The organism is Streptomyces sp. NPDC093221 (assembly GCF_044753885.1).
Lineage (GTDB): Bacteria > Actinomycetota > Actinomycetes > Streptomycetales > Streptomycetaceae > Actinacidiphila.
Genome location: NZ_JBIVOA010000002.1, coordinates 974,277 through 1,030,103, shown reverse-complemented (window position 1 = coordinate 1,030,103; position 55,827 = coordinate 974,277). Strand labels below are relative to the sequence as shown.

Below are 55,827 nucleotides of genomic sequence, written 5' to 3'. Positions count from 1 at the left end.
TCTCCGGCTCCTCCGGCACGGCGCAGGCCAAGAAGGAGGCCCTGGAGGCCGCGGGCGTCAAGGTCGGCAAGACGCCGTCCGAGACGGCGCGCCTCGCGCGGTCGATCCTGGCCGGCTGACCCGCGGTCGGCTCGGCACGCCACCCGGCGCGGGTCCGGTTCCCTTCCTCGGAAGGGGCCGGACCCGCGCCGTTTCCGCGTCGCGCGGACGGAGCTCGGCCCAGCGGCCGTTCGCCGCTGCCGTCCCCGCCCGGACCGCGCCTGCGGCCAAGACCTCAGGGCAGCGGCGGTTTGCCGGTGTCCGGGCGGAGTCGTGCCCCGTGCTCGTCCCGTAGGCCGGGGCGGGGGTTGCGGTGTGCGGCCGGGGGGACGCGGGGCGGGACGGGCGGGGGTACGTCGGTGCGTGCGTCCGTTGTCACGCGCGCCGGGTCGTCGGAGGGGGCGTGGCCCGGGGCGCCGGGGGTGTCGGCGCGGTTGTGGCCCGCCTCGCGGGCGTGCCGGGGCGGCACCGGCTCGCTGTGGTCGGGCGCGACCGCCATGGTCACGACGGTGGCCGTCACGATCAGGGCGGTCAGGGCGAAGGCCGCGACCGTACGCCGCCGTACACCGCGCTCGCTCGCGTCCCGTACGGCGGCCGGCTTCCGGGTACGCGCGGGCGCGGCGTCGTCCTGCTCGTCGGCGAGCAGCGCGCCGAGTTCCACGGACAGGGGCTGGCCGTCCTCGGAGAGTTCCGGCAGCGCCGTGGTCAGGGCGGCCCGCGCGTGGGTGATGCGTGCCGCGGTGATGGGCGTACTGGACTCGGTCTCGGCGGCGGTGCCGGGCAGATCGAGGCCGAGGCCGTCGTAGAGGAGCAGGGCGCGGCGGTGCTCGGCCGGCAGCCGCAGCAGGGCCGCCGCCAGGGGGACGGGGGCGGCCGGGGCGGCGGGTTCGCGGCGGTGGGCCGGGACCCAGCGCTGCCAGGGCGCGAGGGCGAACGCGTAGGCGTTCGCGCGCAGCCAGCCGACCGGATCGGCGTCCCGCGCCACCTCCGGCCACCGCTGCCACGCCTGGTCGAAGGCGCGGGCCACGGCGTCGTCGGCGAGCCGCGGACTGCCGGTCAGGACCAGGACCTGGCGCACGAGCGGGTCCGCGCAGTGCGCGTACAGCGCGTCGAAGGCGGCCTCGGGGCTCGGGCCGGGGAGCACCGGCGGGGCCTGTGCCACGACGGGCGCGGCCACGACCGCCACGCGGCCCAGACCGACCGGCTCACGGGTGGGCGCGGGGGAGCGCGGGGGCCTTTTGCGCGCCGGAGCCGTGGGCGGAGGGGCCTTCGCCGCGGGGCTCTTGGACGGCGGGCTCTTCGCGGCCGGCCCCTCGGGCGCCGGGCTCTTGGGCGCGGGACCCGTGGGGCTCTGGGACGGAGCCGGGTCCGCGGCAGGTGCGGGCGCGCCGGACGACGGCGGTTTCTGCCGCTGCCGCGACGTCGGCTTCTGCTTGGCCGGTACGGGCTTGGGCGGTGACTGTGTCCCGCCGGTGCGCCTGCGGGCGCTCACCGCGGCGACCCCGAGCCGTCACGCCGTACCCGTGCTCGTACGGATACCCGTACATGTGACAGTGTGAAAAAAGGACACATAGCGCCCATCATGTGCGACACGACGACTTTTCGCCCGCTGCCGGGGCGAAACGGGTGTTGTTGGCACCATGGGTCGCCGTGACCCATACGACCGATCGCATCGCGGCACTGTCCGCCGAGGCCGCTGCCCGGCGGGTCGCGGCGGCACGCGCCACCGCGTTCGCCGGGGGAGCGGTCGCCGCCGGGCTCGGCCTCGGCGTCCTCGGCGCCGTCGTCCTCCTGCTCTGGATCGCCTCGCCCTTCCCCGACAGCGGCCTCGGCGGCGCCCTGCACGTCGGCGCCGCCCTGTGGCTGCTGGCCCAGGGCGCCGACCTGGTCCGTACGGAGACGCTCTCCGGCGCCGCCGCGCCCGTCGGTGTGACCCCGCTGCTGCTCACCGCCCTGCCGGGCTGGCTGCTCTTCCGCGCCGCGGCCTCCGCGGTCCGCACGGCGGCCGGGGGCGAGGACGGCCCGCGGCCCGCGGCCGACGTCCGTACGGTGGCCGCCACCGCGGGCTGGCTGCTCGGCGGATACCTGGCCGCCGCGTCCGGCGCCGTCGCGTACGCCGCGGGCGGGTCCTTCCGCGTCGACGTCCTCGCCGCGCTGCTCTACGTGCCGCTCTTCGCGACCGCCGTGACCGCCGCCGGGGCGTGGTCGGGGTGCGGGCGGCCGTCACTCGCGCGGGTCGGGCCGTACGGCCGGGAGGCCGTCGTCGCGCTGCGGGCCGCCGGGACGGCGGTGGGCGTCGTCATCGGCGGCGGCGCGCTCATCGGCGCCGCCGCCCTCGCGTGGCACGCCGGGGCCGCCGGGCGGACCTTCGCGCAGCTCAGCGCGCCACCGGCCGGACAGCTCGCCGTCCTGCTCGTCGCGGTCGCGCTCGTCCCCAACCTCGCCGTCTGGGGGGCCTCGTACGCGCTCGGGCCGGGGTTCGCCGTCGGCGTCGGCAGCGCGGTCGCTCCCGCCGGGGCCTCCGGCTATCCGACGCTGCCCGGATTTCCGCTGCTCGCCGCGTTGCCGGACGAGGGGAGCGGGGGGTTCGTCGGGTGGGCCACCCTCGCCGTGCCCGTTTGCGCGGGGGTTCTCGTCGCCCGGTCCGTGGGGCGCGCCGCCGACGCGTGGAGCCTGCGGCGTACGGCCTCGGTGGCCTCCGCGGCGGCCCTCGTCACCGGGGTCGCCTTCGCGCTGCTGGCCGCCGTGTCGGGCGGGCCCCTCGGCACCGTCACCCTCGCCGCCTTCGGCCCCTCCTGGTGGGCCACCGGCCTCGCCGCGCTCGCCTGGACGCTGCTGCTCGGTGCGCCCGGGGCCGTGGCGCTGCGCTGGCACCGGGACGGGGCCGCGGTCTTCCGTCCCCGGACCTGGGCCGGTTGGGTCCGGGCCCTGCGGCCCCTCGGCTGGCCTGCCGCCACCGCGCGCGCCGCGCGCGGGCTCTGGGGGCGGTGCGGCCCCGCGGTGCGGCGCCATGCCGCCGCCTTGCGGCCGACCCGCGCCGTTTCGGCGTCCGCCGAGGTCCCGGTGCCTGCGGTTCCACCGCCACTTCCTGCGGAGCCGCCGCCTCCGGCCGTTCCGCCCATGCCGACGCTGCCGCCTGCTCCGGTCGCCGCCCCGGACCCCGTCGTCCCCCGGCCCGAGCCGGACCCCGGGCCCGAGTAGGCCCCCCGCCGGGCTTTCAGCCCGAGAACCCACAGCGTCTGCCCCGCCGGGGCCGGTTCTCCCCCGCGCCCCCGGTGGGGGCTCGCCGCGCAGTTCCCCGCGCCCCTGAAAAGCAGGCCCTTCGTCTGCGCCCGGCGGAAGAGGTCGAGCCCCGTAGGGGCGCGGGGAACTGCGCGACCAGCCCCCACCGGGCGGACGCTCGGCGGATACGTGGCTGCCCCCCACCGGGGTCGGTGAGGGGCAGGAAGGTCACGCGCCCCCTGGAGGGGGGACCCGAATTCACGCGCCACCCCCCCGGAGGGGGTCAGCGGAGGCCGGGGAAGTCGCGGAGGGGGCTGGGGAGGAGATTCTGGCAGGAGTGCGACGCGGGCGTGGTGAGGGCGTCGCTCTTGCAGGTGAAGTAATCGCGGTAGGCGTACTGCAAGGAGTACGTGGTGACGACCAGCGCGAGCGTCACGGCACTGGTGATGATGCCGCTCCAGGCCGCGGTGACGAAGGAGCGCTGGGCGTCGGGCCCGGGCGCGGGCGGGGCGGGCCGGGGCGTCTGGGTGGCGTCGGCCAGGGCGGAGGCCGCCTCGGCGCGGGCCTTGGCCCGGTCCTGCGGGCTCATGCGGAGCGCGGAGATCCCCCAGTAGAGGGCGAGCGCGCCGAGCAGGAGCCCGACCGGGGTCCAGCCCAGGAGGGCGAAGATCAGTCCCCAGCCGCCGCAGACCAGCGAATAGCGCGACCGCCGCTGTGCGGGGTCGGTGGGGTCGAAGCGCGGGCCGCTGCCCGCGGGTCCGGTGGGACCGCCGCCCTGCTCCGGCCTGCGTCCGAACGGGTCAGGGCGTCCGCCCTGGGGCTGCTGATTGCTCCACCCGTGGCCCCACGCGGTGGGCGCGCCGTGCGGCGGCGGGGGCGGACCCTCCGGCTTGTCCCCGGAGCCGCCTTCCGACGAGCCCTCCGACGAGCCCTCCTTCGACGAACCGTCCGAGGGCTGCTGTCGCGGCTGCCATGGACGGTCGGGCGCGCCCTCCGGCGGCGGCGCGAAGGGATTGTCCTGCTGATCGCCCTCGGGCGCGCGCAGCGCGAGACGAATACGGCCGCTGCTCATGATGTGATGCGCCATCCCCTTGGGCTCGACTCCTTCTTCGGCTTGTACCGACGTGTACTGACGTCTTGCAACGACCGTACGACGATGTGCCATCCCTGTCAGATGCGTCACTTACGCCCGCGTGCGGGGCGCGCGAAGTGCCGCTCTCCCGGCAGACGCTACCGTCCGCGCGCTCCCCCGTCCCGTGGGGGCCGCCGGGAGTGCCGGTATCGTTGCTGACGGTCGGCGGCCTCGTAGGGTTCCCCGTCATCCGATCGGCCTCCGACTCGTACGATCCTCTAAACGAGAGAGCACCGCCAGTGGCCGCGCCCGCACACGCCTCCACCCCCGCCCGTCTCGTCGTCCTCGTCTCCGGTTCGGGGACCAATCTCCAGGCGCTGCTCGACGCCATCGAGGCCGATCCCTCGTACGGGGCCGGGGCCCGTGTGGTCGCCGTCGGCGCCGACCGCGACGGCATCGCGGGCCTGGACCGCGCCGTCCGCGCGGGCCTGCCCACCTTCGTCGTCCGCGTCAAGGACCACGAGGACCGCGCCGCCTGGGACCTCGCGCTCGCCGAGGCCACGGCGCGGTACGCGCCCGACCTCGTCGTCTCCGCGGGCTTCATGAAGATCGTCGGCAAGGAGTTCCTGGCCAGGTTCGGCGGCCGGATCATCAACACCCACCCCGCGCTGCTGCCGAGTTTCCCCGGCGCCCACGGCGTACGCGACGCGCTCGCGTACGGCGCCAAGGTGACCGGGTGCACCGTCCACTTCGTCGACGACGGCGTCGACACCGGCCCGGTCATCGCCCAGGGCGTGGTCGAGGTCCGGCCGGACGACACGGAGGACGCGCTCCACGAGCGCATCAAGGAAGTCGAGCGACGACTGCTCGTCGAGACCGTGGGGCGCCTGGCGCGCCACGGCTACCGCATTGAGGGACGAAAGGTTCATGTCGGTGAATAAGCCCATCCGTCGCGCGCTGATCAGTGTCTACGACAAGACGGGTCTCGAAGACCTGGCCCGCGGTCTGCACGAGGCGGGGGTGGAACTGGTGTCGACCGGGTCGACCGCCGCGAAGATCGCCGCCGCGGGCGTCCCCGTCACCAAGGTCGAGGAGCTGACCGGCTTCCCCGAGTGCCTGGACGGCCGGGTCAAGACGCTGCACCCGCGCGTCCACGCGGGCATCCTCGCCGATCTGCGCCTGCCCGACCACCAGCGGCAGCTCGCCGAACTCGGTGTCGAGCCGTTCGAGCTGGTCGTCGTCAACCTCTACCCGTTCAAGGAGACCGTCGCCTCGGGCGCGAGCCCCGACGAGTGCGTCGAGCAGATCGACATCGGCGGCCCCTCGATGGTCCGCGCCGCCGCCAAGAACCACCCGTCGGTCGCCGTCGTCGTCAGCCCGAACCGGTACGCCGACGTCCTGGCCGCCGTCCGCGACGGCGGCTTCGACCTCGCCGCCCGCAAGCGGCTCGCCGCCGAGGCGTTCCAGCACACCGCCGCGTACGACGTGGCCGTCGCCTCCTGGTTCCTGGACGGCTATGCGTCCAACGAGGAGTTCCCCGAGTTCAGCGGGCAGACGTACGACCTCCAGCAGACGCTGCGCTACGGCGAGAACCCGCACCAGGGCGCCGCGCTCTACAGCGACGGCAGCGGAAAGGGGCTGGCCGGGGCGGAGCAGTTGCACGGCAAGGAGATGTCGTACAACAACTACGTCGACACCGACGCCGCCCGCCGTGCCGCGTACGACCACGAGGGCGTCTGCGTCGCGATCATCAAGCACGCCAACCCGTGCGGGATCGCGGTCGGCACGGACGTCGCCGACGCCCACCGCAAGGCGCACGCCTGCGACCCGGTCTCCGCGTACGGCGGCGTCATCGCCGTCAACCGGCCCGTGTCGGTGGCCATGGCCGAGCAGGTCGCCGAGATCTTCACCGAGGTGATCGTCGCGCCCGGGTACGAGGACGGCGCCGTCGAGATCCTCGCGCGCAAGAAGAACATCCGCGTCCTGCGCTGCGCCGACGGGCCCGAGACCGTCACCGAGTACAAGCCCATCGAGGGCGGCCTCCTCGTCCAGGCCAAGGACCGCTTCCAGGCCGAGGGCGACGACCCCGAGACCTGGACCCTCGCCACCGGGGACGCGCTGACGGCGGCCCAGCTCGCCGAACTGGCCTTCGCCTGGCGCGCCTGCCGCGCCGTCAAGTCCAACGCCATTCTTCTCGCGAAGGGCGGCGCCACGGTCGGCGTCGGCATGGGGCAGGTCAACCGGGTCGACTCCGCCAGGCTCGCCGTCGAGCGCGCCGGGGCCGAGCGCGCCACCGGCTCCTACGCCGCCTCCGACGCCTTCTTCCCGTTCCCCGACGGGCTTGAGGTCCTCACCGCCGCCGGGGTCGCCGCCGTCGTCCAGCCGGGCGGGTCCATCCGCGACGAAGCCGTCATCGAGGCGGCGGCCAAGGCGGGAGTCACGATGTACCTGACGGGGACGCGGCACTTCTTCCACTAGGACCCTGGCGGTACGCCGATCCTTCACAGGGCGCGGGGACCGCGCGCCCGGCCGTGACGTGCTCGCACGTCACCACCGGCCCCGGCGGGGCGGACCGGTGGTCTTCGGACCACCGGCCGGTGGGGCCGGCCGCGCGGTTCCCCGCGCACGCGGCCCCGCGGGTCGGCCGATGACCCGTTCGTCATCTACACCGCTCGCGGCCCCGCGCACGCGGCCCCGCGGGGTCGGTCAGGACTGGTCCTTGATGACCACGGTGTGGACCATCTTGTCGGCGAAGGTCTGCTTCTTCGCGTCCCACAGCGGCCAGAGGAACCCGAGGTAGCACGGCAGGCCGTCCAGGACGTGGAGCAGGCGGCGGCCGAAGGCGAGGCCGAAGCCGAGGGTGGAGCCGTCGTGTTCGCGCAGGAGGCGGATGCCGACGATCTTCTTGCCGGGGGTCTGCCCGGTGCTGCCCTCGCGGTAGCAGAGGAAGAGCATGGCGACGAGGCTGAGCAGGCCGCCGATGAGGATCAGCGCGACGGAACCGCCTGAGACGTGCGGGTTGGGGCACGCGTCGCGGGGGATGCCCGCGTCGTCGCAGTCCTGCCAGCGGTCGGCGAGCTTGACGGACATCTGGGTGTAGCCCGCGATGACCAGCCCGCCCGGTACGAGGTTGAACATCAGCGCGTCGAGCAGCGTGGCGCCGAGCCGGGCGCCCCAACCGGCCAGCGGGGGCATGCCGGGCGGCAGGTTCCCCTGCGGGTAGCCGTACGGCGCCTGGCCCGGGTAGCCGCCGCCGGGGTAGCCGTAGCCGCCGGGCTGCTGCTGTTGCTGCGGGTATCCGGGGTAGCCGCCGGGCTGCTGCTGGTACGGGCCCGGCTGCTGCGGGACGCCCTGGCCGTACGGGTTCTGCGCGTAGGGCGGCTGCTGCGGCGGCTGGGACGGTCCGCCGTACGGGTTTCCGGGGCCGGGAGGGCCGGGGGGTTGGCTCACGTGCTGCTTCCTTACGCGCGCGGCTGGGACGACAGGGCCGGTCGGGACGGCGGCGGCCGGACCGCATCCGTCGTATATCCGTCGTACTGGCCCAATCGGGGGACGAGGCCACATCGTGGGGCCCCCGTGCCCCGGCGCGCAAGGGACCAGAGGTGTCGGACCGAGGTCGGGACGGTGCCTCCACGGTGCGGCGGTCCGGGCAGCGGCCGGGGCACCGGTCGAGGCACCCGTCCGGGCGTCGGCGGGCGTCGGCGGGGGCCGGGCACGGCACAGGCGGCGCTCAGGTGACACCCAGGCGGGGTTCGCGCCGGGGGCGGATTGGTCCGGCGCGGGTCCGATCCGCGAGAATGGCGGGCATGACCGCCCAGATTCTCGATGGCAAGGCCACCGCCGCCGCGATCAAGTCCGAACTCGCCGAACGCGTCAAGGCGCTGAAGGCCCGCGGGATCACCCCCGGCCTCGGCACGCTGCTGGTCGGCGACGACCCGGGCAGCAAGTGGTACGTCGCGGGCAAGCACCGCGACTGCGCGCAGGTGGGCATCGGCTCCATCCAGCGTGAACTCCCGGACACCGCCACGCAGGAGGAGATCGAGGCGGTCGTCCGCGAGCTGAACGCGGACCCGGCCTGCACCGGCTACATCGTGCAGCTCCCGCTCCCCAAGGGCATCGACACCAACCGGGTGCTGGAGCTGATGGACCCGGCCAAGGACGCGGACGGGCTGCACCCGATGAGCCTCGGCCGACTCGTGCTCAACGAGACCGGGCCGCTGCCCTGCACCCCCAACGGCATCGTGGAGCTGCTGCGCCGCCACGGCGTGGAGATCAACGGCGCCGACGTGGTCGTGGTCGGCCGCGGCATCACCGTGGGCCGCTCGATCGGCCTGCTGCTGACCCGTAAGTCGGAGAACGCGACGGTCACCTTGTGCCACACCGGCACTCGTGACCTCTCCGCGCATCTGCGGCAGGCCGACATCGTCGTGGCCGCCGCCGGTGTGCCGCACATCATCAAGCCGGAGGACGTGAAGCCGGGCGCGGCCGTCCTGGACGTCGGCGTGAGCCGTGACGAGAACGGCAAGATCGTCGGCGACGTGCATCCGGGCGTGGCCGAGGTGGCCGCCTGGATCTCGCCGAACCCCGGTGGCGTCGGCCCGATGACGCGGGCGCTGCTCCTCCAGAACGTGGTGGAGGCGTCCGAGCGGGCCGCGGGCGATGTCGGCTGATCCGGGTCCCGCGGCAGGGGCCGCGGACTTCGGCGCCGGGGGGCCGGGGACCGGCCGGACGCCGGGGGAGGGCCGTGAGAACGGCTCGGGCCCGGCGTCGGCGCCGGTGCCCGCCCCCTCGTCCTCCGGGCACTCCTCTGGGCACTCCCTCGGGCAGGCGGCCGGATTCACCGGGGAGCACGGCAGGCACGAGGCCGGGCCCGGCAGGACCACCGCGCGTCCCGAGGGCGGCGGCCGGGCGGCGGGCAAGGACGCCCCCGCGCCCGCCCGGCAGTGGCCGATCCTGCTGGTCATCTGCGGCGCGGCCATCGGGCTGATCGTCACGGCGGCCGGCGCCTTCCGCGCGGGCACGATCGTGATCGGGGCGTCGCTGCTGGTCGGCGCCGCGCTGCGCTGGGGCGTGACGGCGGTCGGCATGCTCGCGGTCCGCAGCCGGTTCACTGATGTGATCACGTACGGGCTGTTCGGTCTCGCGATCGTGCTGCTGGCGCTGATGGCGCAGCCGGATCCGCTGATCAGGATTCCGTTCCTGGAGGACATCATCCACTTCTCGGTGCGGTAGCCCGCAACGTTGGGCTGACGCGGGGCCAGGTTCTTTGGTGGCGCCGCCGCGTGGGCGCTTCGCGCAGGTCGCCACCGGTCCCGGCGGGGCACCCCGGTTGTTTCCCGACCACCGGCCGGTGGTGGGTTGCGCGCGCAGTTCCCCGCGCCCCTGACGGGGCGGGCCCCCTTTCGCCCGGGCGGCGGGCCGGTCTTTTGAGGGGCCCGGGGCTGTGTCTGATCTGCGGCTGCCGCCGCGTGGGCGCTCCGCTTAGGTCGCCACCGGCCCCCGTCGGCGCACCCCGGTTGTTTCCCGGCCACGGGCCGGTGGTGGGTTGCTCGTGCAGTTCCCCGCGCCCCTGGCGGGGCGGGCCCCCTTTCGCCTGGGCGGCGGGCCGATCTTTTTAGGGGCGCGGGGCTGTGTCTGATCTGCGGCTGCCGCCGCGTGGGCGCTCCGCTTAGGTCACCACCGGCCCCCGTCGGCGCACCCCGGTTGTTTCCCGGCCACGGGCCGGTGGTGGGTTGCTCGCGCAGTTCCCCGCGCCCCTGACGGGGCGGGCTCCCTTTCGTATGGGGGCGGGCCGGTCTTTTTGTTTGGGGGCGCGGGGAACTGCGCGGCCAGCCACGGCGCTCCCGCAGGTCACCACCGGCCCCGGCGGGGCAGTGCGGTTGTTTCCCGGCCTCCGGCCGGTGGGGGGTTGCGCGCGCAGTTCCCCGCGCCCCTGACGGGGCGCATCCCCCTGGGCGGCCCGCTGATAGCAGGTCCGGACGAGTTCGGGGACGCTGTCCGGAAAGTCCACCCGACAAGGGGACACCCGTTCTAGCGTTGCCCCCGGCGGGGGACTCGTTGAGATAGGGGGCACGATGGGGCAGTGGGAGCCGTTGGCGGAGCGGATTCCGGTGGATGTGCGGCGGCTGGCCGTGCAGTTACGCCGGATGAAGGACCGCGGCGGCCTGACGGTCCCGGCGCTGGCGGCGCGCACGGCGCAGTCCGCGGAGTCGTGGGAGAAGTACCTCAACGGCAGGCAACTGCCGCCGCTGGACGCGGTGGAGGTGCTGGCGCAGGCGAGCGGCGCGGACTACGACCGGGTCGGCGCGCTGTGGAAGCTGGCGGAGAAGGCCGCGACCGGCACCGGCGACAGGGGCCGGGGCAAACCCGTACCGCATCCCGATCCGCTGGACCCGCTGGGCCCGGAGGAGGGTCTGCCGGGCAACCGCCGCCGCAGGGCGCTGCTGTTCGGTACAGCGGGGGTGCTGGCGATCGGCGCGGCGGTGACGGTGCTGCTCGCGGCGGGCCCGAGCACCGGGCGGGCCCCGGCGCCCGAGGCGGCGCCGACGGTGACCGACCGGGCGGGCGCGCCGCTGACGCCGGGAGCGAAGGGCGCGGCGCCCCGTACGTCGCCCGGCACGGGCGGCGCGCCGGGAAGAACCGCCCCCGCGGCCGAGCCCTCGGTGACGGTGATGACGGGCGACGGCTCCCCGTCCGCCGGTCCGCCGGGAACACCCGGTGCCACGGCCACCCACGGCGCGGGCCCCGGCAGCGCGCCGAGCGGCGCTCCCGGCACCGTACCGACCGATTCCGGGTCCCCTTCGGCGCCCGCCTCCGGAGGAACCGTTTCTCCTACGGATACGCCCACCGGTCCGCCGTCCCCGACCGCGACCGCCACCGGCCGCGGCGGCCTGTGCCTCGGCCTGCTCGTCGTCAACCTCTGCCTGGGCGGCCAGGGCTGAGACGCGCGGACCCAAGTCCGCGCAAACCCGCGGACGCGGGTCCCGCGCGGCACGGGAACGTCACCCGGCGGCCTTCCCGGTGACCGGGGCCACACGCCCTCGCGTCACCGGCGGCGCCGCCGCGCGATAGCCTGACAGACGGCTCTCTTGACGACGAGAGAGTCACGTTCCGGGGCCGCTCGGGCCACTGCCGGGGCGGCAATGCCAGGTACCCGCAGGAAAAGGCCAGGAGAAGGCAATGACTCGCACCCCCGTCAACGTCACCGTCACCGGAGCGGCAGGCCAGATCGGCTACGCCCTCCTCTTCCGCATCGCCTCGGGCCACCTGCTCGGCGCGGACGTGCCGGTGAGGCTCCGTCTGCTGGAGATCCCCCAGGGCCTGAAGGCCGCGGAGGGGACCGCGATGGAGCTGGACGACGCCGCCTTCCCGCTCCTCCAGGGCATCGACATCACCGACGACCCGAACGTGGCCTTCGACGGCGCGAACGTCGCGCTGCTGGTCGGCGCCCGCCCCCGCACCAAGGGCATGGAGCGCGGCGACCTGCTGGAGGCCAACGGCGGCATCTTCAAGCCGCAGGGCAAGGCCATCAACGACCACGCGGCCGACGACATCAAGGTCCTGGTCGTCGGCAACCCGGCGAACACCAACGCGCTCATCGCGCAGTCCGCCGCCCCCGACGTACCGGCCGAGCGCTTCACCGCGATGACCCGCCTGGACCACAACCGCGCGGTCGCGCAGCTCGCGAAGAAGACCGGCGTGCCGGTCTCGGAGATCAAGCGGCTCACCATCTGGGGCAACCACTCGGCGACCCAGTACCCCGACATCTTCCACGCCGAGGTCGCGGGCAAGAACGCCGCCGAGGTCGTCAACGACGAGCAGTGGCTGGCCGACACCTTCATCCCGACCGTCGCCAAGCGCGGCGCCGCGATCATCGAGGCGCGCGGCGCGTCCTCCGCCGCCTCCGCCGCGTCGGCCGCCCTCGACCACGTCCACACCTGGGTCAACGGCACCGCGGAGGGCAACTGGACCTCCATGGGCATCGTCTCCGACGGCTCCTACGGCGTCCCGGCCGGTCTCATCTCGTCCTTCCCGGTCACCACGAAGAACGGCGCCTTCGAGATCGTCCAGGGCCTGGAGATCAACGAGTTCTCGCGCGCGCGCATCGACGCGTCCGTGAAGGAGCTGGAAGAAGAGCGCGCCGCCGTGCGCGAGCTGGGCCTCATCTGAGTCCCGCCTCTTTTCCGTCGGTAAGGGGTCCCGCCCTGGTGCGGGGCCCCTTACGTTTGCCCCATGGACGTCATCCTGCGCGAGGTACGCGACTCGGACCTGCCCGTCTTCTTCGTTCAGATGCAGGACCCCGAGGCGGTACGGATGGCCGCGTTCACCGCCGAGGACCCGTCGGACAGCGCCCGCTTCCACGCCCACTGGGCCCGCGTCCGCGCCACCCCCGGCGTCGTCAACCGCACGGTCGTCGCCGCTTCCGACGGTACGGTCGTCGGCCACGCCGCCGTCTACGGCCCGCCCGAGGAGCGCGAGGTCACGTACTGGATCGGCCGCGAGTTCTGGGGCCGCGGCGCCGCCACCGCCGCCCTCCGCCAACTCCTCGCCGTCGCCCCCGAACGCCCCCTGCACGCCCGCGCCGCCGCCGACAACCCCGGCTCGATCCGCGTCCTGCGCAAATGCGGCTTCCACCCCACCGGCACCGACCGCGGCTTCGCGAACGCCCGCGGTGAGGACATCGACGAGGTCCTCCTCACCCTCCCCGCCTGACCCCGACTCCCGTCTCCGCCGGCCCGCTTACCCGGGCGCCAGGACCTCGCACAGGCGGGAGAGGGCGCCGGAGAAGGCGTGGTCGGGGGGCGTGGCGTAGCCGATGACGAGGGAAGTGGGGGCGTGGGCGGTGGGGGCGCCGTAGACGGGGAGGCCGCTGAGGGCCAGGCCGAGGGCGTGGGCGCGGTCCACGAGGGCTTGCAACGGGCCGGTCTCCGGGGGGAGTTCGAGTACGGCGTGCAGGCCCGCGGCGATGCCGGAGACCCGGACGTGGGGGGCGTGTTCGGCCAGGGCCGCCACCAGGCGGTCGCGGCGGGCGCGGTAGTGCAGGCGCATGCGGCGTACGTGGCGGTCGTACGCGCCCGATCCGATGAATTCGGCGAGGGTCAACTGGTCGAGCACCGGCGAGTGGTGGTCGGCCATCCGCTTCTCGCGCACGACCGCGTCCAGCAGGTGCGGGGGCAGCGCGAGCCACGCCAGCCGCAGGCCCGGCGCGAGGCTCTTGCTGGCCGTGCCCGCGTACACGACGTGTCCGGGCGCGAGGCCCTGGAGGGCGCCGACGGGCTGCCGGTCGTAGCGGAACTCCCCGTCGTAGTCGTCCTCCAGGATCACCGCGCCGGTGCTCCGCGCCCACCCCGTGACGGCCGTCCGGCGCCCGGGGGAGAGCGGCACACCGGTCGGGAACTGGTGCGCGGGGGTCAGCAGCACCGCCTGCGCCGAGCCGTCCAGGCGGTCCACCCGCGCCCCGTCGCCGTCCACGTCCAGCGGCACCGTCTCAAGTCCCGCCGTGCGCAGCAGCGTTCGGGTGTCCGGGAAGCCCAGCGCCTCGACGGCGATCCGGCGGGCGCCCCGGCCGTACAGCGCGCGGGCCAGCAGGCCGACGCCCTGCACGTACCCCGTGCAGATCATCAGGTGCTCCGGGTCGGTCCGCACCCCGCGCACCCGCGCGAGATACGTGCTCAGCGCCGCCCGCAACTCCGGCCGCCCGCGCGGGTCGGTGTACCCGAACGCCTCGTTCGGCGCCGCCGCCAGCGCCCGCCGCGCCGCCGCCGACCACGCGGCGCGCGGAAAGGACGACAGGTCGGGCGAGCCGGGCCACAGGCTGTACGGGAGGCCGGTCGCGTTGTCCGGCACCAGCTCGACCGGGGCGACGGGCGTACGGCGCACGGGGGCGCGCTCCGCCCGGCCGGGGACCGCGGCCGGGCGCGGCGCCACCGTCGTGCCCGAGCCCTGCCGCGCGGTCAGCCACCCCTCGGCGACGAGCTGCGCGTACGCGTCCGCGACCGTGTTGCGCGCGAGGCCCAGATCCCCGGCCAGCACCCGGCTGGACGGCAGGCGGGTACCGGGGGAGAGGCGGCCGTCGCGCACGGCCTCGCGCAGGGCCCGCTCAAGACCGGCCCGCGCGCCGCCGCCCGCCGCGGCCCGCGCGGCGGGGAGGTCGAGCAGCAGGTCGTAGTCGGCGGTGCGCTCACCGCGAGTGGCCCAGTCATTCATGCTCCAAGTGGACCACGGTATGGAGCCACTTTCCTCCTACGGTGGAGGCATGACGACGACGACCGACGACACCGCTACCGTTCCCGCGCCCGCGCGCCGGATCGACCTCACCGACAAGGCCCCCGACTTCTACGCGGCCATGGCCGCCCTCGACAAGGCCGCCGCCCGCGGCCTCGACCCCGCCGTCCGCGAACTCGTCCGCGTCCGCGTCTCCCAGCTCAACGGCTGCGCCTACTGCGTCGACAAGCACAGCGCCGACGCCCGCGCCCTCGGCCTCACCGAGCAGAAGCTTTACGGCGTCACCGTCTGGCGCGAGACGCCCTTCTTCACCGCCCGCGAGCGCGCCGCCCTCGCCCTGGCCGAGGCCGTCACCCACCTCGGTGACCACGGCGTCCCCGACGCCGTCTTCGACGAGGCGGCCCGGCTCTTCGACGCCGACGAATTCCCCCGCCTCCTGGCCATGTGCGTCACCATGAACGCCTGGAACCGGATCGGCGTCTCCTGCCGGATGTCCCCGGCGGTCCGCGCGTAAGGCGCGGTACGGCCGCCGGTCAGGTCACGTACCGGGCGGCGGTACGGCCGCCGGTCAGGTCACGTACCGGGCGGCGGTACGGCCGCCGGTCAGGTCACGCGCCGGGCGGCGGTACGGCCGCCGGTCAGGTCACGCGCCGGGCGGCGGTACGGCGCCGGTCGCGTCACGCGTCGGGGTGGCGCGCCGCGTCGAGCAGGGAATGGGCGCCCCGCGCGACGAGTTCCGCGGCCAATTCCCTTCCGAGCCTTTCCGGCCGCTGCGCCGGACCGCTGACGGTGGCGGAAATCTGCGTCCTGCCGTCGAGAGACGTGACCTGTCCGAACAGCCGCAGATTTCCGGCCGGGTCCAATTCGGCGTAACCCCCGACCGGGACGCTGCACCCGCCGTGCAATTCGGCGAGGAACGCGCGTTCGGCGCGGACCCGCGCGTCGACGGAGGCGTCACCCGCGCAGGCGAGCAGGTCGCGTACGGCGGTGTCGTCCGCGCGGATCTGGATGCCGAGGGCGCCCTGGCCCGGACTCGGCGGGAAGAGGTCGAGCGGCAGCACCTCGCTCACAGCGCCGTCGAGACCGAGGCGGCGCAGGCCCGCCAGGGCCAGCACGACCGCGTCCAGCCCCTCGGTCGCCAGCTTCTCCAGGCGCGGCGGTACGTTGCCGCGAATCGGCACGATCCGCACGTCAGGGCGTACGGCGAGGAGCTGGCCGATCCGGCGGGCCGCCCCCGTACCGACCCTGGCCCCCTCCGGCAGCCCGGCGAGTGTCGCCCCGCACAGCGCGTCGGCCACGTCCTCCCGCCCCGGCGGCGGCAACAGGGTCAGGCCCGGCGGATTCGACGTCGGCAGGTCCTTGAGGGAGTGGACGACCACATCCACGTCACCGCGCGCCAGCGCGGCCTCCTGCTCCGTGCTGAACGCCGAACCGCCGCTCACCGCCGACACGTTGGCCAGCGGTGAGCGCCGGTCGCGGTCGCCGCCCTCCACGATCACCCGATGCCTGAAGGTCACCTCGGGAAACCGCTCCCTCAACGGCGCCAGATATTCACGCACTTGCGCCCTGGCGAGGTCGCTCCCGCGCGATCCGACAATGCAACGGCCCTGCTTCACATTCGCCAATTGCCCATGCCTCCAAGCGTTTCCGCTTCACCCTAAACCCGGCCGCCACCTCCTTTTGCACACACGTTGTCGGCAATACCGCGCGCCAGGGGACCGACAGGGGACCGGCCGTCAACCGGCCGTGGAGCGGCCGTCAACGGGCGGTGCCTCAGAAGCCGATGGGCTCGCGGAGCAGCAGTACGGTGCCGCGCCCCGGCACGTACTCCGCGTTGAGGACCAGGAGCCGGTTCACGGTGCTCGGCCAGCCGTGCACCTCCATGGTCCTGGCGCTCTCCAGCGGCAGGCAGTGCTCCTCCACCCGGCGCAGCGCCGTCTCCAGGTCCGGCACGACCTTCTGCGCGCCCACCACCCAGATCGCGCGCCCCGCCCCGCCCGCGTACCCGGGCAACTGACTCCCGCTGCCCGACGCGATCACCAGCGACCCCGTCTCGGTGACGGCGGCGACGCTCCCGACGCTGACGTCCGGAGCGGCAAGCGCCCGCCGGATCGCGTCCGCCTCGCTCGCCCGGTCCATGGCCAGCACGCGCGGCTTGACCGCCTCGTACCGCCCGCTCCCGTTGATGTCCTCCTCGATCCCGGACAGCCGCAGCGTCTCGCTGGCCCCGGTGAACACGCTCGCGCCCGGCGGGATCAGCTCGCCCACCCGGACCCGCGCGGCGGCCACGTCGTCGAGGATCTCCGCGTCGAAGCCGTGCAGCACCAGAGCCTCCGCCGCCCGCTCCAGCCGCTCCGCCGCCACCGCTTCCGTGAACGCGACGGCCGATGTCCGCGTACCCATGATCACTCCCGGCTTTCTGCCCGACCTGACGAATCAGCGCACCGCCCGTGGGTGGGCGGTGCGCTGATGTGTCGCACGGAAGCGTCCGAATGTGACCGACGGGGCTCGGCTTACGGCCGAAGCGCGGCCGAAGCGCGGCCGAAGCACGGTCGAAGCGCGGCAGGAGTCGCGGCCGGGCCGACCCCGCAGCGCCGTTACAGCCGCGTCGCGGCCTTGGCGGACTGCTGGTGCGGGACGGCCGAGAGGCCCTCGCGGCCGAAGGGGTACTCGCGCATCTTGCGCCAGACGCCGTCCTCGCCCTGCTCGTAGAGGGCGAAGCTGATCGCGGTCCAGGCGGCGGAGAAGGTGGCGAGCTCGGACTGGGCCAGGTCCATGGCGGGGTCGGGGATGCCGTGGGCGACCGTGACGTGCGGGTGGTACGGGAACTGGAGCTCGCGGGAGACGGGTCCCGAGCGGACCTGCTCCTGAAGCTGGGCACAGGCGTCGCCGCCGTCGGCGAGGCGGACGTAGACCACGGGGGAGAGCGGCCGGAAGGTGTCCGTGCCGTGCAGCCGCATCAGGAAGGGGCGGCCGTCGGCGGCGACCTGCGCGAGGTGGCGGCGCAGCGCCGGAAGCGTGCCGCAGTCGACCTCGGTGGGCGGCAGCAGCGTGACGTGGGTGGGGATCGCGTACGCCGCCGGATCGCCGAAACCGGCGCGCCGCTCCTGGAGCAGGCGCCCGTACGGCTCCGGGACCGCGATGGACACGCCGATCGTGGTGGTCGTGGAGGTCCCCACTGCGCTCACCCCTTTCCCCGTTCAGCCGGCCGCGTGGTCACCCCCGCGCGATGACCCCGCATGGTCATACAGCCATCATGCGGGACAATCATGCGAGAGCAGAAAAATCGTCCTCGGTACCGCCCCGTACCGTACTCAGTGCTTGGCGGGCAGGAAGCCGACCCGGTCGTACGCCCCGGCCAGCGTCTCCGCCGCCACGGCGCGCGCCTTCTCGGCACCCTTCGCCAGCACCGCGTCCAACGTCTCCGGGTCCCCCAGATACTCCTGCGTACGCTCACGGAACGGTGTGACCCACTCCACGAAGATCTCCGCGAGGTCGGTCTTCAGCGCACCGTAGCCCTTGCCCTCGTACCGCTCCTCGAGTTCCGGAATTCCGGTACCGGTGAGCGCGGAGTGAATCGTGAGCAGATTGCTGATGCCCGGCTTGTCTTTTTCGTCATATTTGACGACCGTGCCGGTGTCCGTCACCGCGCTGCGGAACTTCTTCGCCGACGTCTTCGGCTCGTCCAGCAGATTGACCAGGCCCTTCGGCGACGCCGCCGACTTGCTCATCTTGGCCGTCGGGTCCTGGAGGTCGTAGATCTTCGCGACCTCCCGCACGATGTGCGGCGCCGGGATGGTGAAGGTCGGGCCGAAGCGCGTGTTGAACCGCTCCGCCAGGTCGCGGGTCAGCTCGATGTGCTGCCGCTGGTCCTCGCCGACCGGCACCGCGTCCGCCTGGTACAGCAGGATGTCCGCGACCTGGAGGATCGGATACGTGAACAGGCCGACCGTCGAGCGGTCCGCGCCCTGCTTGGCCGACTTGTCCTTGAACTGCGTCATCCGGGACGCCTCGCCGAAGCCGGTCAGGCAGTTCATCACCCAGCCGAGCTGGGCGTGCTCGGGCACATGGCTCTGGATGAACAGCGTGCAGCGGTCCGGGTCGAGCCCGGCGGCCAGGAGCTGGGCGGCGGCCAGCCGCGTGTTCGCCCGCAGCTCGGCCGGGTCCTGCGGCACGGTGATCGCGTGCAGGTCGACCACCATGTAGAAGGCGTCGTGCGTCTCCTGGAGCGCCACGTACTGGCGGATCGCCCCCAGGTAGTTCCCCAGGTGGAACGAACCGGCGGTGGGCTGGATACCGGAAAGCGCGCGCGGGCGATCTGTTGCCATGTCCATCATTCTCTCAGGTGGTGACCCCGCTCCCATACCCCTGGTGGACACCACTGGCCGCCGTCGGTGAGGTTTCGCCGTGATCGCGGCGAGCGACGATAGAAAGGGGCGTCACCCCGCCCCTTCGCCCTGGCCTCCGACGTACAACGAACGGAGAACGCACGTGACCACCACCACCGCAGGTCCTTCCGGCACCGCAGGTACCACCGGCACCACCGGTGAGCGGATCGCCGCCGCCGAGGCGCACAGCGCGCACAATTACCACCCGCTTCCCGTCGTGGTCGCCACGGCCGAAGGCGCGTGGATGACCGACGTCGAGGGCCGCCGCTACCTCGACATGCTCGCGGGCTACTCGGCGCTGAACTTCGGCCACGCCAACCCCCGGCTGATCGCGGCGGCCAAGGCGCAGCTCGACCGGGTCACGCTGACCTCCCGCGCCTTCCACCACGACCGCTTCGCGGACTTCTGTACGCGGCTCGCCGAGCTGTGCGGCATGGAGATGGTGCTGCCGATGAACACCGGCGCCGAAGCGGTGGAGACCGCCGTGAAAACGGCGCGCAAGTGGGGCTACCGGGTCAAGGGCGTACCGGACGGCCGGGCCAGGATCGTCGTCGCGGCCGGCAACTTCCACGGGCGCACCACCACGATCGTCAGCTTCTCCACCGACCCCGAGGCGCGGGCGGACTTCGGCCCGTACACCCCCGGCTTCGTGACCGTCCCCTACGGCGACCTCGCCGCGCTCGAAGCGGCCGTGGACGACGAGACCGTCGCCGTGCTGCTGGAGCCGATCCAGGGCGAGGCGGGCGTCCTCGTGCCGCCGCCGGGCTATCTCGCCGGGGTGCGCCGGGTCACCGCCGAGCGCGGGGCGCTCTTCATCGCCGACGAGATCCAGTCCGGCCTCGGCAGGACCGGCCGCACCTTCGCCTGCGAGCACGAGGACGTCGTCCCCGACATGTACGTCCTCGGCAAGGCGCTCGGCGGCGGCGTCGTGCCCGTCTCGGCCGTGGTCTCCTCCCGCGACGTCCTCGGCGTCTACCGGCCCGGCGAACACGGGTCCACCTTCGGCGGGAACCCGCTGGCCTGCGCCGTCGGGCTCGAAGTCCTCGCCATGCTGCGCACCGGGGAGTACCAGGAGCGCGCCGCCGAACTCGGTGACCACCTGCACCGCGAGCTCGCCCTCCTCACCGGCTCCGGCAAGGTCACCGAGGTGCGCGGGCGCGGGCTGTGGGCCGGGGTCGACATCGATCCCGCCGTGGGGACCGGCCGCGAGATCTCCGAGCGGCTCATGGCGCTCGGGGTTCTCGCCAAGGACACCCACGGCAGCACCATTCGGCTGGCGCCGCCGCTCACCATCTCCAAGGACGACCTCGACTGGGGCCTCACCCAACTCCGCACGGTCCTCTCCGCCTGACCTTCCCCCCTCCCGCCGGCGGGGGCGGTTCCCTCCTCTCCGCACCACCGGCCGGTGGGGGCTGGCCGCTCAGTTCCCCGCGCCCCTGACGGGGCGGGCCGTCTTTCGTCCGGGGGTGGGCCGATCTTTTGGGGGGCGCGGGGAACTGCGCGCTCAGCCACATTGCTGCCGCAGGTCACCACCGGTCCCAGAGGGGCGATTCGGTTGGCTTCGGACCACCGGCCCGGTGGGGGCTGGCCGCGCAGTTCCCCGCGCCCCTGGCGGGCTGGGCCGTCTTTCGGTCGGGGGGGTGGGCCGATCTTTTGAGGGGCGCGGGGAACTGCGCGCTCAGCCACATTGCTGCCGCAGGTCACCACCGGGCCCGGAGGGGCGATTCGGTGGGCTCCGGGCTACCGGCCCGGTGGCGGCTGGCCGCGCAGTTCCTCGCGCCCCTGGCGGGGCGGGTCGTCCTTCGTCCGGGGGGTGGGCCGGTTTTTTTAGGGGCGCGGGGAACTGCGCGACGCGCCACGACGTGTGTGCGGGGCACCACCGGGCCCGGAGGGGCGATTCGGTGGGCTTCCGGCCACCGGCCGGTGGGAAGGGACGGCTCGCCGTCCGCGGCGGAGGAAGCGCTCGGGGCGGGGCCCGGGGTGCTGGACGCCCTAGAGTCAGTGGCGTGCTTCTGGGAATGGTGTGTGCGCTGGGCGCGGCCGTGTGTTTCGGGGTGGCGTCGGTGCTGCAAGCAGTGGCGGCGCGGGCGGCGGCGGAGCCGGGCGGAGGCTCGGGCTCCGCGGTCGACGCGCGGCTGCTGGGCAGGGCCCTGCGCGAGTGGCGCTACGTGGCGGGCCTGGGCCTCGACGGCGTGGGCTTCGCGCTGGAACTGGTCGCGCTGAGGTCGCTGCCGATCTACGCGGTGGGCGCGGCCCTGGCGGCGAGCCTGGCCGTCACGGCGGTCGCCGCGGCGCGGCTGCTGGACACGCGGCTGTCGCCGCGCGAGTGGGGCGCGGTCGCGGCGGTGTGCGGCGGCCTGGCGCTGCTGGGCATGGCCTCGGGCAGCGAGGGGGCCGGCGCGGACCACGGCGGCACGGCGCTGCGCTGGGGCACGCTGGCCACGGCCCTCGCCGTCCTCGCGGCGGGCACGGCGGCCGGCCGCCTCCCCGAACGCTCCCGCGCGGCGGCGCTGGGCCTCGGCGCGGGCCTCGGCTTCGGCGTGGTCGAGGTCGCCGTCCGCGTCATCGACGGCATGACCCCGGTGGCGCTGCTCACCAACCCGGCCGTGTACGGCCTCCTCGTCGGCGGCGGAGCCGCCTTCCTGCTGCTGACCTCCGCCCTCCAGCGCGGCTCGGTGACGGCCGCCACCGCGGGCATGGTCATCGGCGAGACCGTCGGCCCCGCGCTCGTCGGCGTCCTGGCCCTCGGCGACCGCACCCGCCACGGCTGGGCCCCGGTCGCGGTCGCGGGCTTCGCGCTCGCGGTCGTCGGCGCCCTGGCCCTGGCCCGCTTCGGCGAGGTCGCCCCGCCGCGGGAGGACGCGGAGAACACGACGGACGAGGCGACCCCCAGCCGCCTGTGAGCGGGGGTACGGCCGCTCAGCCCGCCGCGCGCGGAGTCAGCGGAGCCGTCAGCGTACGGAGATCGATCGCGTTCGCCATCGCGCGGTAACCGGCGTCGTTGGGATGCAGGTGGTCGCCGCTGTCGTAGGCGGGGGACAGGCGGTGCGGCCGGGCGGGGTCGCGCAGCGCGGCGGACAGGTCGAAGACGGCGTCGAAGGCGTGGCCGCCGAGCATCCAGCGGTTGACGGTCTCGCGGGTCCGCTCACCGGCGGGGGTGTAGGGGCGGGAGCCCTGGAAGGGCGGCAGGGTCGCGCCGTAGATCCGTACGCCCGCCGCGTGCGCCTGGCGGATGAGGGTGCGGTAGGCGTCGATGAGGTCGGCCGCGGCGAGGTGCCCGTGCGGGCCGCGGTCGACGCTGATGTCGTTGATGCCCTCCAGCAGGACCACGGCCGTGACGCCGGGCTGGCCGAGCGCGTCGTGGGCGAAGCGGTGCAGGGCGCTGGTGCCGAAGCGGGTGCCGGTGTCGGTGAGCACCCGGTTGCCGCTCAGGCCCGCGTCCACGACGCCGAGGAGCGGGCCGCCCGGCCGGTCGCGCAGCCGCCGGGCGAGGACGTCGGGCCAGCGGGCGTTGGCCGACGTGCTGGAACCCGCGCCGTCCGTGAGGGAGTCGCCGAAGGCGACCAGGGTGCCGCGGGCGGTGGCGGACTCGACGTCGAGACCGCTGAGGTAGTACCAGACCCCGTTCGAGACGGGGTAGTGCGCGGTGGCGTCGGCGGCGGCGAAGTCGCCGGGCACCGAGTAGTACGTGGTCTCGGCGGCCAGCCAGTGCCGCCCCGACGCGCCCGCGTCACCGGGGAAGTAGACGCTGACCAGCAGATTCTCGTCCGCGTTGACGGTCATCGCGAGGGGGTCGGTCGCCGCGTCCCGCCCCGCCGGGACCGTCGTGGCGCCCGCCCCGGAGAACGTCGCGGTGTGATGCGTGCCGGGTACGGCGTCCCCGCCGTGCGCCTGTACGGCCACGTCCACGGCCCCGACCGGCAGCGGCCCGGTCCCGTACCGGTTCGACAGCCGCACGCGTACGCCCGTCCCGCCGATCGTCGGGTGCACGACCATGCGGACCGTGCGGCGGTGGACCCGCTGGCCGCCGCCCGCCAGCGCCGCCGTCCACGCGCCGACCCGGGTGAGCACGGGCCTGGACGGGGCCGCGCTCTGCACGGCCGACCTGGCGCCGGTCCCGGACAGCCCCGCGACGACGAAGACGGAGCTGACGACGACCGCGAAGGCCACGACCGGCGGGGTCAGCCACCGCAGCCGCCGGCCCCGAAGTCCTCTCCCGTCAGCGGGAGTCGCCCCCATGGCCCCCTCCTCCGGAACGCGGTGTCACCGTCTGTGGAGCGTACGACACGGCCGCCCGCCGCTGACGGCGCGCGCGGCGGAGCCGGTGCCGGGTCAGACCGGCAGGCGGCGGAAGAGCGGCCTCGGGACGTGCCGCAGGGCCGACATGACGACGCGCAGGGTGCCGGGCACCCAGACCGTTTCGCTGCGGCGGCGCAGCCCGGTCTCGATGGCGACCGCGACGGCCTCGGGGGTGGTGGCCAGCGGGGCCTCCTCGCGCCCCGCGGTCATCTTGGTGCGGACGAAGCCGGGGCGGACGATCATGACGTGCACGCCGGCCCCGTGCAGGGCGTCGCCGAGGCCCTGGGCGAAGGCGTCGAGCCCGGCCTTGCTGCTGCCGTAGATGAAGTTGGCGCGGCGGGCGCGCTCGCCGGCCACGGAGGACAGCACGACCAGCGAGCCGTGGCCCTGCGACTGGAGGGCGCCCGCGCAGACCAGGGAGGCGGAGACGGCGCCGGTGTAGTTGACCTGGGCGACGTGGACGGCCGAGAGCGGTTCCTGCTCGTCGCGGGCCTGGTCGCCGAGGACGCCGAAGGCGAGCAGCACCATGTCGATGTCGCCCTCGGTGAAGAGCTTGCCGAGGACCTCCTCGTGCGAGGCGGGGTCGAGGGCGTCGAAGCCGACCGCGTGGACGTCGGCGCCGAGCGCGCGCAACTGCGTCGCGGCGGCGTCCAGCGCCTCGGAGGGGCGGCCCGCGAGATAGACGGTACGGGTGCGGCGGGCGATGAGGCGGCGGGCGGTGGCCAGCGCGATCTCGGAGGTGCCGCCGAGGATCAGCAGGGACTGGGGGGCGCCGAACGCGTCCTTCACGGGAAGCTCCTTCGAGGCTGTGGCGGCGGGCCCTAGAGGGCCAGGCGGCGGGCGAGGTCGGACGTGATCACGCCGCGCGGGTCGTACGTGGCGCGCAGGGTGCGGAAGTCGTCGAGGCGCGGGTACATCCGGGCCAGGAGTTCGGGCCGCAGCCGCGCGTCCTTGGCGAGGTAGACCCGGCCGCCCGCCTCCGCGACCTCCTCGTCCAGCTCGTCGAGGAACGCGCCGAGGCCGGGGAGCGCGGCGGGGATGTCGAGGGCGAGGGTCCAGCCCGCCATCGGGAAGGAGAGCCAGCCGGGGTCGCCCTCGCCGAAGCGCTTGAGCACGGCGAGGAAGGACGGGCAGCCGCGGGCGCCGATCCGTCCGACGATGCGCCGCAGCGCCTCCTCCTGGCCGTGGCCGACGACGAACTGGTACTGGACGAAGCCGCTGCGGCCGTAGATCCGGTTCCAGTGCGGCAGCCCGTCCAGCGGGTGGAAGAAGGCGGACAGGCGCTGGAGTTCGCCGCGCCGCTCGCGCGGGGCCCTGCGGTACCAGAACTCGTTGAACAGGCCGACGCTGGTGCGGCCGAGCAGGCCCTCGGGGACGAAGCGTGGTGCGGCGGGCAGCCGTCCGGGGCGGAAGGCGAGCGGGTCGCGGCGCGCGCGGGACGTGGCGGGCAGCGCGTCGAGCGGGGCGTGGTCGCCGCGGGTGAGGACGGCGCGGCCGGTCTTCGCGCCGCGCGCGAGCAGGTCGATCCAGGCCACCGAGTAGCGGTACGTGTCGTCGGTCGCGGTCAGCCGCGCCATCAGGTCGTCCAGGTCGGTGGCGCGTTCGGTGTCCACGGTCATCAACGACGTCTGGACCAGCAGGAGCTGGAGGGTCGCGGCCAGGATGACGCCGGTCAGGCCCATGCCGCCGGCCGTCGCCCAGAACAGGCCCGGCTCGTCCTCGGGCGTGACCAGCCGGGTCTCGCCGTCACCGGTGAGCAGTTCGATGGCGCGCACATGGCGGGAGAAGGACCCGGAGCCGTGGTGGTTCTTGCCGTGGATGTCCGCGCCGATCGCGCCGCCGACCGTCACATAGCGGGTGCCGGGCGTGACGGGCACGAACCAGCCGAGCGGCAGCAGCACCTCCATCAGGCGGTGCAGCGAGACGCCCGCGTCGCACACGACCAGGCCGTTGACGGCGTCGATCTCGTGGACGCGGTCGAGTCCGGTCATGTCCAGGACGGCGCCGCCCGCGTTCTGCGCCGCGTCCCCGTAGGCCCGGCCCAGGCCCCGCGCGATGGCGCCGCGGCCGTCGCTGCCGGTGACCGCCGCGACGGCCGCCTCGTACGTCAGGGGGCGCAGGACGCGGGCGGTGGTGGGGGCGGTGCGGCCCCAGCCGGTGACCGGGCCGACGCGGCTGGGGAGGTCGGCGGGGCCGGAGCCGCGATCGAGGGGGGCGGCGGTGGGGTCGGTCGAGGCGTCGGTGGGGTCGGCCGAGGCGTCGGCGGCGGTGCGGCCCTCGCCGGTGACGGGGACGGTCGTCGCGGAGGGTACAGGCATGTCCGTGACCGTAGCGCTCTGAGTGGTGCGAAAGATCACGAATAGTGCGTTATGCGGCTTTTCTCACTGAAAAGGGTGAGTGGTGGTGCGTGAGGAGCCGTCGCGCACGGTAAGCACTCGGGGTCCAAGTGTGATGACCCGACAATTCGCCCAGGTGGGGCGGCCGGTCGCCCAGCTGTGGCGGCCCCGGGTCACGAGCCGTCGCTGCGAGGGAGTACCGACCAGTGCGCTACCCCGACTCCGCCGCGGAACGCGCGGACCACCACCTGCTGGCCGCGCTGCGCCGCCGCGGCACCGACCCCCGCGTCGCGGGTGCGGCCCGCGCGCTGTCCTGGGCGGGCGAGCACGGCGCGGTCTGGCTGGCCGCCGGTCTCGCCGGCGCCTGCGCCGACCCCGGCCGCCGCGGCGCCTGGCTGCGCGCCACCACACTGGTCGGCGCGGCCCACGCGGCGAGCATGGGCGTCAAACGGGTCGTCCGCCGCCCGCGCCCGGTGCTGCCGGACGCCGAACCGCTGGTCCGCACCGCCGGACAGCACAGCTTCCCCAGCTCGCACGCCACCTCGGCCGCCGCGGCCGTCGTCGCCTTCGGGGCACTGATGCCCCGTACGCCGTTCGCCGCGCCGCTCCCGCCGCTCGCCGCCGCCATGTGCGTGTCCCGGATGGTCGTCGGCGTCCACTACCCGAGCGACGTGGCCTGCGGCGCGCTGCTCGGCGCCGTCACCGCCCGGCTCGGCCGGAACTGGGCCCTGCGCGGAGGGCGGCCGTCATGACGGAACGCACCGCCGCGCTCATCGACGACGTACCGGCGACCGCCGTCCCCTCGGCCGGACGCTTCCCGCCCCCGGTCTCCGTACGGGGACTGCCCGCCGGTCTGGTGCGGACCGCCCGGCCCCGGCAGTGGGTCAAGAACGTCCTCGTGCTGGCCGCGCCACTGGCCGCCGGACGCCTGCTGTCCGCGCACGCCGTACTCCAGCTCGCCGTCGTCTTCGTGCTCTTCACCGGCTGCTCCGCCGCCGTCTATCTGATCAACGACGCCCGCGACGCCGACGCCGACCGCGCCCACCCCGTCAAGTGCCGCCGCCCGGTGGCCTGCGGACAGGTCCCGGTGCCGGTCGCGTACGCCACGGGCGGCGCCCTCGCGGTCCTCGCGCCCGCGGCGGCCGGGGTGCTCTGCAACCCGGACACGGCCGGGCTGCTCGCCGGATACGTGGTCATGCAGCTCGCCTACTGTGTGTGGCTCAAGCACATGCTGGTCGTCGACCTCGTCATCGTCACCACCGGCTTCCTGATGCGCGCCATGGCGGGCGGCCTCGCCCTCGGCATCGACCTGTCCCGCTGGTTCCTGATCACCTCGGGCTTCGGCGCGCTGTTCATGGTCGCCGCCAAGCGCTACTCCGAACTCGTCCTGATGTCGCGGCTCGCCGAACGGGCCACGGCGGCGGCCCCCGCGGCCCCGACGGTCGGACCCCAGCCGGACGCCACCGCCCCGGCGGCCCCCGCGCCGCCCGAGGACTCGGAGGGCTCCGAGGTCGGCGCCTCCCGCGCCCTCCTCGGCGCGTACACCACCGGCTACCTGCGCTTCGTCTGGCAGCTCGCCGCGGGCGGCGCCGTACTCGCCTACTGCCTGTGGTCGATGGAGACCGGCGCCTCGCCCAACGGCTGGCTCCCCTGGCGGCAGCTCTCGATGATCCCCTTCATCCTCTCCGTCCTGCGCTACGCCGTCTTCGCCGACGCGGGCTCCGCGGGCGCCCCCGAGGACGTCGTCCTGCGCGACCGCGCCCTGGTCGTCATCGCCCTGGCCTGGGTCGTCCTCTACGTCCTGGCGGCGGTCAACCGGTGAGGGCGCGCTCCCCTCGGGGCCTCAGCTCGGAAGTCCTCGGCTTCGCCCTCGCGGGCGGCGCCGCGTACGCCGCCGACCTCGGGCTGTTCGTCTGGCTGCGCGGCCCCGGCGGGTTCGGGCCGATCGGGGCGAAGGCGCTGTCGTTCCTCGCCGGGTGCACGGTGGCGTATCTCGGGAACGCGCTGGGGACCTATCGGGGCCGGACCCCCGCGGTCGGCAGGGCGCGGCAGTACGGGGTCTTCTTCGCGGTGAACGTGGCGGGCGCGCTCGTGCAGTTGGGCTGTCTGGGCGTATCGCACTACGTGCTCGGGCTGGCCAGTGCGCGCGCCGATGTCGTGTCGGGCGCGGGGATCGGCATGGCTCTCGCGACCGCGCTGCGCTTCTGGGGAACCCGCACCTTCGTGTTCCGCGGGACTGCGCGGGCCGGGGGAGGGTAGGCCCCCCGTTATGGACTGGTTGACAAGGTTGCCCTGGATCGGCCCGCGCATCGCCGCGGCGATGCGGACACACGGCTGGCGCGCCTTCGCGCACCTCCAGACCGTCCACTGGACGCGGCTGGCCGCCGCGATGACCTTCACCAGCTTCCTCTCGCTCTTCCCGCTGCTCGCGGTCGTCGCGGCGATCGGCGCCGCGCTGCTGTCGCAGCATCAGCTCGACACCCTCCAGCACAAGATCTCCGACCAGATCCCCGGCATCGCCGACCAGCTCGACATCAACGGCCTGGTCGCCAACGCCGGGACCATCGGCGGGATCGCCGGTGCCGCGCTGCTCTTCACCGGTATCGGCTGGGTCGGCTCGCTGCGCGACTGCCTGCGCGCCGTCTGGGACAAGGACGACGAGGAGCGCAACCCCGTCGTCGCCAAACTGGTCGACGGCGGCATCCTGCTCGGCCTCGGCGCGGCGGCCCTGCTCTCGCTCGCCGCCTCCGGCTTCGCGACCGCGGCCGTCGACTGGACCGTCCACAAGGCCGGGCTCGCCGACCACGGCCCCGGCCGCGCGCTGCTGACCGTCCTCGGCTTCTGCATCGCCGTCCTGGCCGACTTCCTGATCCTGACCTACCTGCTGACGCTGCTGCCGGGCGTCGAACCGTCGCGCCGCGCCGTGGTCCAGGCGGCGTTCATCGGCGCGGTCGGCTTCGAACTGCTGAAGGTGCTGCTCAGCGGCTACCTCCAGGGCGTCGCGGGCAAGAACGTGTACGGCGCCTTCGGTACGCCGGTCGCCCTGCTGCTCTGGATCAACTTCATGGCGAAGCTACTGCTGTACTGCGCCGCGTGGACGGCGACGCCCAGGCACGCGCCGCCGCCCGAGAAGGACGGCGAGGACGGCGGGGACGGTGGAGGCGGCGACGCCGCCGGGGAACCGGGGGAAGGCGTCGAGACCGTGGAGGTCGTCGAGGTGATCGAGGTCCACGGGGCCACGCGGGCCCCGGAGCCCGTCAGCCCTTCCGGCGCCGGGAGCGGCGGTCGGGACCGGACGCCGGACCGGACGCCCGATCGGGATCGGGATCAGGGCCAGGATCAGGGCCAGGGTCAGCACCGGGACGCGGAGCGGGATCAGGACGCGGGGCAGGATGAGGACCACCGCCGGCCGGGGACGGCAGCGGGCGGAGCTTCCGTACCACGATGAACGCCACGGCCAGGACGAGCAGGGAACCGGCGGCGACCCCCAGCGCCGTCCACAGGCCGTCGTGGGAGGAACCGGCCGTGGCGGAGGCGGTGGCCGGTCCCTTGTCGCCCTCGGGCGCCTTCGTCGTGGCGGTCGGCGGCGGCAGTTGGCTCAGCGGCGGGACCAGTGTGCCGACCGGCTTGACCGTAGGGGCGGCCTTGAAGCCCCAGTCCAGCAGCGAGGCGGCCTCGCGGTAGACCAGGTCGTGCTCGGCCTTCGGCGTCATGACGGTGACCAGCAGCGTTCGGCCGTCGCGCTGCGCGACCCCGGTGAAGGTGGCGCCCGCGTTGGTGGTGTTGCCGTTCTTGACGCCCGCGATGCCGGGGTAGGGGGACAGGCCGTAGTCGCCGCTGAGCAGCCGGTTGGTGTTCTGGATGCCGAACGACTCGCGCTTCTTGGTGGTCTTGCCGGTCTTCTTGTTCTTGTCGACCTTCCACTCGCCGGGGAACTGCGCGCTCACCGTCGAGCAGTACTCGCGGAAGTCGGCGTTCTGGAGCCCCGAGCGGGCGAAGAGCGTGAGGTCGTACGCGCTGCTGACCTGCCCGCGCTCGTCGTAGCCGTCGGGCGTGACCACATGCGTGTCGGCCGCCTGCAACTCCTTGGCCCGCGCGTTCATGTCCGCGACGGTCCTGGCGACGCCGCCGTTCATGGCGGACAGCACGTGCACCGCGTCGTTGCCCGAGCGCAGGAAGACACCGAGCCACAGGTCGTGGACGGTGTAGGTCAGATTCTCCTTGATGCCGACGAGGCTGCTGCCCTCGCCCATGCCCTGGAGGTCGCTCGGCAGCACCTTGCGCACGGTGTTCTTCGGGAACTTCGGCAGCACCGTGTCGGCGAACAGCATCTTCAGGGTGCTGGCCGGGGGGAGCCGCCAGTGCGCGTTGTGCGCGGCGTAGATCTCGCCGGTCTTGGCGTCCGCCACGATCCAGGACTTCGCCGTCAGCTTCGCGGGCAGCGCGGGCGCGCCCTGTCCCGGGTCCACCTGCGTGCCCGGCACGCCCAGCCGGTCGCCGCCCACCGTGGACATGTGCTCGGGCGGTCTCGGCGCGGGCTTGGTGCCGGCGGCCGGAGCCGCGCTCGCGGCCCCCGTCAGGACGGTGCCGCCGAGCAGCGCGGCGACGGCGGACACGGCGAGAACGGCCAGGGCGGAACGGTGCGGCGCGGTGCGGCGCGCGGCGGTCGTAGGCATGGGCACCCGAGGAAACGTACATGTCCTTTCCCGGCCGCCGCGCCCCCGGGTGCGGGCCGTCCGCCGTGACGATCCGCACGTCCCGCGCGGGGAACCGGCCACCCCCGTCGGCCCTCCTACCGGGGGGCCCGCACATACTGGGACGCATGAAGCTCAGTCGGCGCGTGTCCTGGTTCCTGGTCGCTTTCGGTGTGTGGTCGTGGATCGTCTGGGTCACCTTTGTCAAGAATTTGTGGAAGGACACCAGCGGTCTGGCCTTCCACGACGGCGACCACGGATCGCCCACCGCCTACTTCTGGATCCACCTCACTCTCGCGATCGTCTCCTTCCTCCTCGGCACCGCCATCGCGGCCCTCGGCGCGCGGAGCCTGCGGGCGCTGCGCCGCGAGGCGGCGCAGGCCGGTCCGGCCGACCCGGCGGAAGCGACCGCCCCGACTAGCCCGGCTGCCCCGGCTGATCGGGAGTCGGCCGACTCGACGGTGTGACCGCGGTGCGGCCGATCGTCGGGAGGATGAAGTCCTGGATGAGGGACTTGGCGTCGCGGACGACGGGGCGGAAGACCCGGTAGCGGGACAGGCCGATGACGCGGGCCGCCACGGGGGTGGAGCGGTGCACGAACTCGCGGGTCCGCGCGGTGTCGGGGGTGCGGTCGAAGACCCAGTAGAGGACGACGACCATGAGGTGCAGCCAGAGCAGTTCGGGGAGCAGCTCGGCGAGTTCGGAGTCGAGCTTGGGGGCGAGGTCGGAGCCGGACAGCACGTCGCGGAAGAGTTCGACGGCGGTGGCGCGGGCCGGGTGCGACTCGTTCGAGAACGGGCTGAGCGAGCTGTCCGGGTCGGCGGCCGTGCGGAAGAACTGGGCGGCGAATTCGTGGTACGCGGCCGCGGTGTCCAGCCAGGACGCGAGCGTGATCTCCAGGCGCTCCGCGAAGTCGGTCACCCCGCGCATGCGCACCCGGGCGTCGGCCGCGTGGTCGTGCGTCATCCGGTCGTAGAACCCCTGGATCAGGAATTCCTTGGACTGGAAGTAGTAGTAGGCGTTCCCGACCGAGACGCCCGCCTCCTGGGCGATGGCGCGCATCGTGGTCTTGTCGTAGCCGCGCTCGCGGAACAGCCGCATCGCGGTCTCCAGGATCACCGCGCGGGTCTGCTCGCTCTTGCCGGTCTTGGGCCGGGCCCGGCCGCCGGGCAGTTCCTCGCCCAGGCCGGGGCCCGGCTCCGCCGCCGGACCCGTGGCCGCGGGCTCCGGCTGGTCTGTCACGTGCTCCACCCGGGTGAGCCTATCCGTCGCCCGCACAGCCGTCGGCGCTGTCCGCGCCCCGGCCGCGCCGCGGGTCGGCCGGCGGTGCGGACGGCGGTGCCGACGGGGAGCCCGGGTCGCTCTGCGTCCAGCCGGTCGCCTTGTCGTAGATCCAGCCGGGTACGGACCTGACCGGCGCGGGGCCGGGCGCGCCCGCCGCGTTGCGCCCGGGGAACCAGGTCGGGGCCGCGGCCGAACGCTGCTTGCTCTCGCGGTACTTGGCCGCGGTCAGCACCGCCGCGCGGGCGAGCCTGCGGCCCGCGGGGGTGGCCAGGGTGTGCGAGAAGGCGCGGTGGTCGGCGAGCGCCCACAGGCACACCACCCAGGCGGAGTCGCCCCGGTAGAGCTGGCCCGCGTCGCCGACGACGGTGATCTCGCGCCCGGTCGCCGCGTGGTCGAGGCCGGGGAAGCGGTGCATGGCCTCGGGGGAGCCGACCGGCACCATGTCGAGTCTGACGAGCTGCCGCTGCCGGACGAGCCAGTCCCGTACGAAGGCGCACAGCCGGCAGGCGGGGTCGTACAGCACGGTGAGCCGCCGTACGGGCGGGCGGGGCGTCCGCGCCACGGGCCGCGCCGTCGGCCGGTCGGGCCGCGCGGTCACCGCGCTCTGCGTGAGGCGCGTCATGTCACACCCCGGCCGGGGTCGGGCCGTTCGGCTTCGTCCAGCCGTCGCTGTCCACCGGCGGGTACTGCTCGCGCTCCATCAGCCCGCGCCGCCGGATCTTGTTGAGCACGTAGACGTTGCCGAGGTGCATCACGCCGAGCACCAGCAGCACGACGCCGAGCTTGACCGACAGCGCCTCGAACAGGCCGCGCGCGTTGTCGACGGCGTCGGCCGACTTCAGGTAGAGGGCGACGAAGCCGAGGTTCACCAGATAGAAGCCGACCACCAGGAGGTGGTTGACGGCGTCGGCGAGCTTCTCGTCGCCGTGCAGCACGTCGGCGAGGAAGATCCGGCCGTTGCTGCTGAGGGTACGGGCCACCCAGACGGTCAGGCCGATGCTGACGGCCAGATAGATCACATACGCGAGGACGGTCAGGTCCATAGCGGGTCCACCCCTTGTTTGAACGTGTTCAAACCTGCTGACGCGACGACTCTAGACCCGGTTTTGAACATGTTCAAGGCCGGTGCTCCGGGCATACGGAAGGGCCCGGCTCCGAAGGTTTCGGAACCGGGCCCTGACAACGGGCGCCGCCGGGGGAGCGGCGGCGCCCGGCCGCGGTCAGTCCTGCGAATAACTCAGCTCCAGATCGACGTCACCGTCCCCCTCGCCGCCGTCGTCCGGGACCCGGACGGTGGCGGGGAACGGCGGATAGCCCATGGTCAGCAGCGTGTACCGGCCGGGGTAGAGATTGCCGAAGGCGTACGAGCCGTCCTTGCCGGTCCGCGTCTCCGCCACCTCGTGGCCGTCCGCGTCGTGCAGCACGACCCGCGCGTCCTCGACCGGCTGACCGTCCGCGCGCCGCACCGTACCGGTCAGCGCACCCGTCCCCGTGAGGCGCAGATCACACTCCACCGGGCGGTCGGAGGCCAGCACGCTCGCCGTCTGCGGGTGGTGTCCCGGCGCGTTGGCGACCAGGACGTACGAGCCCGCGCGCGGCGTCGGCAACAGGAAGGCGCCCTCGTCGTCCGCCGCCGCGCGGCCCACCTGGCGGCCGTCCGCCGCGATCAGCGTCAGCTCCGAGCGCGGCACCGGCAGCCCGGCGGCGCCCGTGACCCGGCCGCGTACGGCGGGCCCGGAGACGATGTCGGTACCGGCCCCGGCGGCCATCAGCGTGCCCGTCGGCGCGCCTGCCGCGGGGTCGTCGTCCTCGGCCGGCTCCACCGCCAGGTGCGGCAGCCGCTTGTTCAGCCACGCGGGCAGCCACCAGTTGGAGGTGCCGAACATGTGCATCAGCGACGGCACCAGCACCGTCCGCAGGATGAACGCGTCCAGCGCGACCGCGCCCGCCAGGCCGATGCCGAACATCGCCAGCACCCGCTCGCCGCTGAGCACGAAGGCGCCGAAGACGCAGATCATGATGACCGCCGCCGAGTTGATCACCCGGCTGGTCTCGGCGAGCCCGACCCGTACCGCCCGCGCGTTGTCCTTGGTGTGCACCCACTCCTCGTGCATCCGGCTGACCAGGAAGACCTGGTAGTCCATCGACAGGCCGAAGAGCAGCGAGAGCATGATGACCGGCAGGAAGGCGTCGATCGGCCCCTCGCGCCCGGCCAGCGAACCGCCCCAGCCCCACTGGAAGCAGGCCACCAGCACCCCGAAGGAGGCCGCCGCCGCGATCAGGTTCATCGCGGCGGCCGTCAGCGGCACCACCAGGCTGCGGAAGGCGACCAGCAGGAGCAGGAAGCCCAGCACGATGATCACGCCGATGAACAGCGGCAGCTTGTTGAACAGGACCGTCGCGAAGTCCTCGAAGATCGCCGTCTGGCCGCCGACGTACGCCCGCATCGTGCTGCCCCGCTCGGCGGCCGGGACGACGTCGTCGCGCAGGTGGTCGATCAGGTCGGAGGTCGCCTTGTCCTGCGGCGAGGTGGTCGGCACCGCCTGGATGAACGCCACCTTGTCGCCCGGCTTCATCGGCAGGGCGGCGGCGTACGCGATGCCGTCGGTGTCCTTCAACGTCGTGACCAGGCCGTTCAGCGCGGTCCTGTCCGCGCCGGTCGGCACCTCGGCGAGGATCGTCAACGGCCCGTTGAAACCGGGGCCGAAGCCGTCCGCGAGCATGTCGTACGCCTTGCGGGTGGTGGTCGTCGTCGGGTTGTTGCCCTGGTCGGAGGAGCCCAGGCGCAGGCCGAGCGCCGGGATCGCCAAGGTGGCCATCACGGCCACCGCCGCCACCGCGAGCACCCGCGGGTGCCGCTGGAGGAACGACGACCAGCGCGCCGCCGCGCCCGTCGCGACCTCCGGCTGCGGTCCCTCGGCCGCCAGCGCGCGGCGCTGCCCGCGGCTGAGCACCCGCATGCCCAGCAGGCCGAGCAGCGCGGGCAGCAGCGTCATCGCGGCGGCGACCGTGATGACGACGGTCAGCGCCGCCGCGACGGCCACACCGTCGAGGAAGGTCAGCCGCAGCGTGAACATGCCCAGCAGCGCGATGCAGACCGTGCCGCCCGCGAACAGCACGGCGCGGCCCGAGGTGTTGAGCGCGGTGACCGCCGCGTCCTCGGGGCTCTTCCCGCGCAGGATTCCCTTGCGGTGCCTGGTCACGATGAACAGCGCGTAGTCGATGCCGACGCCCAGACCCACCAGCGTCGCGAGCTGCGGCGAGAAGTCCGCCACGTCCATGCCGTGGCTGAGGATGATGATCGCCGACGACGAGATGCCGATGCCGAACAGCGCCGTCACGATCGGCAGCAGCATCCCGAACAGCGAGCCCAGCGCCAGGAACAGCACCACGGCCGCCGCCGCGATGCCGACGCCCTCGGCGAGGCCCGGCAGCGGCTGCTCCGCCTGCGCGGGCTTGTTGCCGCCGACCTCGACCCTCAGGCCCTTGGCCGCCGCGTGGTGCGCGGTGTCGATCAGCTTCTGCGCCTGGTCGTCGGAGAGGTCACCGCCGAGCTTGGTGTACGTCACCGTCGCGTACGCCGTACGGCCGTCCTTGCTGATCTGCGCCGCGCCCGCCGGGTCGTACGGGCTGACGACCTGCCCGACGTCCTTCTGCCGGGCGATGTCCGCCAGCGCCGGGTCGAGCCGCGCCCGTACCGAAGCGTCGCGCACCGTACCGGAGTCGACGTGCCACACCACCGTGTCGGCCTCGCCGGACCGCTCGGGCACCACCTGGTCCATCAGGTCCAGGACCTTGGTGGACTCGGTGCCCTTGAGCGAGAACGCGTTGGAGTAGCCGCTGCCGAGCGCGTTGCCCACCGCGCCGACGCACAGCAGCGCCGCCAGCCAGAACGACATCACCAGCCATTTGTGCCGAAAACACCATCGAGCCACAACGGCCACGACCACATCCCCCATCAACGAGCGTTCCACGACCGACGAGTTGACCAACGGGACCCGCGCACTGACCGACGGACCCGTGGACTGACCAACGAGCCTCTTCAGCCTCCGTGGCTGTCGCGCCGACCGCCAAGCCGATCCCGCTTCTCTCAAGGAACTCCAAAGTTCCGGCCGGGACGGGGTCGCGGGGGGAGTGCGGATACTGGTGGGCATGGACGCCACCGTGCTCATCGTGGAGGACGAACCGGGGATCGCGGACATCCTGCGCATCACCCTGAAATACAACGGCTTCACGGTGCACAGTGCCGCGACCGGGCGCGAGGCGCTGGCCGCCGCGCGCGAACACCGGCCCGACCTCGTACTGCTCGACGTGATGCTGCCGGACGGCAGCGGCTGGGAGGTCTGCCGCGCGCTGCGCCAGGAACGCGCCGCCGAGACCGACGCCGACGACCTCGCCGTCATCTTCGTCACCGCGCGGGACGCCCCGCGCGACGTGGTCGCCGGGCTCGCGCTCGGCGGCGACGACTACATCACCAAGCCGTTCGGCGTCGACGAGGTGGTGGCCCGCGTGCACGCGGTGCTGCGCCGCACCCGGCGCCGCGAGGGCGCCGACGGGCGCGTCCTGCGCCACGGCGACCTGGAGATGGACGAGGCCACGTACACCGTCCGCAGGTGCGGGCAGCCCGTCGAGCTGACGCCCACCGAGTACAACCTGCTGCGGCACCTGCTGCGCAACGCCGGGCGGATCGTCACCAAGGAGCAACTGCTCCAGCACGTCTGGCAGTACGACACGGCCGTCTCGTCCACGGTCGTCGAGACGTACATCTCGTATCTGCGGCGCAAGCTCGACCGGCTCGGGCCGCCGCTGATCGAGACCCGGCGGGGGATCGGATACGGGCTGCGCGCGGCGGAACCGGGCGCCGCCACGGACGGGGGAGCGGTGTGAAGGTGAACAAGTGCGGCCTGTGGCCCCGCCCGCACTCGCTGCGCGGGCGCTTCACGATCGCCAACGTGACCTTCCTCGCGGTCGGCCTGCTGCTCGCGGCCTGCGCGAGCATCGCCGCCACGTACATGGTGCTGGTCGGCGAGATCGACGACTCGCTGAAGGGCTCGCAGTCCTCGCTCGCCAAGACCTCGATCGACGCGGACATGGTGCGGCGGCTCTGCCAGCTCGCCGACCTCCTGCAGAGCGGGCAGGGCGGGCAGAACGGGGGCGGCGGGCCGGGGAGTTCGGCGATCGCGGTGGCGTTCCAGCAGGATCTGTTCGTCATGCTCGACCGGCGCGGCGAGCCCGCCGCCGTCTGCCAGGACGGCACCATTCCGGTCAGCTCCGAGCAGCGGCGGCTCGCCGAGGCGATCCCCGACCCGGCCGGGCTGGTCCGCAGCGGCGGCGCGAAGACCGTGAAGACCGGCTCGATGGAGTACCGGGTGGTCGCGATCCGGCTCTCCGACGGCACCATCGTGGTCAAGGGCATACGGCTCAGCGGCGTCAAGCACGCGATCGGCAATCTGCTGATCGTCGAATCGGTCGTCGGCGTGGTGCTGCTCGCGCTGCTCGCCACCGGCTCGCTGACCGCGGCCAGGCGGCGGCTGAGCCCGCTGGAGGACATGGTGGAGACCGCGTCCGCCATCGCCGGGGGCGACCTCGGGCGGCGGATCGGCACCGCGCGGCACGGCTCCAGCGAGGTCGAACAGCTCAGCGGCGCGCTCAACGCGATGCTCCAGCAGATCGAGACCGCCGTGACCGAAAGCGAGCGCGCCACCACACAGTTGCGGCGATTTCTGGCCGACGCCTCGCACGAGCTGCGCACCCCGCTGGCGTCGGTGCGCGGCTACCTCCAGCTCTACGAGAAGGGCATGCTCGACGCCGACGAGAAGGAGCGGGCGCTGAGCCGGGTCAGCTCCGAGGCGCTGCGGATGAGCCGCTTGGTCGACGAACTCCTCGCGCTGGCCAGGCTCGACGACCGGCCCGCGCTGCCGCACGGCGCCGTCGACCTGTCCCGGCTGGTCCGCGACGCCGCCGCCGACCTGGCCGCGCAGCAGCCGGAACGGCCGCTGACGCTGATGGTGCCCGACTGCCGGGCCGACGGCGGACCGCTGCCCGAAGTCCTCGGCGACGAGGCCGCGTTGCGGCAGGTCGTGGGCAATTTGCTGAGCAATGTGCGGGTGCACACCCCGGCCCGCTCCCCGGCCAGCGTCGAAGTCGCCGCGCGTGGCGAGAAACTGCTCTTGCGGATCACCGATTCGGGTCCCGGTATGAGCGAGCGGGACGCGGCCCGCGTCTTCGACCGGTTCTTCCGCGCCGACGCAGGACGCGCCCGCGACAGCGGCGGCGCGGGCCTCGGCATGGCCATCGTGCAGGCCGTCGTCCAGGCGCACCACGGCACGGTCGCGCTGGAGACGGCACCCGGCCGCGGCCTCACGGTCTGCGTGACGCTGCCGACGGTGGGCGCGGGGACGGCGGTCGGCGAGGACCCGGCGGCGGACGCGGCGAGGGGCCAGGAGACGGTGGTAACCGGTGCGAAGTCCACTGTCCCCGCCGCTACTTGACCAAATCTATAACAAACGGAAACCCGTACAACCCCTGTGCGACATCGGCCGTCCAACTCCCCACAACGAACCACCACTCGAAGTGACGGGGAGACACCATGCGAGGTCGCGCATTCACCGGACGGCTGCGCCCGGCGGCGCTGGCCCTTGGGGCGGCCGGGGTGTTAACGCTCGGCGGCGGAGCCGTGGCCTTCGGAGCCGACGGGCCGCCGGCGGACACCGCGCCGGCCGATTCGATCGACCTGGGCCTGCGCGCCTACGACGTGACCTTCGCGCCCACGGCGGCCGGGGCCGAACCGGTCACCCGCTCGATGGCGGTCACGATGCTCCACCACGACCCGAACGTGGCCGTGCCCGCACAGCGACTGACCTTCTCCGCGGCGGGCATGAAGAACGTCGCCGAGGTCGTCTGGCCGCAGGGCTGTACGGTGACCGGCGCCGACGCCGTCTGCACCGTGCCCGGCGCGCCGGTCGGGCGGCTCCACCTGCCCGACGTCGCGGTGAAGATCCGGCCGCTGCCGGGCGTGGCCGCCGGGGCCAAGGGGTCGTTCAGCGTCAGCCACCGCAACACCAACGGCAAGACGCAGACCTTCAAGCCGACGGTGACGCTGGCCGACGGCCCGTCCCTCGTCGTCGGCCGGGCGGCGGCCACGACCCTCGCCCCCGGAGCGAACGGCGACGTGCCGGTCACCGTCACCAACGAGGGCAACGCCGACGTCGCCTCGGTCCAACTGGAACTGCGGTGGTCGCACGGCCTCACCCCGGTCGAGCGCTTCTCCAACTGCGTGTACGACACCTCCCGCGACCCGCGGCAGGGCGTGGACCGTACGGTGGCGCGCTGCGCCATCGACCAGCCGCTCGCCGCCGGCGCCAGCTACGGCGTGCGCGACACCGTCTCGATGAAGGCGAACGCGGACGCCTACGCGGAGAGCGTGGACGTCACGGCGTTCACCCCGAAGGAGGCCACCGCGCACCCCGCGGGCGAGCCGGGCACCGGGCCCGCCCTGCACCTGGTGCCGGTTCCCGGCGGGACCCCGGGGGCGGACGGCCGTAACGACACCTCGTACGGCGGCGCGGACTTCACGGTCACCAACACCGCGGACTTCGGGATCTCCGCGCCCGAGGTCACCGGTGCGAACGGCGCGCAGGTCAAGCTCACCGTGCACGTGGACAACCACGGACCCGCCTCGATCGACCCGCTCGAGTACTTCACGCCGGTCACCCGCTTCGACGTCCGCGTGCCCGACGGCACCGCACTCGTGGAGTGGCCCGTGACGTGCGCGCCGCGCGACACCGCGAAGCGGTACCTGCGCTGCGCGTCGGACACGGAGTCCGACGTCGAGCGCCCGGTCACCCTCTACAGCGGGAAGTCGTACGACTTCCCGCTCACCCTGCGCGTCACGTCCACCGGCGTGCACCAGGGCGAGGCGGCGCTGCTGACGACCGGGCCGAACCGGATCGAGCTGCCCTTCGACCACAACGCGGCGAACAACACGGTCGCGCTCGTGGTCAAGACGTCGGCCTCGAACGCCTCGGCCACCGCCGGTTCTTCCGGCTCCTCCGGCTCCAACGGGACCACCGGATCGGCCGGGTCCTCCGGCGCGGTGTCCGGCGGCGCGGGCAACGCCTCGCTGCCCGCCACCGGCGCGGGCGCGACCCGGCTGATCGGCGGGATCGCGGTCGGCGCCGTCGCGTTCGGCGGCGCGGTGCTGTTCACCGCGCGCAACCGCCGCCGTACCGCGTAGTCCGCGGGTTCCCGACAGCTCCCCCCACGGGGTGATCAGACGGTGACCGGTGCCCGCTCCCTGGGGGCGTCGGTCACCGTCGTCGCGTGCCGCACACCGGGGACGGCCGCCGTCCCCAGGCACAGGGCGGCGACCAGCGCCGCCGCCACGTACAGCGGCACGGCGGGTCCGAAGGCGTCGCAGGCGAGCGGCGCGAGCGCGTATCCGACCGGCATCGCGCCGAGCGAGAGCAGCCAGTCGTACGAGGTCACGCGGGCCAGCACCCCGGCGGGCACCGAGCTGAACACGTAGGACTCCCAGACCGGGTTGAAGAAGCCGAGCGCGCCGAGGGCGAGGCCGTAGGAGACGATCAAGGGCACGGCAGGGGCGTCGGCGGCGAGCAGGACCAGCGGCAGCGCGTAGCTGGTCAGGGCCAGATTGCCGGTGAGCACGGGGCGGCGCAGCCGGGCGCGGGAGGCGAGCAGCGAGCCGGTCAGCAGGCCGACGGAGCCCGCTTCGAGCATCAGCACCCACATGCCGTCGCCGCCGCGCCGGTGGTGCGCGATCAGCGGGCCGAGGGTGGCCAGGACGGCGGCGGCCCCGTTCCACACCGCGTGGGCGATCAGGCTGGTCCAGTACCAGTCGCGGGCGCGGACCTCGGTCCAGCCCTGGACGAGGTCGGCGCGCATCGAGCGGCGCGGGATGGGGGTGCGGCGCACCCGGACGAGGGTGAGCAGCGCCGCACTCGCCGCGAAGGACGCGGCGTCCAGCAGGAACGCCCAGCCGGGCCCCGCGGTGAAGATCAGCAGTCCGGCGAGCGCGGGGCCACCGAGCCGGGTCGCGCTCGCGGCGGACGCCATCAGGGAGTTGGCGCCGAGCAGGCCGTCCTCCTCGACGGTGCCCGCGACCAGCGGCGCGGAGGTCGGGATGGCGAAGGCGGAGGCGGCGCCGCCGACGGTCTCGGCGACCGCGAGGACCAGGATGCTCGGGTCGCCGCCGACGAGTTCGAGGCCGACGAAGATCTGCGCGGCGCAGCGGACGAGGTCGGTGGTGAGCGCGACCTTGCGCGCGTCGAACCGGTCGGCGATCACGCCGCCGACCGGCAGCAGCAGGAGGCGCGGCACCATCGCGCAGCCCAGCACGACCGCGAGCGCGGACGCCGAGCCGGTCGCGCGGCTGATGGCGATGGCGAGCGCGGCCGGGACGACGGCGTCGCCGAGGGCGGAGAGCGTCCGGCCGAAGAAGAGCAGGCGGAACGAGCGGTGCCGGAGCGGGTGCCGGGGCTTGGGGGGCGGGGCGACGGGGTCCTGGCGGGAGCCGTCGCGGGGGGCGTCGTGCCGGTCGTCGCGGAGGTCGTCGTGCCGTTCGTCGCGGGGGTCGTCACGCGGGTCGTCGTGCCGGTCTTCGTGCCGGTCTTCGTGCGGGGGCGGGGTGGTCACGGCGAACAAGGTATTTCGGCGTCGAACATTTCGTCAACGAATATTTCGGCACCGACGTATCTCCGGTGGGTAGGCATAGGATCGGCCCATGCCCACCCCGCACGACTGGACCGACGGCCACGTCGCCCGCTGGCAGCCCGTACTGCCCGACCTCGACCCCGACGTCGAGGGCGCCGCCACCCGCGCCATGCTGTTCACCGACCACATCCGCAGGGTCAAACAGCGCTCGCTCGTCGACCACGGCCTGCACAAGCACGAGTACGAGACGCTGCACACGCTCGCCGGGCGCGGCGGCCGTACCGTTCCCTCCGAACTCGCCGCCGACCTCAAGATGGCCCCCGCCTCCATCACCGGCCGTCTCGACGGCCTGGAGCGGCGCGGGTACGTACGCCGTACGCCGTCGGCCGCCGACCGCCGCCGGGTCGACGTCGAACTCACCGAGGCGGGGCGGCAGGCGTGGCTCGGGGCGCTGGAGTTCCAGGGCCAGGAGGAGCGCCGGCTGCTGGGCGTGCTGACCCCGGCCGAACGGCGCACGCTCTCCGACCTGCTGCGGCGGGTGATGCTGGCGGCCGAGGGGAACGGGGACGGCGGTCGCGACTGCACGGGCTGAGCTGGCGTGGGACTTGCGCTGGAGTCGACTCCAACCCCTAGCGTCGTCGTCATGACCCCCGCAGACGGCTCCGACCCCACCGACCGCGCCGAATCCGCTCCCGCCGACGACCGGTACGCGCGCGGCCTGGCCGCCCTCCGCACGGTCACCGGCGACGAGCGCCCGGCCCTGCTCGACTCGGTCGCGGAGATCGCCCCCGACCTGGCCCGGATGACCATCGAGTTCGGCTACGGCGACATATGGTCACGCCCCGGCCTCACCCCGCGGCAGCGGCAGCTCGCCACCGTCGCCGCGCTCGCCGCCCTCGGCAACGCCGCCCCGCAGCTCCGCTTCCACATCGCCGGGGCGCTCAATGTCGGCTGCACCCGGCGCGAGATCGTCGAGACCTTCATCCACACCACCGTCTACGCCGGTTTCCCCGCCGCGCTCAACGCCCTCGGCGCCGCCCGCGAGGTCTTCGCGGACCACCCGGCCGACGACGACCCGGTCGTCAAGGAACCGGTCGACGGCGGCCGTTACGAACGCGGCCTGGACGCCCTGCGCACCGTCGACGGCCCCGACGGTGTCCGCGTCGTGGCCACCCTCGACGACATCGCCCCCGACCTCGGCCGCTACATCGTCGAGCACGTCTTCGGCGACATCTACTGCCGCACCGGCCTGGACCTCGTCACCCGCGAACTCCTCACCATCGCCATCTGCACCGCCCTCGGCACCGCCGCCCCCCAGCTCCGCATCCACATCCGCGCCTTCCTCCGCCTCGGCGGCACCCGCACCGAAGTCGTCGAAACGCTCACCCAAATGGCCGGCTACGCCGGTTTCCCCGCCGCCCTCAACGGCGTCACGGCAGCCCGCGAGATCTTCACCGAGCACGACGCGGCCGGGACCGCGGGCTAGCGCGCGCGAAGGGGACCGCGAAGGGACCCGCGAAGGGACCCGCGTACGGGCACGCGAAAGGGCCCGCCCGTGGCCGGTGGTGGCCGGTCGGGGCGGGCCCTTGGGGCCCAGGGGTCAGAAGCGGCGGGTGATCAGGGCGCGCTTGACTTCCTGGATCGCCTTCGTCACCTCGATGCCGCGCGGGCACGCGTCGGTGCAGTTGAAGGTGGTGCGGCAGCGCCAGACGCCGTCCTTGTCGTTCAGGATCTCCAGGCGCTGCTCACCCGCCTCGTCGCGGGAGTCGAAGATGAAACGGTGGGCGTTGACGATGGCCGCCGGGCCGAAGTACTGGCCGTCGTTCCAGAAGACCGGGCAGGACGACGTGCACGCGGCGCACAGGATGCACTTGGTGGTGTCGTCGAAGCGCTCACGGTCCTCGGCGGACTGAAGGCGCTCACGCGTCGGCTCGTTGCCCTTGGTGATCAGGAAGGGCATCACATCGCGGTACGCCTGGAAGAACGGGTCCATGTCGACCACGAGGTCCTTCAGCACGGTCAGGCCCTTGATCGCCTCGACCGTGATCGGCTTGTCCGGGTTGATGTCCTTGATCAGCGTCTTGCACGCCAGCCGGTTCTTGCCGTTGATCCGCATGGCGTCGGACCCGCAGATGCCGTGCGCGCACGAGCGGCGGAAGGTCAGCGAGCCGTCGATCTCCCACTTGACCTTGTGCAGCGCGTCCAGGACGCGCTCCTTCGGGTCGATGGCCAACTGGTAGTCGACCCACTCCGCGTCCGCCGCGACCTCCGGGTTGAACCGGCGGATCCGCAGCGTGATCGTGATCAGGTGTGCGTCGGTCACCTCGGCGGCGTCGAGGGCCGCCGAGTGCTTGTCGAGCGTCGGGGTGCTCATCAGTACTTACGCTCCATCGGCTGGTAGCGGGTCTGCACGACCGGCTTGTAGTCGAGGCGGATCGACTCGACGCCGGTCGCGTCCACCTCGCGGTAGGCCATCGTGTGCCGCATGAAGTTGACGTCGTCGCGGTTCGGGTAGTCCTCGCGGTAGTGACCGCCGCGCGACTCCTTGCGGGCGAGCGCGGAGACCGCCATGACCTCGGCCAGGTCGAGCAGATTGCCCAGCTCGACGGCCTCCAGCAGGTCGGTGTTGAACCGCTTGCCCTTGTCCTGGATCGCCACGTTCAGATAGCGCTCGCGCAGCTCGCCGATCTTCTCGACGGCCGTCTTGATGGTCTGCTCGGTGCGGAACACCATCACGTTGGCGTCCATGCACTCCTGCAGCTCCGTGCGGATCACCGAGACCCGCTCGGTGCCGGTGGACGCGCGCAGCCGCTCCACCTGCGCCTCGACCAGCGACGCCGGGTCGTCGGGCAGCGGCACGTAGTCGTGCGCGTGCGCGTACTCGGCGGCGGCGATGCCGGAACGGCGGCCGAAGACGTTGATGTCCAGCAGCGAGTTGGTGCCCAGCCGGTTCGCGCCGTGCACCGACACGCACGCGACCTCACCGGCCGCGTAGAGGCCCGGCACGACGGTGCTGTTGTCGCTCAGCACCTCGCCCTGCACGTTGGTCGGGATACCGCCCATCGCGTAGTGCGCGGTCGGCTGGATCGGGATCGGGTCGGTGTACGGCTCGATGCCCAGGTACGTCCGCGCGAACTCGGTGATGTCCGGCAGCTTCGCGTCGAGCTGCTCCGGCGGCAGGTGCGTGAGGTCGAGGTAGACGTGGTCGCCCTCGGGACCGCAGCCGCGGCCCTCACGGATCTCGGTGTAGATCGCGCGGGAGACGACGTCACGCGAGGCGAGGTCCTTCATGACCGGCGCGTACTTCTCCATGAAGCGCTCGCCGTCCTTGTTGCGGAGGATGCCGCCCTCACCGCGGGCGCCCTCCGTCAGCAGGATGCCCATCCGCCAGATGCCCGTCGGGTGGAACTGGAAGAACTCCATGTCCTCCAGCGGCAGCCCGCGCCGGTACACCGCGGCCTGACCGTCACCGGTCAGGGTGTGCGCGTTCGACGTCACCTTGAAGAACTTGCCGGTGCCGCCCGACGCGTAGATCACGGCCTTCGCCTGGAAGACGTGGATCTCGCCGGTGGCCAGTTCGTACGCGACCACGCCCGCGGAGCGCTTGACGCCGTCGACCTCGACCAGGAGCTGGTCCAGGACGTAGAACTCGTTGAAGAACTCCACGCCCTCCTTGACGCAGTTCTGGTACAGCGTCTGGAGGATCATGTGGCCGGTGCGGTCCGCGGCGTAGCAGGCGCGGCGCACCGCGGCCTCGCCGTGGTTGCGGGTGTGGCCGCCGAAGCGGCGCTGGTCGATCCGGCCCTCGGGCGTCCGGTTGAACGGCAGGCCCATCTTCTCCAGATCGAGGACCGCGTCGATGGCCTCCTTCGCCAGGATCTCGGCGGCGTCCTGGTCGACCAGGTAGTCACCGCCCTTGACCGTGTCGAAGGTGTGCCACTCCCAGTTGTCCTCCTCGACGTTCGCGAGGGCGGCGGCCATGCCGCCCTGGGCGGCGCCGGTGTGGGAGCGGGTCGGGTACAGCTTGGTCAGAACGGCGGTGCGGCTGCGCTTGGTGGCCTCGATGGCCGCGCGCATGCCGGCGCCGCCCGCGCCGACGATGACGGTGTCGTACTTGTGGATCTGCATGGGGGTCGCTTCCCTGTTCCAGCCCTGGCTCAGCGCTTGGCGTCAGCGGCTTCGCGGCTTGGCGGTGATGGCCGTGTCGGCCGCGTTAGCGGATGTTCGGGTCGAAGGTGAAGATCACCAGCGAACCGAGCACGATGGTGAACGCCGTCGCGGTGAACAGCAGCGTCTTCAGCCAGATGCGGGTGTTCGGCCGCTCGGCGTAGTCGTTGATGACGGTCCGCAGGCCGTTGCCGCCGTGCAGCATGGCCAGCCAGAGCATCACCAGGTCCCAGCCCTGCCAGAACGGCGAGGCCCAGCGGCCCGCGACGAACGCGAAGCCGACCTTGGTGACACCGCCGTCGAGCACGAGCTGGATCAGCAGGTGGCCGAGGACCAGGACGACCAGCACCACACCGGACAGCCGCATGAACAGCCAGCCGTACAGCTCGAAGTTGGTGCGGGAGCTGCGCGGGGTCCGCTTGGTGCGGGCGCGCGGCGGCTCGATGACCGGGGCCGGGTTGTCCGGGCTGTACGTGACGCTGGAGCCGGTCAGCTCGACCGCGTCCGCGGGAGTGATTTCGGTGGACATGTGCGGTCAGCTCCCGAACAGGACTCGTGCGGCGTGGCCGAGGACGGGGTAGATCGCGCCGACCATCAGGAGAGCCCACAGGCCGAGCACCGTCCACAGCATCTGCTTCTGGTAACGCGGGCCCTTGGTCCAGTAGTCGACCGCGATGATCCGCAGGCCGTTCAGCGCGTGGAAGAGGATCGCGGCCACGAGGCCGTACTCCAGCAGGCTGACGATGGGGGTCTTGTAGGTCGCGACGACCTTGTCGTAATCCTCGGGGGAGACCCGCACCAGGGCGGTGTCGAGGACATGGACGAACAGGAAGAAGAAGATGAGGACACCGGTGACTCGATGAGCCACCCAGGACCACATGCCTTCCCGGCCGCGGTACAGCGTTCCAGCCGGCACGGAAAAAACCCTCCGGGAGCGGGGCGAGGGGTGCCGGCTTCGGTGTCGGTCACGCCCGGCCGGGTACGGTCCACCGGCCCCGGCCATCGTAGCGACGCGATGTCGGCTCCGGACCGCGGGGTAGGCCAGGTGTGATCGATCCCGCACGGTCGGGTGAACCGGCGGGGGTCTTTCGCGGGCCGGACTCGGCCAGATGCCCACCGGTGTCCGCGAGTCGCAGCAGCCGCGCGCGGCAGATCCGGCGCAGCTGCTCGGCCGTCGCCACCGACTCCTCGTCCTCGTCGTGCCCCAGGCGCTGGCGCAGGCTCGCCAGCGTCAGGTCGAGGGCGGCGGCCGGGTCGTCGGGGTCGTCCAGGTCGGTCAGCGCGATCACGAAGGCGTGGCCGAACTTCGCCTCGTACGCCGCGTTCGCGGCCCGCAGCGCGGTGTGCACGGTCAGGCCGCCGCGGTCGGGCAGCGCGGTGGTGGCCTCGCCCGCCAGCGCCTCGGCGAGATCGCCCGACGTCAGGTCGTACGCCGCCTCGTCGGCCGCGGCGAGCAGCGCCTCGACCGTCGGATACGGCCGGTGCGCGGCCACCCGGCGGGCCCAGCGGTGGCTGCCGCAGCAGGTGCGCAGCGCCGCCTCCGCGACCAGGGAGGGGGCCCGGTTGAGCAGATACAGCCCCTCGGGCGGGGTGTCGCTGGACAGCGCTGGGCTCCTGGATCGGGTGGACCGGGGGTACGGAATCGGCACGGCGGTACGACAGGTGCGGATTCGGTACGGCTTCGGCTAGGGAAGGTACGGCAGGGGGAGTGCTCCCACTTTAGGGGCAGCCGGTTCGAACATGTCCGACGGGACCTTGAACTTCACTCGTACGTGAGGCGGCGCGCCCTCCGTTGACGCGCCCCCCGTTGACACGCTCCCGCTGACGCGACCTCCGTTGACGTGAGCCCCGTTGACGCGCCCCCGTCGGCCCGCCCCGGCCCGGCGCCGCTCAGTCCCACCAGAACGACCACAGCCGCTCCCCGCGCAGCGCCTCGGCGTAGTCGGGGAACGGAAACGTCCCGTCGTTCAGATTCGACGCCCCGGTCAGCACGTGTTCGAGCGCGACGTGCCCGGCGTGCGCGGAGGCCAGCGGCGGCGAGGCCACCGACACGAAGACCGACGAGCCCTCGAAGCCGATCACCCGCGCCCCGAACCGGTCCTCCCACGTACGCAGCAGCGCCGACAGCTCCAGCGCGGGCGCCTCGGTCTCCCAGCCCGCCAGCGCCGGGATGTCGGCGCTGCGTTCGGCGCGGACCAGCGCGATGTGCGCGATGAAACGGGTCGTGAAGTAGTGCAGCATCTGCCCGACGGCCGCGCGCGCCACCGCGTCGGGCGAAGGGCCGGGATGCGGCGGCGAGGCGGCGGCGAGCCCGGGAAAGGCGGTGAACGGCGGCCCCGGATCGGCCGCCAGCAGCGCCGCCGCGTCGTCCGGCCACACCTCGTCGATCGCCGGGTGCGGCGGAAGCAGCGACCGCGCCTCCTGGTACGTCCCCCACGACTCGCGCAGCGACGCCTCCGCGTCCACCGCGTCGATCTCGGCCGCGCGGTGCCCGAAGCCGTTCGCGCACGGCCACGCCATCAGCACCGGCCGCCAGCCGGTCTCCTCCTGCTGCGCCTGGTAGCGGGCCCACAACCGGCCCGGTGCGACCACGGGTTCGTCGCTCAGCCACAGTCCCGGCGCGGAGCCGGGGACCAGCCGTCCCGGCGGCAGTCCGCCCGGGAGCCCGTCGAGGAGGCGGTCCAATGACATCGGAGGACTCCTCAACGACCGTTCATGAGGGGACTGCGTGGGGAAGTTGACGACGGCCGGGGGCCGCCTCCCCCCACAGGAGCGTCCCCGGCCGCCGTCTTGTACGGCGTATCCCCGTTCAAAAGTGTCACCGCTCCCATGGTTCAAAAGTGTCAGCGCTCCCACATGAGGCAGGATGGGGCGAGTGTTCGAGGGGGTGGGGCCAGAGGTGGACCTGGAGACCGCGGTAGCCGGGGCGCAGCGCGGGGACGAAGCCGCGTTCCGCGTCGTGTACCGCGCTGTGCAACCGCAGTTGCTGCAATACGTCCGCAGCCTGGTCGGACCGGTGGACGCCGAGGACGTCGCCTCCGAGACCTGGTTGCAGATCGCCCGCGACCTCCCCAACTTCCGCGGCGCGGGCGACTCGGTGCGCGGCTGGGCGGCGCGCATAGCCCGCAACCGCGCGCTCGACCACATCCGTGCCCGCGCCCGGCGGCCCGTCTCCGGCGCGGGGGTCGACGAACTCGTCCAGCTCCCCGACCGGGCCGACACCGCGGGCGAGGCGCTGGACGCCGTCGCCACCGACCGCGCCCTGGCCGCGATAGCCGCCCTGCCGCGCGAGCAGGCCGAGGCCGTCCTGCTCCGCGTCGTCATGGGCCTGGACTCCACCAGCGCCGCCCGCGTCCTCGGCAAGCGCGCCGGGTCCGTCCGGATGGCCACCCACCGCGGCCTGCGCCGCCTGGCCGAACTCCTCGAACACGACGACGACCCGCGCGCCGACGCCGACCACGTCGGCGTGACCTTCTCGACCTCCAAGGCCCTGTGACGCGACCCGCGGGGCCCGATACGGCGCCGCGCGGGTCGCTTCCGGGGCCCGAGGCCCCGGCCGCCGACCCCTCCGACGAATCATGGGACGGCCGGGGCGGGTGCGGCCAGGTGACACTTCCGCGTGCCGGTGCGCTGTAGGAAGTGGACCGACTGGTCATCGGTCCTGCGGACCCCGGTTCTCCCCGTATCGGGGTCCGTGCAAAGGGCGCGGCCGGGCGCATTCCCCCTGCCCGGCCGCGCCCGTCACCACACGGATCGACGCTGCCCGCGTCACCAGTAGACGACGACCTTGTCACCCACCTTGACCTGGTCGAACAGCGCGGAGACCGCCGCCTTGTCCCGTACGTTCACACAGCCGTGCGAGGCGCCCGCGTAGCCGCGGGCCGCGAAGTCCGAGGAGTAGTGCACGGCCTGGCCGCCGCTGAAGAACATCGCGTACGGCATCGCCGTGTTGTAGAGCGTCGAGACGTGGTCGCGGCTCTTGAAGGTGACGTGGAAGAGCCCCTCGCGCGTCGGGGTGTACTGCGACCCGAAGCGGACGTCCATGGTGGCCCTGACCTTGCCGTCGACCACCCACGACAGCGTGCGAATGGTCTTGCTCACACACATGGCGCGGCCGGTCATGCAGCGCGGGTCGAGCTTGCCCGCGGGCTTGGGCGGCGCGACCGGGTACAGCTCCTTGTGGGTCGGGGCGTGGGTCAGCGAGCGCAGCTTCGTCCAGGTGTCCTGGGTGACGCGGCCGGTGATGGCCAGGCCGTGCCGCTCCTGGAAGTCGCTCACCGAGTGCTGGGTGACGGTGCCGTAGTAGCCGGTGGGGGACTGGCTGAAGAGGTGGAGCTGGGCGAGCCTGGCCTGGAGTTCGCGGACCTTGGCGCTGGTCGAGCCGGTGGCGATCACGGCGGGGACGACGGGCGGCGCGGTCGTGGCCGGAGCCGTCGGCGAGGCCGGTGCGGTCGTGGTGGGCGCGGCCGACGTCGTCGGGGGCGCGGTGGTGGCCGGCGGCTCCGACGACGGCTGCGCGGTCGTCGCGGTCGGCGACGGCGCGGCCGAGGTGGCCGGCGGCCTGTCCTTGCCCGAGGCCCCGGTGTCCTGCGGTCCGCAGCCCGCCAGCACGGCCGTCGAGAGCGCCGCCGTCACGACCGCCGCGGCCACCGCCAGCGGCGATCTGCTGCCCGTCCCCGTCATCGTCCTCATCCCCTGCGTCCCCCCGCTCGTACTTCCTGTTCTTCCCTAGACATCGATTCCCGGCCGTGCGGTTGCGCGAACCGCGGGGAAGACTGTGAGGAAGGTCCCAGGCCGCCGCGGTGCACCGCACGCAGGGCCGCCGCTACAGTCCGTTACGCCAGCCACACAGCCATTCAGCAGCACACGGAGGCGTGAAGATGACACGCGAGTCGGAGTCGGGACTGCCGATCGAGCCCGTTTACGGGCCGGGCGTGTTGGAGGGCTGGGATCCCGCGGCCGAGCTGGGGGAGCCGGGCGCGTTCCCGTTCACCCGCGGTGTGTACCCGTCGATGTACACCGGCCGTCCCTGGACGATGCGGCAGTACGCGGGCTTCGGCACGGCGGCGGAGTCCAACACCCGCTACAAGGGCCTGATCGCCAACGGCACGATGGGCCTGTCGGTCGCCTTCGACCTGCCCACCCAGATGGGCCACGACTCCGACGCGGTGATCGCGCACGGTGAGGTCGGCAAGGTCGGTGTGGCGATCGACTCGGTCGAGGACATGAAGGTCCTCTTCGACGGCATCCCGCTGGACCGCGTGTCGACGTCGATGACGATCAACGCGCCCGCCGCGCTCCTGCTGCTGATGTACCAGCTCGTCGCCGAGGAACAGGGCATCGAGGCGTCCGCGCTGACCGGCACGGTGCAGAACGACGTGCTGAAGGAGTACATCGCGCGGGGCACGTACATCTTCCCGCCCAAGCCGTCCCTGCGGCTGATCGCGGACATCTTCGGATACTGCAGGACCGAGATCCCGAAGTGGAACACCATCTCGATCTCCGGCTATCACATGGCGGAGGCCGGTGCCTCGCCCGCGCAGGAGATCGCGTTCACCCTCGCCGACGGCATCGAGTACGTGCGCACCGCCGTCGCCGCCGGGATGGACGTGGACGATTTCGCGCCCCGCCTGTCGTTCTTCTTCGTCGCCCGCACCACGATCCTGGAAGAGGTCGCGAAATTCCGGGCCGCGCGGCGCATCTGGGCGCGGGTGATGCGCGAGGAGTTCGGGGCGAAGAACCCGAAGTCGCTGATGCTGCGCTTCCACACCCAGACCGCCGGTGTGCAGCTCACCGCGCAGCAGCCCGAGGTCAATCTCGTACGGGTGGCCGTCCAGGGCCTGGCGGCGGTGCTGGGCGGCACGCAGTCGCTGCACACCAACTCCTTCGACGAGGCCATCGCGCTGCCCACCGACAAGTCCGCCCGGCTCGCGCTGCGCACCCAGCAGGTGCTGGCGTACGAGACGGACGTGACCGCGACCGTCGACCCCTTCGCCGGGTCGTACGTGGTGGAGAAGCTGACCGACGACGTCGAGGCCGCCGCGCTGGCGCTGATGGCGAAGGTCGAGGACCTCGGCGGCGCGGTCGCGGCGATCGAGAACGGTTTCCAGAAGTCGGAGATCGAGCGCAGCGCGTACCGGATCGCGCTCCAGACGGACTCCGGCGAGCGCGTGGTGGTCGGCGTGAACCGCTACCAGCTCGACGAGGAGGAGCCGTACGAGCCGCTGCGCGTCGACCCGGCCATCGAGGCCCAGCAGGCCGCCCGGCTGGCGGCCCTGCGCGCGGGCCGCGACCAGGACGCCGTGGACGCGGCGCTGGCGGCCCTGCAGAAGGCCGCGCAGGGCACCGACAACGTCCTCTACCCGATGAAGGAGGCGCTGCGGGCCCGCGCCACCGTCGGGGAGGTCTGCAACGCGCTGCGGGAGATCTGGGGCACGTACGTCCCCACGGACGCCTTCTGATCCGCGCCCGGGCCCGGTGACACCGTCACGCGGGCCCCGGGAGCGCCGTCAGAGCAGGTGGATCTGCGTGATCAGCATCGCCACCAGCACGGTGAGCGTCCAGCCCAGCACCTGCTCCATGAGGTGCTTGCGGTCCTTGGGCCCGCCCGTGCCGGTGCCGGGCTCGGTGTGCGGGCGGGGTGCGGCGAAGTCGCTCACGGTGTCGGTCCTCATCGTGTGGGTGTACGGCCCCTCAGGCCGGTGCGGCCCCCGGAAGTCCTCCACGATGCGCCGTCCGACGCCGCCGGTAAAGGGGCGAATGCCCCACCGGCGGCGATCGTGAGGGATGTCACCCCATGGTCGCCTTCTTCAGGGCGCGCGCCCTGCGGGCCACCCTGCGGACCGTCCGATTGCGCGGCACGAACGCCAGCCGGGCCGGTACCGCGCCCGGCAGCCCGAGCGAGGTCAGCCGCCGCCGCTTGAAGTACGGCCAGGTCGCCGCGCTCAGATGACCCGTCAGATACGCCTCCGCCCCGGCCCGCAGCTTCGGGTACGCCTTCGGCTGCATGCAGAAGCCCACCGCGTGCAGCAGCGGCGTCAGCTCCGCCGCCACCCGCTCGGGCGACGGCGACGACCAGGACCGTACGGCCGAGGCGTCCGCCAGGTCCGGCAGCAGCGCGTGCACGATCGTCACGGGCACCCGGTTGCTGTTCTGGTACGGCGACAGGCGCTCCAGCAGCAGCTTGGTGCCGGTACGGGCCACCGGGATGCCGTACAGCGCCGACGCGGTCAGCAGCGCGGTGGAGAAGCAGCCGACGACCAGCGCGGGGCGGGCCCGCTGGTAGACCACCTCGGCCAGCACCGGCGTGTTGAGCACCGTCAGCCTCGCGCCCAGCCGCTCGGCCTCGGCGCGCAGCGGCTCCGTCCAGTGCGCGGGCGCCGTGGGGTGCGGCTTGAAGACGATCGCGCGGTGCCCGAGGGCGGCGGCGCCGCGCACCATCGACAGGTGCAGCTCCTCCTCCTCGGCCACGGAGAGGATGCCGAGCGCCGACAGGTACTGGCCCAGCAGCAGCGCCGCGCCCTCCGGCACGTCCGCCAGATGCTCCTCGGCGAGGTCGGCGGAGCCCTCCGCGACCTCGGAGAGCACCTTGGTGAAGCCCTCGGTCGGCACCACCTGCGGCTCCACGCCGTGCTCGGAGAGCAGCAGCGGGCGCAGCCCCGGCACCAGGTCCAGGTGGTAGAGCCGGTCGATCCGGGTGTCGACCAGCAGCCCCAGCTTGTTGCGGGTCGGGCCGTACGACATCAGGCCGTCCGCGTACACGCTGATCGGGGCGCCGGTGAAGACCTGCACGAAGGAGAGCGCGGGCGCGACCTGGAGGGACTCGACGATCAGCTCCACCGCGTCGTCGCCCAGGCTCCACAGCATCCGCAGATGCCGTTCCCACAGCGGCACGTCGTCCGGGCGCGGGACCCAGCCGCCCGGGTGCAGCGGGGTGATCGTCTCGTTCCACGACACGATGCGGTCGAAGCGGTCGCGCAGCACCTCGAAGCCGGGCGCCTGGTCGAGCCCCGGATTGGTCTCGGGCACCGACGCGTTGTTGCTGACCACCAGGATGCGGCGGTCGGCGGGCGGGAACGACCCGGAGTCCAGGCCGGCGGCCAGCGTGGCGGCGCCGTACAGCGTGGAGGCCATGAAGAGCTGAGTGGTACGTGCCATCACGCGACCGCCGATCCGTTGTCCGTGGCGTCCGGATCGTCGTCGTCCTCGGGCTTCGCGGCGCCCGCCCCCGCTCCGGCGGCCGGGGAGGCGGAGGCCGCGGTGCGCCGTGCGGCGGGCGACAGCTCCGGGTAAGGATCGGCGTCCAGGCCGTCGGTCCTTACCGGCACCCGCCAGCGCAGGCGGCGGATCTTCACACTGCGCTCCAGGTCCATCGAGTCCAGCGCGTCGGTGAGCACGTCGTGCGGCAGCCGGTTCAGCGCGGCGGCGCTGATCGCCTTGAGCTTGCGGGCCAGCACGGGCTCGAAGCGGTCGATGTTGTCGAGGTGGTGGGCGATGATCGCGCAGTAGGTGCGGACCGCCTTGGGCAGGAACAGCTCCGCGTCCCGGTCCGCGGTGATCTCCGCGATGACCTGGTCGAAGGAGCGAACGAAGTCGAGCTGCCGGATGTCACCGATCTGGGTGAGCGAACTGGCCACGCCGCGCCGGTAGTAGACGCCCAGCAGGCCCAGCACCGCGCAGGACTTCGCCTCGCGGTGCAGCCGCCAGATCCACGGCCGGTCCTCGGCGGTGCGCAGGTGCTCGGGGAAGTGCAGCAGCCCCTCGTCCACGATCCGCCGGTGGTAGGCGCCCGCCCAGGAGTACGGGTAGTCGACCAGCGTCGGGCGGTCGGCGGGCAGGATCGTCGCGCGCGGGTCGAGCCGCTGACCCCGGCGGCCGTACGGCGCCCGGATGATGTTGCGGGTGCTGCCGGTGCACTGCACATGGTCGGTACGGATGAAGTCGACGTCCAACTCCTCCATCGCCCGCACCAGTTGCGGCAGATAGCCCGGGGCCATCCAGTCGTCGCCGTCGAGGAACGTCAGATACGTCCCCCTGGCCGCGTCGATGCCCGCGTTGCGCAGGCTCGCCACCCCGGTGTGGTCACGCCGGATGATCCGTGCGCCGGGCAGCGAGCCGACCCCTTGCTCCAGAAGCTCCGGAGTCCGGTCGGTCGACCCGTCGTCCATCAGCAGGAACTCGAAATCCGAGCGTGCATTGGCACGGAGACTGCGCAGCGCGTCGGGCACGAATTGCTGCACATTGAAAAAGGGCACGATAACGGTGAGCTTGACCACCCGCCGTACCTTAGGGCGTTTGCCTGTCCTTTTGCTTTGCGTCGAGCGTACATCTGGGTAAACGGCAGATGTCGGAGCGATGAAGCAGGCCCCGCACGGGCTCTTCTGCCGGTCGGAGAGCTCCTGGCCTATCCACGGCAGACGGCTAAGTGGCGGCTCTATGTTTACCTGCTGTTGGTCGCCAATTAGCACGATGAACTCAACGGCTTCCTAAGGTCTTGCCGTGCCAAAACGTAAGCCCGGCCCATTGCGGGTCACTGTGATCGCCGACTCGGACACCCGGTGGAAGTGGGGTGCGCTGACCGCGCGCCGGATCGACCCCGAGGCCCGACTCGACGCGCGGCTGCTGCGCGGCCGGGCCACCCCCACGCCCCGCCAACTGGCGGAACTCGGTATTCCGGCCGACTCCATGGAGGAGGCGACCGCCGCCGAGATGCTGGCCGACATCGACGAGGAGAGCTGCGACGTGGTCGTCATCTCCTGCGTCGGCGGCACCGTCCAGGCGCTCCTGCACGGCTTCGCGCGCGCCTGGGAAGGCCGCCCGCAGCGACCGCTGGTCGTCACCGGATACGTCGGCGTCGTATACGAGAAGCTCGCCGACGGTCTGCTGCTGCGCGCCGGGGCCGATGTCGTCCTCGCCAACAGCGCCGACGACGCACGGCGGTTCAGGGACGTGTACGAAGGCGTCGGCTACCGCACCACGAGCATCGTCGAGACCGCGCTGCCGTTCCTCGGCGGCGAGCCGTACCGGCCCGACGACCAGCGGCCGTTCACCGTCACCTTCGCCGTGCAGCCGTCCGCGCCCGAGGGCCGGGCCGACCGGACGCACCTGCTGCGCCGCACTGTCGACCACGCGCGGCGGCACACCGAGCGCGAGGTGCTGGTCAAGCTGCGCAGCAAGCCCGGCGAGCACACCACGCACATCGAGGAACACCCGTACCAGAAGCTGGTCGCCGCCCTCGATCCGCCGGACAACCTCCAGTTGGTCTACGGCAACATGGCCGACGTCCTGGACCGTACGGACCTGCTGGTCACGGTCAGTTCGACCGCCGCGCTCGAATCGCTGCACCGGGGCATCCCGACCGCGATCCTCACCGACCTCGGCATCCGCGAATCGCTCGGCAACCACCACTTCCTCGGCTCCGGCTGCTTCGC

At 73.2% G+C, this 55,827-nt stretch carries 52 protein-coding genes and 1 pseudogene (2 of these 53 running past the window's edge); 26 read left to right on the top strand and 27 right to left on the bottom strand.

What is annotated here, in order from left to right; translation table 11 throughout:
• On the top strand, positions 1–119 hold the 3' end of the coding sequence (gene sucD / locus ACIQCJ_RS10510) for a succinate--CoA ligase subunit alpha (protein ID WP_355336840.1). Its footprint begins 766 nt before the window's first position; the window shows 119 of its 885 coding nt (coding positions 767–885); its start codon lies beyond the left edge, outside the window; its stop codon occupies positions 117–119.
• A 155-nt stretch (positions 120–274) separates the two neighbouring features.
• Here the strand turns inward: sucD and ACIQCJ_RS10505 are convergent, their stop codons facing one another.
• Positions 275–1,225, bottom strand: coding sequence for an RNA polymerase subunit sigma-70 (locus ACIQCJ_RS10505; protein ID WP_402711167.1), 951 nt, complete (start codon positions 1,223–1,225; stop codon positions 275–277).
• 464 nt (positions 1,226–1,689) lie between these two features.
• Between ACIQCJ_RS10505 and ACIQCJ_RS10500 the strand changes: the two genes are divergently transcribed.
• A complete protein-coding gene (locus ACIQCJ_RS10500; protein ID WP_402711166.1) occupies positions 1,690–3,240 on the top strand; it encodes a DUF6350 family protein in 1,551 nt (516 codons plus the stop codon).
• A 304-nt stretch (positions 3,241–3,544) separates the two neighbouring features.
• On the opposite strand, the gene ACIQCJ_RS10495 is transcribed toward ACIQCJ_RS10500, so the two are convergent.
• The gene (locus tag ACIQCJ_RS10495; RefSeq protein ID WP_355336843.1) at positions 3,545–4,348 is read right to left on the bottom strand and encodes a hypothetical protein; all 804 of its coding nucleotides are present in this window, start codon (positions 4,346–4,348) and stop codon (positions 3,545–3,547) included.
• A gap of 284 nt (positions 4,349–4,632) precedes the next feature.
• Here ACIQCJ_RS10495 and purN point away from each other — a divergent pair, with 284 nt between their 5' ends.
• A complete protein-coding gene (purN, locus tag ACIQCJ_RS10490; protein ID WP_355336844.1) occupies positions 4,633–5,274 on the top strand; it encodes a phosphoribosylglycinamide formyltransferase in 642 nt (213 codons plus the stop codon).
• A complete protein-coding gene (gene purH, locus ACIQCJ_RS10485) occupies positions 5,261–6,811 on the top strand; it encodes a bifunctional phosphoribosylaminoimidazolecarboxamide formyltransferase/IMP cyclohydrolase (RefSeq protein ID WP_355336845.1) in 1,551 nt (516 codons plus the stop codon). Before purN ends, purH begins: the two co-directional genes overlap by 14 nt.
• A gap of 228 nt (positions 6,812–7,039) precedes the next feature.
• Here purH and ACIQCJ_RS10480 read toward each other — a convergent pair whose 3' ends face one another.
• Entirely contained in the window at positions 7,040–7,783 is a 744-nt protein-coding gene (locus ACIQCJ_RS10480; RefSeq protein WP_355336846.1) for an RDD family protein, read from the bottom strand.
• A 356-nt stretch (positions 7,784–8,139) separates the two neighbouring features.
• Here ACIQCJ_RS10480 and ACIQCJ_RS10475 point away from each other — a divergent pair, with 356 nt between their 5' ends.
• From ACIQCJ_RS10475 to ACIQCJ_RS10455, 5 genes are all read left to right on the top strand, one after another.
• Positions 8,140–9,003 carry a bifunctional methylenetetrahydrofolate dehydrogenase/methenyltetrahydrofolate cyclohydrolase gene (locus tag ACIQCJ_RS10475; RefSeq protein WP_188283507.1) on the top strand — a complete coding sequence of 288 codons (864 nt, stop codon included), beginning with the start codon at positions 8,140–8,142 and terminating at the stop codon, positions 9,001–9,003.
• On the top strand, positions 8,993–9,565 hold the full coding sequence (locus tag ACIQCJ_RS10470) for a DUF3017 domain-containing protein (RefSeq protein WP_355336847.1): 573 nt from the start codon (positions 8,993–8,995) through the stop codon (positions 9,563–9,565). The genes ACIQCJ_RS10475 and ACIQCJ_RS10470 overlap by 11 nt, the downstream gene beginning before the upstream one ends.
• Positions 9,566–10,407: 842 nt before the next feature.
• Positions 10,408–11,274 (top strand): helix-turn-helix domain-containing protein, encoded by an 867-nt coding sequence (locus ACIQCJ_RS10465; RefSeq protein ID WP_402711165.1) that lies wholly within the window; start codon positions 10,408–10,410, stop codon positions 11,272–11,274.
• A 238-nt stretch (positions 11,275–11,512) separates the two neighbouring features.
• On the top strand, positions 11,513–12,502 hold the full coding sequence (locus tag ACIQCJ_RS10460) for a malate dehydrogenase (RefSeq protein ID WP_355336849.1): 990 nt from the start codon (positions 11,513–11,515) through the stop codon (positions 12,500–12,502).
• A 63-nt stretch (positions 12,503–12,565) separates the two neighbouring features.
• The gene (locus ACIQCJ_RS10455; protein ID WP_391050479.1) at positions 12,566–13,045 is read left to right on the top strand and encodes a GNAT family N-acetyltransferase; all 480 of its coding nucleotides are present in this window, start codon (positions 12,566–12,568) and stop codon (positions 13,043–13,045) included.
• A 27-nt stretch (positions 13,046–13,072) separates the two neighbouring features.
• Here ACIQCJ_RS10455 and ACIQCJ_RS10450 read toward each other — a convergent pair whose 3' ends face one another.
• Positions 13,073–14,539 (bottom strand): PLP-dependent aminotransferase family protein, encoded by a 1,467-nt coding sequence (locus tag ACIQCJ_RS10450; protein ID WP_402711164.1) that lies wholly within the window; start codon positions 14,537–14,539, stop codon positions 13,073–13,075.
• 49 nt (positions 14,540–14,588) lie between these two features.
• Between ACIQCJ_RS10450 and ACIQCJ_RS10445 the strand changes: the two genes are divergently transcribed.
• On the top strand, positions 14,589–15,071 hold the full coding sequence (locus ACIQCJ_RS10445) for a carboxymuconolactone decarboxylase family protein (protein ID WP_402711163.1): 483 nt from the start codon (positions 14,589–14,591) through the stop codon (positions 15,069–15,071).
• A 163-nt stretch (positions 15,072–15,234) separates the two neighbouring features.
• Here the strand turns inward: ACIQCJ_RS10445 and hemC are convergent, their stop codons facing one another.
• From hemC to trpS, 4 genes are all read right to left on the bottom strand, one after another.
• The gene (gene hemC / locus ACIQCJ_RS10440) at positions 15,235–16,173 is read right to left on the bottom strand and encodes a hydroxymethylbilane synthase (RefSeq protein ID WP_402711286.1); all 939 of its coding nucleotides are present in this window, start codon (positions 16,171–16,173) and stop codon (positions 15,235–15,237) included.
• Positions 16,174–16,330: 157 nt separating this feature from the next.
• Positions 16,331–16,960: an LUD domain-containing protein gene (locus ACIQCJ_RS10435; protein ID WP_355336853.1), complete on the bottom strand. Its 630-nt coding sequence runs from the start codon at positions 16,958–16,960 to the stop codon at positions 16,331–16,333.
• A 194-nt stretch (positions 16,961–17,154) separates the two neighbouring features.
• On the bottom strand, positions 17,155–17,745 hold the full coding sequence (locus ACIQCJ_RS10430) for a 2'-5' RNA ligase family protein (RefSeq protein WP_402711162.1): 591 nt from the start codon (positions 17,743–17,745) through the stop codon (positions 17,155–17,157).
• A gap of 126 nt (positions 17,746–17,871) precedes the next feature.
• Positions 17,872–18,885 (bottom strand): tryptophan--tRNA ligase, encoded by a 1,014-nt coding sequence (gene trpS / locus ACIQCJ_RS10425; RefSeq protein ID WP_391050482.1) that lies wholly within the window; start codon positions 18,883–18,885, stop codon positions 17,872–17,874.
• A gap of 226 nt (positions 18,886–19,111) precedes the next feature.
• Between trpS and rocD the strand changes: the two genes are divergently transcribed.
• Together rocD and ACIQCJ_RS10415 are read left to right on the top strand one after the other, a co-directional pair.
• Positions 19,112–20,296, top strand: coding sequence for an ornithine--oxo-acid transaminase (rocD, locus tag ACIQCJ_RS10420; protein WP_355337199.1), 1,185 nt, complete (start codon positions 19,112–19,114; stop codon positions 20,294–20,296).
• A gap of 667 nt (positions 20,297–20,963) precedes the next feature.
• Positions 20,964–21,848 carry a hypothetical protein gene (locus ACIQCJ_RS10415; RefSeq protein WP_391050573.1) on the top strand — a complete coding sequence of 295 codons (885 nt, stop codon included), beginning with the start codon at positions 20,964–20,966 and terminating at the stop codon, positions 21,846–21,848.
• A 16-nt stretch (positions 21,849–21,864) separates the two neighbouring features.
• Here ACIQCJ_RS10415 and ACIQCJ_RS10410 read toward each other — a convergent pair whose 3' ends face one another.
• The 3 genes from ACIQCJ_RS10410 to ACIQCJ_RS10400 form a co-directional block, all read right to left on the bottom strand.
• Positions 21,865–23,184: an SGNH/GDSL hydrolase family protein gene (locus tag ACIQCJ_RS10410; RefSeq protein ID WP_402711161.1), complete on the bottom strand. Its 1,320-nt coding sequence runs from the start codon at positions 23,182–23,184 to the stop codon at positions 21,865–21,867.
• Positions 23,185–23,277: 93 nt separating this feature from the next.
• Positions 23,278–24,033 carry a decaprenylphospho-beta-D-erythro-pentofuranosid-2-ulose 2-reductase gene (locus tag ACIQCJ_RS10405; RefSeq protein ID WP_355336857.1) on the bottom strand — a complete coding sequence of 252 codons (756 nt, stop codon included), beginning with the start codon at positions 24,031–24,033 and terminating at the stop codon, positions 23,278–23,280.
• A 32-nt stretch (positions 24,034–24,065) separates the two neighbouring features.
• Entirely contained in the window at positions 24,066–25,562 is a 1,497-nt protein-coding gene (locus ACIQCJ_RS10400; protein WP_402711160.1) for an FAD-binding protein, read from the bottom strand.
• Between the two features lie 224 nt (positions 25,563–25,786).
• On the opposite strand from ACIQCJ_RS10400, the gene ACIQCJ_RS10395 reads away from it, so the two are divergent.
• The 4 genes and pseudogenes from ACIQCJ_RS10395 to ACIQCJ_RS10380 form a co-directional block, all read left to right on the top strand.
• A complete protein-coding gene (locus ACIQCJ_RS10395) occupies positions 25,787–26,332 on the top strand; it encodes a phosphatase PAP2 family protein (RefSeq protein ID WP_391050485.1) in 546 nt (181 codons plus the stop codon).
• On the top strand, positions 26,329–27,402 hold the full coding sequence (locus ACIQCJ_RS10390; RefSeq protein WP_402711159.1) for a decaprenyl-phosphate phosphoribosyltransferase: 1,074 nt from the start codon (positions 26,329–26,331) through the stop codon (positions 27,400–27,402). Before ACIQCJ_RS10395 ends, ACIQCJ_RS10390 begins: the two co-directional genes overlap by 4 nt.
• Entirely contained in the window at positions 27,399–27,839 is a 441-nt protein-coding gene (locus ACIQCJ_RS10385; RefSeq protein WP_355336861.1) for a GtrA family protein, read from the top strand. Before ACIQCJ_RS10390 ends, ACIQCJ_RS10385 begins: the two co-directional genes overlap by 4 nt.
• A 10-nt stretch (positions 27,840–27,849) precedes the next feature.
• Positions 27,850–28,767 (top strand): annotated as a pseudogene (locus ACIQCJ_RS10380) (YihY/virulence factor BrkB family protein); the annotation flags it as partial.
• A gap of 70 nt (positions 28,768–28,837) precedes the next feature.
• Here the strand turns inward: ACIQCJ_RS10380 and ACIQCJ_RS10375 are convergent.
• Positions 28,838–30,256, bottom strand: a complete 1,419-nt coding sequence (locus ACIQCJ_RS10375) for a D-alanyl-D-alanine carboxypeptidase family protein (protein ID WP_402711158.1) — start codon at positions 30,254–30,256, stop codon at positions 28,838–28,840.
• Between the two features lie 146 nt (positions 30,257–30,402).
• On the opposite strand from ACIQCJ_RS10375, the gene ACIQCJ_RS10370 reads away from it, so the two are divergent.
• Complete coding sequence (locus ACIQCJ_RS10370) at positions 30,403–30,741, top strand: SCO4848 family membrane protein (protein WP_391050487.1); 339 nt, start codon at positions 30,403–30,405, stop codon at positions 30,739–30,741.
• On the opposite strand, the gene ACIQCJ_RS10365 is transcribed toward ACIQCJ_RS10370, so the two are convergent.
• The 4 genes from ACIQCJ_RS10365 to ACIQCJ_RS10350 form a co-directional block, all read right to left on the bottom strand.
• Complete coding sequence (locus ACIQCJ_RS10365) at positions 30,692–31,525, bottom strand: TetR family transcriptional regulator (RefSeq protein WP_402711157.1); 834 nt, start codon at positions 31,523–31,525, stop codon at positions 30,692–30,694. The genes ACIQCJ_RS10370 and ACIQCJ_RS10365 overlap by 50 nt on opposite strands.
• Before the next feature lie 10 nt (positions 31,526–31,535).
• Positions 31,536–32,180 carry a thiol-disulfide oxidoreductase DCC family protein gene (locus ACIQCJ_RS10360; protein WP_402711156.1) on the bottom strand — a complete coding sequence of 215 codons (645 nt, stop codon included), beginning with the start codon at positions 32,178–32,180 and terminating at the stop codon, positions 31,536–31,538.
• Between the two features lies 1 nt (position 32,181).
• Positions 32,182–32,601: a hypothetical protein gene (locus ACIQCJ_RS10355; protein ID WP_391050490.1), complete on the bottom strand. Its 420-nt coding sequence runs from the start codon at positions 32,599–32,601 to the stop codon at positions 32,182–32,184.
• Positions 32,602–32,778: 177 nt separating this feature from the next.
• A complete protein-coding gene (locus ACIQCJ_RS10350; RefSeq protein WP_402711155.1) occupies positions 32,779–35,457 on the bottom strand; it encodes an MMPL family transporter in 2,679 nt (892 codons plus the stop codon).
• Positions 35,458–35,710: 253 nt separating this feature from the next.
• Between ACIQCJ_RS10350 and ACIQCJ_RS10345 the strand changes: the two genes are divergently transcribed.
• From ACIQCJ_RS10345 to ACIQCJ_RS10335, 3 genes are all read left to right on the top strand, one after another.
• Positions 35,711–36,445, top strand: coding sequence for a response regulator transcription factor (locus ACIQCJ_RS10345; protein WP_402711154.1), 735 nt, complete (start codon positions 35,711–35,713; stop codon positions 36,443–36,445).
• Complete coding sequence (locus tag ACIQCJ_RS10340; RefSeq protein WP_401309401.1) at positions 36,442–38,049, top strand: ATP-binding protein; 1,608 nt, start codon at positions 36,442–36,444, stop codon at positions 38,047–38,049. The genes ACIQCJ_RS10345 and ACIQCJ_RS10340 overlap by 4 nt, the downstream gene beginning before the upstream one ends.
• 98 nt (positions 38,050–38,147) lie before the next feature.
• Complete coding sequence (locus tag ACIQCJ_RS10335) at positions 38,148–39,794, top strand: hypothetical protein (protein ID WP_402711153.1); 1,647 nt, start codon at positions 38,148–38,150, stop codon at positions 39,792–39,794.
• A gap of 35 nt (positions 39,795–39,829) precedes the next feature.
• Here the strand turns inward: ACIQCJ_RS10335 and ACIQCJ_RS10330 are convergent, their stop codons facing one another.
• Complete coding sequence (locus ACIQCJ_RS10330) at positions 39,830–41,212, bottom strand: MFS transporter (protein ID WP_402711152.1); 1,383 nt, start codon at positions 41,210–41,212, stop codon at positions 39,830–39,832.
• A gap of 88 nt (positions 41,213–41,300) precedes the next feature.
• On the opposite strand from ACIQCJ_RS10330, the gene ACIQCJ_RS10325 reads away from it, so the two are divergent.
• Together ACIQCJ_RS10325 and ACIQCJ_RS10320 are read left to right on the top strand one after the other, a co-directional pair.
• The gene (locus ACIQCJ_RS10325; protein ID WP_355336870.1) at positions 41,301–41,822 is read left to right on the top strand and encodes a MarR family winged helix-turn-helix transcriptional regulator; all 522 of its coding nucleotides are present in this window, start codon (positions 41,301–41,303) and stop codon (positions 41,820–41,822) included.
• 51 nt (positions 41,823–41,873) lie between these two features.
• Positions 41,874–42,716, top strand: coding sequence for a carboxymuconolactone decarboxylase family protein (locus ACIQCJ_RS10320; protein ID WP_391050498.1), 843 nt, complete (start codon positions 41,874–41,876; stop codon positions 42,714–42,716).
• 114 nt (positions 42,717–42,830) lie between these two features.
• Here the strand turns inward: ACIQCJ_RS10320 and ACIQCJ_RS10315 are convergent, their stop codons facing one another.
• From ACIQCJ_RS10315 to ACIQCJ_RS10290, 6 genes are all read right to left on the bottom strand, one after another.
• Complete coding sequence (locus tag ACIQCJ_RS10315) at positions 42,831–43,604, bottom strand: succinate dehydrogenase iron-sulfur subunit (protein WP_355336872.1); 774 nt, start codon at positions 43,602–43,604, stop codon at positions 42,831–42,833.
• Positions 43,604–45,358 (bottom strand): succinate dehydrogenase flavoprotein subunit, encoded by a 1,755-nt coding sequence (sdhA, locus tag ACIQCJ_RS10310; RefSeq protein WP_355336873.1) that lies wholly within the window; start codon positions 45,356–45,358, stop codon positions 43,604–43,606. Before sdhA ends, ACIQCJ_RS10315 begins: the two co-directional genes overlap by 1 nt.
• Before the next feature lie 85 nt (positions 45,359–45,443).
• The gene (locus ACIQCJ_RS10305) at positions 45,444–45,926 is read right to left on the bottom strand and encodes a succinate dehydrogenase hydrophobic membrane anchor subunit (protein WP_355336874.1); all 483 of its coding nucleotides are present in this window, start codon (positions 45,924–45,926) and stop codon (positions 45,444–45,446) included.
• Between the two features lie 6 nt (positions 45,927–45,932).
• Positions 45,933–46,313 (bottom strand): succinate dehydrogenase, cytochrome b556 subunit, encoded by a 381-nt coding sequence (gene sdhC, locus ACIQCJ_RS10300; RefSeq protein WP_188279402.1) that lies wholly within the window; start codon positions 46,311–46,313, stop codon positions 45,933–45,935.
• A gap of 49 nt (positions 46,314–46,362) precedes the next feature.
• Positions 46,363–47,046, bottom strand: a complete 684-nt coding sequence (locus tag ACIQCJ_RS10295; protein WP_355336875.1) for a 2-oxo-4-hydroxy-4-carboxy-5-ureidoimidazoline decarboxylase — start codon at positions 47,044–47,046, stop codon at positions 46,363–46,365.
• 241 nt (positions 47,047–47,287) lie between these two features.
• Positions 47,288–48,088, bottom strand: a complete 801-nt coding sequence (locus ACIQCJ_RS10290) for a DUF4253 domain-containing protein (RefSeq protein WP_355336876.1) — start codon at positions 48,086–48,088, stop codon at positions 47,288–47,290.
• 184 nt (positions 48,089–48,272) lie between these two features.
• Between ACIQCJ_RS10290 and ACIQCJ_RS10285 the strand changes: the two genes are divergently transcribed.
• Positions 48,273–48,893: an RNA polymerase sigma factor gene (locus ACIQCJ_RS10285; RefSeq protein WP_317452472.1), complete on the top strand. Its 621-nt coding sequence runs from the start codon at positions 48,273–48,275 to the stop codon at positions 48,891–48,893.
• 272 nt (positions 48,894–49,165) lie between these two features.
• On the opposite strand, the gene ACIQCJ_RS10280 is transcribed toward ACIQCJ_RS10285, so the two are convergent.
• Positions 49,166–49,792 (bottom strand): L,D-transpeptidase family protein, encoded by a 627-nt coding sequence (locus ACIQCJ_RS10280; RefSeq protein ID WP_402711151.1) that lies wholly within the window; start codon positions 49,790–49,792, stop codon positions 49,166–49,168.
• Between ACIQCJ_RS10280 and ACIQCJ_RS10275 the strand changes: the two genes are divergently transcribed.
• On the top strand, positions 49,764–50,129 hold the full coding sequence (locus ACIQCJ_RS10275; RefSeq protein ID WP_355336878.1) for a hypothetical protein: 366 nt from the start codon (positions 49,764–49,766) through the stop codon (positions 50,127–50,129). The two genes, ACIQCJ_RS10280 and ACIQCJ_RS10275, sit on opposite strands and share 29 nt — an antisense overlap.
• Positions 50,130–50,277: 148 nt before the next feature.
• Positions 50,278–51,858 carry a methylmalonyl-CoA mutase family protein gene (locus ACIQCJ_RS10270; protein ID WP_355336879.1) on the top strand — a complete coding sequence of 527 codons (1,581 nt, stop codon included), beginning with the start codon at positions 50,278–50,280 and terminating at the stop codon, positions 51,856–51,858.
• Positions 51,859–51,906: 48 nt separating this feature from the next.
• On the opposite strand, the gene ACIQCJ_RS10265 is transcribed toward ACIQCJ_RS10270, so the two are convergent.
• The 3 genes from ACIQCJ_RS10265 to ACIQCJ_RS10255 all read right to left on the bottom strand — a co-directional run bounded on the left by ACIQCJ_RS10265 (position 51,907) and on the right by ACIQCJ_RS10255 (position 54,672).
• Complete coding sequence (locus tag ACIQCJ_RS10265; protein WP_355336880.1) at positions 51,907–52,071, bottom strand: SCO1431 family membrane protein; 165 nt, start codon at positions 52,069–52,071, stop codon at positions 51,907–51,909.
• Between the two features lie 115 nt (positions 52,072–52,186).
• A complete protein-coding gene (locus ACIQCJ_RS10260; RefSeq protein WP_355336881.1) occupies positions 52,187–53,554 on the bottom strand; it encodes an alpha-2,8-polysialyltransferase family protein in 1,368 nt (455 codons plus the stop codon).
• Positions 53,554–54,672, bottom strand: a complete 1,119-nt coding sequence (locus ACIQCJ_RS10255; RefSeq protein WP_355336882.1) for a glycosyltransferase family 2 protein — start codon at positions 54,670–54,672, stop codon at positions 53,554–53,556. The genes ACIQCJ_RS10260 and ACIQCJ_RS10255 overlap by 1 nt, the downstream gene beginning before the upstream one ends.
• A 223-nt stretch (positions 54,673–54,895) precedes the next feature.
• On the opposite strand from ACIQCJ_RS10255, the gene ACIQCJ_RS10250 reads away from it, so the two are divergent.
• Positions 54,896–55,827, top strand: partial view of a DUF6716 putative glycosyltransferase gene (locus tag ACIQCJ_RS10250; RefSeq protein WP_391163316.1) — the 5' portion only. It continues 367 nt past the right edge of the window; the window shows 932 of its 1,299 coding nt (coding positions 1–932); the start codon lies at positions 54,896–54,898; the stop codon falls past the right edge of the window.

Bases quoted from the DNA above. Each gene is read 5' to 3' on its own strand.
- ACIQCJ_RS10400 (WP_402711160.1), bottom strand. From the start codon at position 25,562: ATGCCTGTACCCTCCGCGACGACCGTCCCCGTCACCGGCGAGGGCCGC.
- ACIQCJ_RS10290 (WP_355336876.1), bottom strand. From the start codon at position 48,088: ATGTCATTGGACCGCCTCCTCGACGGGCTCCCGGGCGGACTGCCGCCG.
- ACIQCJ_RS10335 (WP_402711153.1), top strand. From the start codon at position 38,148: ATGCGAGGTCGCGCATTCACCGGACGGCTGCGCCCGGCGGCGCTGGCC.
- ACIQCJ_RS10410 (WP_402711161.1), bottom strand. From the start codon at position 23,184: ATGGGGGCGACTCCCGCTGACGGGAGAGGACTTCGGGGCCGGCGGCTG.
- ACIQCJ_RS10355 (WP_391050490.1), bottom strand. From the start codon at position 32,601: ATGGACCTGACCGTCCTCGCGTATGTGATCTATCTGGCCGTCAGCATC.
- ACIQCJ_RS10455 (WP_391050479.1), top strand. From the start codon at position 12,566: ATGGACGTCATCCTGCGCGAGGTACGCGACTCGGACCTGCCCGTCTTC.
- ACIQCJ_RS10360 (WP_402711156.1), bottom strand. From the start codon at position 32,180: ATGACGCGCCTCACGCAGAGCGCGGTGACCGCGCGGCCCGACCGGCCG.
- ACIQCJ_RS10460 (WP_355336849.1), top strand. From the start codon at position 11,513: ATGACTCGCACCCCCGTCAACGTCACCGTCACCGGAGCGGCAGGCCAG.
- ACIQCJ_RS10435 (WP_355336853.1), bottom strand. From the start codon at position 16,960: ATGGGTACGCGGACATCGGCCGTCGCGTTCACGGAAGCGGTGGCGGCG.
- ACIQCJ_RS10445 (WP_402711163.1), top strand. From the start codon at position 14,589: ATGACGACGACGACCGACGACACCGCTACCGTTCCCGCGCCCGCGCGC.
- ACIQCJ_RS10305 (WP_355336874.1), bottom strand. From the start codon at position 45,926: ATGTCCACCGAAATCACTCCCGCGGACGCGGTCGAGCTGACCGGCTCC.
- ACIQCJ_RS10465 (WP_402711165.1), top strand. From the start codon at position 10,408: ATGGGGCAGTGGGAGCCGTTGGCGGAGCGGATTCCGGTGGATGTGCGG.
- ACIQCJ_RS10370 (WP_391050487.1), top strand. From the start codon at position 30,403: ATGAAGCTCAGTCGGCGCGTGTCCTGGTTCCTGGTCGCTTTCGGTGTG.
- ACIQCJ_RS10415 (WP_391050573.1), top strand. From the start codon at position 20,964: ATGGTGTGTGCGCTGGGCGCGGCCGTGTGTTTCGGGGTGGCGTCGGTG.
- trpS (WP_391050482.1), bottom strand. From the start codon at position 18,885: ATGGCAACAGATCGCCCGCGCGCGCTTTCCGGTATCCAGCCCACCGCC.
- ACIQCJ_RS10450 (WP_402711164.1), bottom strand. From the start codon at position 14,539: ATGAATGACTGGGCCACTCGCGGTGAGCGCACCGCCGACTACGACCTG.
- ACIQCJ_RS10350 (WP_402711155.1), bottom strand. From the start codon at position 35,457: ATGTCGTTCTGGCTGGCGGCGCTGCTGTGCGTCGGCGCGGTGGGCAAC.
- sdhA (WP_355336873.1), bottom strand. From the start codon at position 45,358: ATGCAGATCCACAAGTACGACACCGTCATCGTCGGCGCGGGCGGCGCC.
- ACIQCJ_RS10345 (WP_402711154.1), top strand. From the start codon at position 35,711: ATGGACGCCACCGTGCTCATCGTGGAGGACGAACCGGGGATCGCGGAC.
- ACIQCJ_RS10260 (WP_355336881.1), bottom strand. From the start codon at position 53,554: ATGGCACGTACCACTCAGCTCTTCATGGCCTCCACGCTGTACGGCGCC.
- ACIQCJ_RS10320 (WP_391050498.1), top strand. From the start codon at position 41,874: ATGACCCCCGCAGACGGCTCCGACCCCACCGACCGCGCCGAATCCGCT.
- ACIQCJ_RS10475 (WP_188283507.1), top strand. From the start codon at position 8,140: ATGACCGCCCAGATTCTCGATGGCAAGGCCACCGCCGCCGCGATCAAG.
- ACIQCJ_RS10390 (WP_402711159.1), top strand. From the start codon at position 26,329: ATGACGGAACGCACCGCCGCGCTCATCGACGACGTACCGGCGACCGCC.
- ACIQCJ_RS10315 (WP_355336872.1), bottom strand. From the start codon at position 43,604: ATGAGCACCCCGACGCTCGACAAGCACTCGGCGGCCCTCGACGCCGCC.
- ACIQCJ_RS10265 (WP_355336880.1), bottom strand. From the start codon at position 52,071: ATGAGGACCGACACCGTGAGCGACTTCGCCGCACCCCGCCCGCACACC.
- ACIQCJ_RS10495 (WP_355336843.1), bottom strand. From the start codon at position 4,348: ATGGCGCATCACATCATGAGCAGCGGCCGTATTCGTCTCGCGCTGCGC.
- ACIQCJ_RS10470 (WP_355336847.1), top strand. From the start codon at position 8,993: ATGTCGGCTGATCCGGGTCCCGCGGCAGGGGCCGCGGACTTCGGCGCC.
- purH (WP_355336845.1), top strand. From the start codon at position 5,261: ATGTCGGTGAATAAGCCCATCCGTCGCGCGCTGATCAGTGTCTACGAC.
- ACIQCJ_RS10270 (WP_355336879.1), top strand. From the start codon at position 50,278: ATGACACGCGAGTCGGAGTCGGGACTGCCGATCGAGCCCGTTTACGGG.
- ACIQCJ_RS10375 (WP_402711158.1), bottom strand. From the start codon at position 30,256: ATGCCTACGACCGCCGCGCGCCGCACCGCGCCGCACCGTTCCGCCCTG.
- ACIQCJ_RS10325 (WP_355336870.1), top strand. From the start codon at position 41,301: ATGCCCACCCCGCACGACTGGACCGACGGCCACGTCGCCCGCTGGCAG.